The organism is Sedimenticola hydrogenitrophicus (assembly GCF_029017505.1).
GTDB classification, from domain to species: domain Bacteria; phylum Pseudomonadota; class Gammaproteobacteria; order Chromatiales; family Chromatiaceae; genus Sedimenticola; species Sedimenticola hydrogenitrophicus_A.
Genome location: NZ_JAQGEI010000041.1, coordinates 1 through 50,677, shown reverse-complemented (window position 1 = coordinate 50,677; position 50,677 = coordinate 1). Strand labels below are relative to the sequence as shown.

General features: G+C 61.3%; 44 protein-coding genes. 14 read left to right on the top strand and 30 right to left on the bottom strand.

Annotated features, from left to right (window positions below; all coding sequences use genetic code 11):
* The first annotated feature begins 230 nt into the window (after window positions 1-230).
* Window positions 231-842, top strand: a complete 612-nt coding sequence (locus O9K64_RS20385) for a transposase (RefSeq protein WP_275099951.1) — start codon at window positions 231-233, stop codon at window positions 840-842.
* 127 nt (window positions 843-969) lie between these two features.
* Here O9K64_RS20385 and lnt read toward each other — a convergent pair whose 3' ends face one another.
* The 5 genes from lnt to miaB are packed head-to-tail and all read right to left on the bottom strand — an operon-like array spanning window position 970 to window position 6,260.
* Window positions 970-2,529, bottom strand: coding sequence for an apolipoprotein N-acyltransferase (gene lnt / locus O9K64_RS20380; RefSeq protein WP_275099950.1), 1,560 nt, complete (start codon window positions 2,527-2,529; stop codon window positions 970-972).
* 56 nt (window positions 2,530-2,585) lie between these two features.
* Window positions 2,586-3,446, bottom strand: coding sequence for an HlyC/CorC family transporter (locus tag O9K64_RS20375; protein ID WP_275099949.1), 861 nt, complete (start codon window positions 3,444-3,446; stop codon window positions 2,586-2,588).
* Window positions 3,443-3,907, bottom strand: coding sequence for an rRNA maturation RNase YbeY (gene ybeY, locus O9K64_RS20370; protein WP_335342326.1), 465 nt, complete (start codon window positions 3,905-3,907; stop codon window positions 3,443-3,445). Before ybeY ends, O9K64_RS20375 begins: the two co-directional genes overlap by 4 nt.
* Window positions 3,904-4,887, bottom strand: coding sequence for a PhoH family protein (locus O9K64_RS20365; RefSeq protein ID WP_275099948.1), 984 nt, complete (start codon window positions 4,885-4,887; stop codon window positions 3,904-3,906). The genes ybeY and O9K64_RS20365 overlap by 4 nt, the downstream gene beginning before the upstream one ends.
* A gap of 26 nt (window positions 4,888-4,913) precedes the next feature.
* On the bottom strand, window positions 4,914-6,260 hold the full coding sequence (gene miaB, locus O9K64_RS20360; protein ID WP_275099947.1) for a tRNA (N6-isopentenyl adenosine(37)-C2)-methylthiotransferase MiaB: 1,347 nt from the start codon (window positions 6,258-6,260) through the stop codon (window positions 4,914-4,916).
* Between the two features lie 319 nt (window positions 6,261-6,579).
* On the opposite strand from miaB, the gene O9K64_RS20355 reads away from it, so the two are divergent.
* The 6 genes from O9K64_RS20355 (at window position 6,580) to O9K64_RS20330 (ending at window position 15,693) form a co-directional block, all read left to right on the top strand.
* Window positions 6,580-8,688, top strand: coding sequence for a putative bifunctional diguanylate cyclase/phosphodiesterase (locus O9K64_RS20355; protein ID WP_275099946.1), 2,109 nt, complete (start codon window positions 6,580-6,582; stop codon window positions 8,686-8,688).
* A gap of 214 nt (window positions 8,689-8,902) precedes the next feature.
* Complete coding sequence (gene egtB, locus O9K64_RS20350; protein WP_275099945.1) at window positions 8,903-10,141, top strand: ergothioneine biosynthesis protein EgtB; 1,239 nt, start codon at window positions 8,903-8,905, stop codon at window positions 10,139-10,141.
* Window positions 10,141-11,097, top strand: coding sequence for an L-histidine N(alpha)-methyltransferase (gene egtD / locus O9K64_RS20345; RefSeq protein ID WP_275099944.1), 957 nt, complete (start codon window positions 10,141-10,143; stop codon window positions 11,095-11,097). Before egtB ends, egtD begins: the two co-directional genes overlap by 1 nt.
* A gap of 606 nt (window positions 11,098-11,703) precedes the next feature.
* Window positions 11,704-12,510 (top strand): 16S rRNA (adenine(1518)-N(6)/adenine(1519)-N(6))-dimethyltransferase RsmA, encoded by an 807-nt coding sequence (rsmA, locus tag O9K64_RS20340; protein WP_275099943.1) that lies wholly within the window; start codon window positions 11,704-11,706, stop codon window positions 12,508-12,510.
* 92 nt (window positions 12,511-12,602) lie between these two features.
* Complete coding sequence (gene lon / locus O9K64_RS20335; protein WP_275099942.1) at window positions 12,603-14,987, top strand: endopeptidase La; 2,385 nt, start codon at window positions 12,603-12,605, stop codon at window positions 14,985-14,987.
* A gap of 307 nt (window positions 14,988-15,294) precedes the next feature.
* Complete coding sequence (locus tag O9K64_RS20330) at window positions 15,295-15,693, top strand: sulfur globule family protein (RefSeq protein WP_275099941.1); 399 nt, start codon at window positions 15,295-15,297, stop codon at window positions 15,691-15,693.
* A gap of 95 nt (window positions 15,694-15,788) precedes the next feature.
* Here the strand turns inward: O9K64_RS20330 and erpA are convergent, their stop codons facing one another.
* From erpA to argC, 4 genes are all read right to left on the bottom strand, one after another.
* A complete protein-coding gene (gene erpA / locus O9K64_RS20325) occupies window positions 15,789-16,142 on the bottom strand; it encodes an iron-sulfur cluster insertion protein ErpA (RefSeq protein ID WP_275099940.1) in 354 nt (117 codons plus the stop codon).
* 260 nt (window positions 16,143-16,402) lie between these two features.
* Window positions 16,403-16,882: a bactofilin family protein gene (locus O9K64_RS20320; protein WP_275099939.1), complete on the bottom strand. Its 480-nt coding sequence runs from the start codon at window positions 16,880-16,882 to the stop codon at window positions 16,403-16,405.
* 11 nt (window positions 16,883-16,893) lie between these two features.
* Complete coding sequence (locus O9K64_RS20315) at window positions 16,894-17,610, bottom strand: DUF6776 family protein (protein WP_275099938.1); 717 nt, start codon at window positions 17,608-17,610, stop codon at window positions 16,894-16,896.
* 94 nt (window positions 17,611-17,704) lie between these two features.
* The gene (argC, locus tag O9K64_RS20310) at window positions 17,705-18,733 is read right to left on the bottom strand and encodes an N-acetyl-gamma-glutamyl-phosphate reductase (RefSeq protein WP_275099937.1); all 1,029 of its coding nucleotides are present in this window, start codon (window positions 18,731-18,733) and stop codon (window positions 17,705-17,707) included.
* A gap of 829 nt (window positions 18,734-19,562) precedes the next feature.
* Between argC and O9K64_RS20305 the strand changes: the two genes are divergently transcribed.
* Window positions 19,563-20,276, top strand: a complete 714-nt coding sequence (locus O9K64_RS20305; protein ID WP_275099936.1) for a DUF4126 domain-containing protein — start codon at window positions 19,563-19,565, stop codon at window positions 20,274-20,276.
* 37 nt (window positions 20,277-20,313) lie between these two features.
* Complete coding sequence (locus tag O9K64_RS20300) at window positions 20,314-20,733, top strand: CopD family protein (protein ID WP_275099935.1); 420 nt, start codon at window positions 20,314-20,316, stop codon at window positions 20,731-20,733.
* A gap of 440 nt (window positions 20,734-21,173) precedes the next feature.
* Here the strand turns inward: O9K64_RS20300 and O9K64_RS20295 are convergent, their stop codons facing one another.
* Together O9K64_RS20295 and O9K64_RS20290 are read right to left on the bottom strand one after the other, a co-directional pair.
* A complete protein-coding gene (locus O9K64_RS20295; protein ID WP_275099934.1) occupies window positions 21,174-21,563 on the bottom strand; it encodes a HesB/IscA family protein in 390 nt (129 codons plus the stop codon).
* A 100-nt stretch (window positions 21,564-21,663) separates the two neighbouring features.
* On the bottom strand, window positions 21,664-22,125 hold the full coding sequence (locus O9K64_RS20290) for a DUF5063 domain-containing protein (protein WP_275099933.1): 462 nt from the start codon (window positions 22,123-22,125) through the stop codon (window positions 21,664-21,666).
* Window positions 22,126-22,331: 206 nt separating this feature from the next.
* On the opposite strand from O9K64_RS20290, the gene thiD reads away from it, so the two are divergent.
* From thiD to hemL, 3 genes are read left to right on the top strand one after another with little or no spacing between them, the layout of a single operon-like run.
* On the top strand, window positions 22,332-23,138 hold the full coding sequence (gene thiD, locus O9K64_RS20285) for a bifunctional hydroxymethylpyrimidine kinase/phosphomethylpyrimidine kinase (protein ID WP_275099931.1): 807 nt from the start codon (window positions 22,332-22,334) through the stop codon (window positions 23,136-23,138).
* A gap of 6 nt (window positions 23,139-23,144) precedes the next feature.
* Window positions 23,145-23,795 (top strand): thiamine phosphate synthase, encoded by a 651-nt coding sequence (gene thiE, locus O9K64_RS20280; protein WP_275099930.1) that lies wholly within the window; start codon window positions 23,145-23,147, stop codon window positions 23,793-23,795.
* Window positions 23,792-25,075, top strand: coding sequence for a glutamate-1-semialdehyde 2,1-aminomutase (gene hemL, locus O9K64_RS20275; RefSeq protein WP_275099929.1), 1,284 nt, complete (start codon window positions 23,792-23,794; stop codon window positions 25,073-25,075). The genes thiE and hemL overlap by 4 nt, the downstream gene beginning before the upstream one ends.
* Window positions 25,076-25,135: 60 nt before the next feature.
* Here hemL and O9K64_RS20270 read toward each other — a convergent pair whose 3' ends face one another.
* The 14 genes from O9K64_RS20270 to O9K64_RS20205 form a co-directional block, all read right to left on the bottom strand.
* Window positions 25,136-25,615: a copper chaperone PCu(A)C gene (locus O9K64_RS20270; RefSeq protein ID WP_275099928.1), complete on the bottom strand. Its 480-nt coding sequence runs from the start codon at window positions 25,613-25,615 to the stop codon at window positions 25,136-25,138.
* Between the two features lie 21 nt (window positions 25,616-25,636).
* Entirely contained in the window at window positions 25,637-26,248 is a 612-nt protein-coding gene (locus O9K64_RS20265) for an SCO family protein (protein WP_275099927.1), read from the bottom strand.
* The gene (locus O9K64_RS20260) at window positions 26,245-26,745 is read right to left on the bottom strand and encodes a hypothetical protein (RefSeq protein ID WP_275099926.1); all 501 of its coding nucleotides are present in this window, start codon (window positions 26,743-26,745) and stop codon (window positions 26,245-26,247) included. The genes O9K64_RS20265 and O9K64_RS20260 overlap by 4 nt, the downstream gene beginning before the upstream one ends.
* 331 nt (window positions 26,746-27,076) lie before the next feature.
* Window positions 27,077-27,904: an ABC transporter permease gene (locus O9K64_RS20255; protein WP_275099925.1), complete on the bottom strand. Its 828-nt coding sequence runs from the start codon at window positions 27,902-27,904 to the stop codon at window positions 27,077-27,079.
* 70 nt (window positions 27,905-27,974) lie between these two features.
* Window positions 27,975-28,544, bottom strand: a complete 570-nt coding sequence (locus O9K64_RS20250) for a nitrous oxide reductase accessory protein NosL (RefSeq protein ID WP_275099924.1) — start codon at window positions 28,542-28,544, stop codon at window positions 27,975-27,977.
* Window positions 28,545-28,785: 241 nt separating this feature from the next.
* Entirely contained in the window at window positions 28,786-29,673 is an 888-nt protein-coding gene (locus O9K64_RS20245) for an ABC transporter ATP-binding protein (RefSeq protein WP_275099923.1), read from the bottom strand.
* Window positions 29,674-29,986: 313 nt separating this feature from the next.
* Window positions 29,987-30,958: a NapH/MauN family ferredoxin-type protein gene (locus O9K64_RS20240; protein WP_275099922.1), complete on the bottom strand. Its 972-nt coding sequence runs from the start codon at window positions 30,956-30,958 to the stop codon at window positions 29,987-29,989.
* Window positions 30,955-31,860: a 4Fe-4S dicluster domain-containing protein gene (locus tag O9K64_RS20235; RefSeq protein WP_275099921.1), complete on the bottom strand. Its 906-nt coding sequence runs from the start codon at window positions 31,858-31,860 to the stop codon at window positions 30,955-30,957. Before O9K64_RS20235 ends, O9K64_RS20240 begins: the two co-directional genes overlap by 4 nt.
* A complete protein-coding gene (gene nosD / locus O9K64_RS20230; RefSeq protein ID WP_275099920.1) occupies window positions 31,857-33,092 on the bottom strand; it encodes a nitrous oxide reductase family maturation protein NosD in 1,236 nt (411 codons plus the stop codon). The genes O9K64_RS20235 and nosD overlap by 4 nt, the downstream gene beginning before the upstream one ends.
* A gap of 140 nt (window positions 33,093-33,232) precedes the next feature.
* Window positions 33,233-34,417: a hypothetical protein gene (locus O9K64_RS20225; RefSeq protein WP_275099919.1), complete on the bottom strand. Its 1,185-nt coding sequence runs from the start codon at window positions 34,415-34,417 to the stop codon at window positions 33,233-33,235.
* Between the two features lie 94 nt (window positions 34,418-34,511).
* Window positions 34,512-35,246: a c-type cytochrome gene (locus O9K64_RS20220; RefSeq protein WP_275099918.1), complete on the bottom strand. Its 735-nt coding sequence runs from the start codon at window positions 35,244-35,246 to the stop codon at window positions 34,512-34,514.
* Between the two features lie 319 nt (window positions 35,247-35,565).
* Complete coding sequence (locus tag O9K64_RS20215; RefSeq protein ID WP_275099917.1) at window positions 35,566-35,889, bottom strand: c-type cytochrome; 324 nt, start codon at window positions 35,887-35,889, stop codon at window positions 35,566-35,568.
* 103 nt (window positions 35,890-35,992) lie between these two features.
* Complete coding sequence (gene nosZ, locus O9K64_RS20210; protein WP_275099916.1) at window positions 35,993-38,293, bottom strand: Sec-dependent nitrous-oxide reductase; 2,301 nt, start codon at window positions 38,291-38,293, stop codon at window positions 35,993-35,995.
* An 800-nt stretch (window positions 38,294-39,093) separates the two neighbouring features.
* Window positions 39,094-39,408 carry a c-type cytochrome gene (locus O9K64_RS20205; RefSeq protein WP_275099915.1) on the bottom strand — a complete coding sequence of 105 codons (315 nt, stop codon included), beginning with the start codon at window positions 39,406-39,408 and terminating at the stop codon, window positions 39,094-39,096.
* Between the two features lie 539 nt (window positions 39,409-39,947).
* Here O9K64_RS20205 and rapA point away from each other — a divergent pair.
* Window positions 39,948-42,845, top strand: a complete 2,898-nt coding sequence (rapA, locus tag O9K64_RS20200; protein ID WP_275099914.1) for an RNA polymerase-associated protein RapA — start codon at window positions 39,948-39,950, stop codon at window positions 42,843-42,845.
* A gap of 191 nt (window positions 42,846-43,036) precedes the next feature.
* Here the strand turns inward: rapA and O9K64_RS20195 are convergent, their stop codons facing one another.
* Window positions 43,037-45,178: a bifunctional diguanylate cyclase/phosphodiesterase gene (locus O9K64_RS20195; RefSeq protein ID WP_275099913.1), complete on the bottom strand. Its 2,142-nt coding sequence runs from the start codon at window positions 45,176-45,178 to the stop codon at window positions 43,037-43,039.
* A gap of 463 nt (window positions 45,179-45,641) precedes the next feature.
* Window positions 45,642-47,006, bottom strand: a complete 1,365-nt coding sequence (locus O9K64_RS20190; RefSeq protein WP_335342325.1) for a deoxyguanosinetriphosphate triphosphohydrolase — start codon at window positions 47,004-47,006, stop codon at window positions 45,642-45,644.
* Window positions 47,007-47,416: 410 nt separating this feature from the next.
* Between O9K64_RS20190 and O9K64_RS20185 the strand changes: the two genes are divergently transcribed.
* Window positions 47,417-48,079, top strand: a complete 663-nt coding sequence (locus O9K64_RS20185; RefSeq protein WP_275099912.1) for a protein-L-isoaspartate O-methyltransferase family protein — start codon at window positions 47,417-47,419, stop codon at window positions 48,077-48,079.
* A 110-nt stretch (window positions 48,080-48,189) separates the two neighbouring features.
* On the opposite strand, the gene O9K64_RS20180 is transcribed toward O9K64_RS20185, so the two are convergent.
* The 3 genes from O9K64_RS20180 to waaA all read right to left on the bottom strand — a co-directional run bounded on the left by O9K64_RS20180 (window position 48,190) and on the right by waaA (window position 50,533).
* Window positions 48,190-48,708, bottom strand: coding sequence for an REP-associated tyrosine transposase (locus tag O9K64_RS20180; protein ID WP_275099911.1), 519 nt, complete (start codon window positions 48,706-48,708; stop codon window positions 48,190-48,192).
* A gap of 163 nt (window positions 48,709-48,871) precedes the next feature.
* Entirely contained in the window at window positions 48,872-49,144 is a 273-nt protein-coding gene (locus tag O9K64_RS20175; RefSeq protein WP_275099910.1) for a ComEA family DNA-binding protein, read from the bottom strand.
* 117 nt (window positions 49,145-49,261) lie between these two features.
* Window positions 49,262-50,533, bottom strand: a complete 1,272-nt coding sequence (gene waaA, locus O9K64_RS20170) for a lipid IV(A) 3-deoxy-D-manno-octulosonic acid transferase (RefSeq protein ID WP_275099909.1) — start codon at window positions 50,531-50,533, stop codon at window positions 49,262-49,264.
* Window positions 50,534-50,677 lie beyond the last annotated feature (144 nt).

Genomic DNA, 50,677 nt, shown 5'->3' with positions numbered 1-50,677 from the left:
AGACCGGGCAACCACAGGGGGTTGCCCCTACGGGTATCCGCGCCTTGATACAAATCTGCCAGGGAGGCATGAACAGATGGATATGACAAAACCCGCCGCCCCATCCTTGTACCCAACCCGCAATTGCGTAGGGGCAGGTCCCCGTGCCTGCCCGGGATCGGGCAACCACGGGGGGTTGCCCCTACGGGTATCCGCACCTTGATACAAATCTGCCAGGGAGGCATGAATAGATGGATATGACAAAACCGAATAGTCCCAAACCCCATCGCCGGTCGCTCCGTCTGCGGGGATACGATTATTCCCAGGCCGGCGCATATTTCGTCACCATTTGCACCCGGGATCGTCTATGCCTGTTTGGCGAGATTGTGGATGGGGTAATGCATTTGAACAGCGCCGGCGAAATGATCCAATCCATCTGGAACGAAATACCGCTCTATTACCCCGGCACCGAGGTCGATAAATGGGTCATCATGCCAAACCATATGCACGGCATTCTGGGTCTCGTAGGGGCAGGCCCCCGTGCCTGCCCGGATCGGGCACCGTCACACGGATCACGGCAACGGTCTGGCCCGGCGAGATTGTCACTTCCCGACCTGGTTCATCGATTCAAAAGCCTGGCAACGAAAAGATACATAGACGGCGTCAAACAATCCGGCTGGCCGCCGTTCCCGGGCCAGTTGTGGCAACGCAATTATTGGGAACGCATCATCCGCGACGAGGCGGAATTGGACCTGACGCGGGAGTATATCCGGAACAACCCGGCACAATGGGAGCTGGATCAGTTATACGTGGGTATTAAAGGGCAACCACGGGGGGTTGCCCCTACGGATCCTGCACCTTGAAACAAATCCGCCAGGGAGGCACGGACAGATGGCTATGACAAGACCCACCGCCCCATCCTTGCACCCAACCCACAAGTGCGTAGGGGCAGGCCCCTGTGCCTGCCCGGGACAGGGCAACCCCTTGATATTATCGGAGGGGTGCACCCCTGTGGCCGCCCTTGAGCAAGGCTACTAAAACCAGAAGACAGGAAAACAGCACCACCGCCCAGTTGCCGACCCGCACATAGGGGGTGGCGCCCTGCATGGGGATGATCTCGCCGCTCAGCACGTGCTGCTGGAAGGCCGGGGAGAATCCCTGCACCTTGCCCTTCGGATCGATCAGGGCGGAGATCCCGGTATTGGTGGAGCGCAGCAGGTAGCGCCCGCTCTCCAGCGCGCGCATGCGGGCCATCTCCAGGTGTTGGCGTGGCGCCAGGGAGTCGCCGAACCAGGCGTCGTTGCTGGCATTGACCAGGAACGCCGCCTGCGGCAGCGCCTCGATCACCTCCTCGCCGAAGGCGTCCTCGTAGCAGATCGAGATCCCGGCGTAGTAGCCGGCCAGGCGCAGCAGCGGGCGCGGTGAATCGCCGGGGGTAAAATCGGACATGGGGATCTGCAGCCACTCGACCAGCGGCCGCAGCCAGCGCTTCAGCGGCATGAACTCGCCGAACGGCACCAGGTGGCGCTTGGCGTAGCTGCCGCGCTGTTGATCCGGGTCCTGGCCCAGGCTCAGCATGGCGTTGTAGTAGGCACCCGTCTCGCCGTCCCACTGGGGTATGCCGATCAGCAGTTCACTGCGGTTGGCCAGCGCCTCCGCCGCCAGGGGCTGCAGCAGCGTCTCTTCCACCTGGTGGGCAAACGCCGGCACCGCCGTCTCCGGCCAGATGATCAGGTCGCTCTGCCACTGCTCGCGGGTCAGCCCGGTATAGAGCGCCAGGGTTGGCCGCAGCGAGTCGCGCTGCCACTTCGCCTCCTGGGCGATATTGCCCTGGATCATACTCACCTGGAGGGGCTCGCCCGCCGGCTCGGTCCACTGCACCTGATGGAGCAGCGCGCCACCGCCCCACAGCAATACCAGGCCGCCGGCCAGCCAGCCACGCCCGCCCAGCCAGCGACGCCCGCCCACCCCGGGCCGCAGCAGGCGGAACAGCAGCGCCACGCTCAGCAGCAGCAACCAACTGACGCCGTAGACCCCGAACAGCGGGGCATAGCCGCCCAGGGGCGAGTCGATCTGTGAGTAGCCGAGCACCAGCCAGGGGAAGCCGGTTAGGATCCAGCCACGCAGCCACTCCCCCAGTACCCAGAGCGAGGGGATCGTCAGCAGCAGGGACCAGTCCCCGCCGCCGCGTCGCCACAGCCGCGCCGTCAGCCAGCCCACCAGCCCGTAATAGAGCGCCAGCGCCAGCACGAACAGCAGGGTCAGGGCGATCGCCGCGGCCGTCCCCAGGTTGCCGAACTGATCGATACTGATGTGCAGCCAGAACACGCCGAAGCCGAGCAGCCCGAGGCCATAGGCCCAGCCGCTCTGGAAACCGGACCGCGGCGAGGCATCGCGCCACAGCCAGAGCAGCAGCAGCGGCCCCGCCAGGGCCAAGGGGTAGAGGGAGAAGGGGGCGAAGCCGAGCACCGACAGGGCACCCGCGGCAAAGGCGGCCGGAAGCCGCCACGGGACACTTCGCGCCAGGCGGTTGCTCGGGCTAACGGGCATGGCAGCTAAAGGAGATCAGGGCGACCACCATATCGATCCCCCAGAAGTCGCCGTGCTTAATGAGCACTGTCCAGTTGTTGCGGCAGCAGGCGAATGTTCAGCAGATGGATGCGCCGGCTGTCGGCGCGCAGTACCTCGAAGCGGAAGCGGTCGATCTCGGCCACCTCGCCGCGTTTCGGCAGGTGCCCCAGGGACTGGGTGACCAGGCCGGCGATGGTGTCGAACTCCTCGTCCGGGAATTGGCTGTCGAAGTAGTCGTTGAACTCGTCGATGGAGGTGCCGGCCTTGGCGGTGTACTCGGTCTCGCTGCGCTTGAGGATGGTGGTCCCCTCATCGAAGTCGTGTTCGTCCTCGATCTCGCCGACGATCTGCTCCAGCACATCCTCGATGGTCACCAGGCCGTCGGCGGCGCCGTACTCGTCCACCACGATGGCCATGTGGCTGCGGCTGGCGCGGAACTCGTTGAGCAGCACGTTGAGCCGCTTGCTGGCCGGCACGAAGACCGCCGCCCGCAGTACGTCGCGAATATCGAAGCGGCGCTTGTGCTCGCCGAAGTAGACCAGCAGGTCCTTGGCCAGCAGGATGCCCTCCACTTCGCCCTTGTCATCACCGATGACCGGGAAGCGCGAGTGGGCGGAGTCGATGACGATGGGGAGGATCGCCTCCAGCGGAGCGTCGCGCTCGATCACCACCATGTGGGCACGCGGGATCATGATATCCCGGACCCGCAGTTCGGAGACCTGCAGCACCCCCTCCATCATGGAGAGCGCTTCGGTATCCAGCAGGGCGCGGCGCTTCGCGTCCCTGAGCAGTTGAATCAGTTGTTCCCGGTTTTCCGGTTCGTTGCCGAAGGCCTGTAACATCTTTTTCAGCCAGGACCTGGACATCGAACCGCTGGTAGTGCCGTCGCTACTCATAGTTCCCTTTCGATTTGGTATGGATCGGAATATCCCAGGGATTCCAGGATCTCCACTTCGAGGCCCTCCATCGTTTCGGCCTCCGGGTCATTAATATGATCAAATCCCAGCAAATGCAACACCCCGTGCACCAGCAGGTGTGCCCAGTGCGCCTCCAGTGGCTTGCCCTGCTCGGCCGCCTCTTCCGCCACCAGCGGGGCACAGATCACCAGGTCGCCCAGCAGATCATTGGCCACCACCGCCGGCGCCTCGAACGGAAACGACAGCACGTTGGTGGGGCTGTCCTTGCCGCGGTACTCCCGATTCAGTTGCCGGCTCTCCTCGCGGTCGACGATGCGCACCACCAGTTCCGCGCGCTCCAGGCGCCCGTGCAGCGCCGCCTCGGCCCAGGCCTGAAACTGCATCGGCCCCGGTATGCCGTCACCCTCCACCACCCGCTGGATCTCCAACAACAGGTTCACAGCTTATCCTTGTTTCTATCAAAATTGTCGTAGGCGCCCACCACCTTCTGTACCAGGGGGTGGCGCACCACATCGCGTGCGTTGAAGAAGGTGAAGCTGATCCCCTCCACATCCTTCAGCACCTCGATCGCCTGGCGCAGCCCGGAGACATGCCCCCGGGGCAGGTCCACCTGGGTCACGTCGCCGGTGATCATGGCGGTCGAGCCGAAGCCGATGCGGGTGAGGAACATCTTCATCTGCTCGGGGGTGGTGTTCTGCGCCTCGTCGAGGATGATGAAGGCGTCGTTCAGGGTGCGCCCGCGCATGTAGGCCAGCGGGGCCACCTCGATCACGTTGCGCTCGATCAGCTTGGCCACCCGCTCGAATCCGAGCATCTCGTAGAGGGCGTCATACAGCGGGCGCAGGTAGGGGTCGATCTTCTGCGACAGGTCGCCCGGCAGAAAGCCGAGCCGCTCGCCCGCCTCCACCGCCGGGCGCACCAGCAGGATGCGCCGTACCTGGTCGCGCTCCAGGGCATCCACCGCGCAGGCCACCGCCAGGTAGGTCTTACCGGTACCGGCCGGGCCGATGCCGAAGTTGAGGTCATGGATCACCGCCTTGTGCAGGTACTCCTGCTGATTGACGCCGCGCGGGCGGATCATGCCGCGCCGGGTCTTGATCACCACCTCGGGGACACTGCTCTTGGCCAGGTCATTGAGCAGGGCATCGATGCCCGACTCCTGCAGGTAAAGATGCACCGCCTCCGGGGTCAGCACCTCATGGCGAGCCTGACTGTAAAGGGCTTGCAGCACCTCGCCGGCGGCGGCGATCGCCTCCGGCTCGCCCAGCAGCTTGAAATGGTTGCCGCGATAGTTGATCTCGATGCCCAGGCGGCGCTCGATCTGGCGCAGGTGTTCATCCAGCTGGCCGCACAGATTGGCCAACAGCTGGTTGTCTTCCGGGGTCAACGACAGATCGAGGTCTTTGGGGTGGTCGGACACGGATGCAGTCCTGGAGGCGGCCTTGCTCATGCGGATTGGGCCAACGCCTCGTCAATGAGCTCCCCGCGCAGGGAGTTGGGCAGGGCCTCGGTGATACGGATTTCCACGAACTCGCCGATCAGCCCCTCGGGACCGTCGAAATTGACCACCCGGTTGTTCTCGGTGCGCCCGGCCAGCTGCCGCCGGTCCTTCTTGGCGTGCCGCTCCACCAGCACCCGCTGCACCGTGCCCACCATGCGCCGGCTGATCTGCCCGGCCATCTCGGTGATGCGCCGCTGCAGCCGCTCCAGGCGTGCCTGCTTCTCCGCCAGCGGCACGTCATCCGGCAGCTCGGCCGCCGGGGTGCCCGGTCGGGCGCTGTAGATGAAGCTGAAGGAGTGATCGAAGCCGATGGTCTCGATCAGGTTCATGGTGTGCTCGAAATCCTGTTCGGTCTCACCGGGGAAGCCGATAATGAAATCGGACGACAGGCTGAGCTCGGGGCGCAGCGCGCGCAGGCGGCGGATCTTGGCCTTGTAGTCGAAGGCGGTGTGGCCGCGCTTCATCATCGCCAGCACCCGGTCGGAGCCGCTCTGTACCGGCAGGTGCAGGTGGCTCACCAGCTCCGGCACCTCGCCGTAGACGGCGATCAGGCTGTCGGAGAACTCCATGGGGTGGGAGGTGGTGAAACGGATACGCTCGATGCCGTCGATGGCCGCCACGTACTGGATCAGCAGCGCCAAGTCGGCCACCGCGCCGTCATCCATCAGGCCGCGGTAGGCATTGACGTTCTGTCCCAGCAGGTTGACCTCGCGCACCCCCTGGGCGGCCAGCGAGGCCACCTCGGCCAGCACGTCGTCGAACGGCCGGCTAATCTCCTCACCCCGGGTGTAGGGCACCACGCAGAAGGTGCAGTACTTGGAGCACCCCTCCATGATGGCGACGAAGGCGCTGGGGCCGTCGGAGCGGGGTTCCGGCAGGCGGTCGAACTTCTCGATCTCGGGGAAGGAGATATCCACCACCGGTACCCGCTCGCGCCGCGCCGTCTCCAGCATCTCCGGCAGGCGGTGCAGGGTCTGGGGACCGAACACCAGGTCCACGTAGGGCGCGCGCTCGCGGATCGCTTCCCCCTCCTGACTGGCGACACAGCCGCCCACGCCGATCACCAGATCGGGGCGCTGCGCCTTCCAGGGGCGCCAGCGGCCCAGCTGGGAGAACACCTTCTCCTGCGCCTTTTCCCGGATCGAGCAGGTGTTGAGGAGTAGCAGATCCGCCTCTTCCGGGCGGTCGGTCAGGGTGTAGCCGTGGGATTCCCTGAGCAGATCCGACATCTTGTCGGAGTCGTACTCGTTCATCTGACAGCCAAAAGTCTTGATATAGAGTTTGCCGGGCATTCGGTTAGTTACAAAAAGGCGCCAAGGGCGCGGTAGCTTACCTTCTATATTAGCGTTTTTCCAGATCATTGGGGGCATTGCTTCAAGCCGGCGCGGAAACCGCCGCTATCAATACCAGAGATTAATACCTAAACTTACCTTTACACGCGGAAATTCCCAGGTTTCGCTTGCTCAGGGGAATGGAGTCAAATATGTGCAAAACCCCGGATTTCAATCCCCACGGCAGTGTCGCGGATTTGACTCCGTCCGCCAATGCAGTAGTTTACAGGGTTATCAGAACAGGGACCCACTGAGTCAGCGGCGCTGGCAGGCATGGACAATGCGCTATAACACCCCTCCTTCAGAGCACGTGCTGGCCCAGCAGATCAGCCTGCTGTACGCCAATGCCATGCCGGCCAACCTGACCGTGGCCGCCATCTCTATCCTGCTCTCCATCAGCCTGTGGGACAAGCTGGAGCATCGGCTGCTGATCGTCTGGAACCTGGCGATGCTCCTCTCCGTCCTGCTGCGTACCTGGCTGGTGGTCCGGCACGGGCTCGCCGAGCAGCGCCACCCGCCGGTGACCTGGGGGCGGCGCTATGTGCTGAGCACCCTGCTGGTGGGCATCGCCTGGGGCAGTCTGACCCCGCTGATGCTCACCTCCGACGACATCTTTGTCCACTTCGTGATCTTTCTGGTGATCTTCGGCACCATCTCGGTGGCGGTGCCGGTCCTCGCCGCGAGGCTGCCCGCCTTCTTCGCCTACGTGCTGCCACAATCGCTTTTTCTGGTGGCGGTGCTGGTCATCCAGAATACCCAGTGGAGTCTGCTGCTGAGCATCGCCAGCCTGATCTACACCGGACTGATCGCCGCCACCAGCCGCAACATGAACCGGCAGATCCGCCGCTCCATCGAACTGGAGACCCACAACCAGTCACTGATCGACGACCTGAGCAGTGAGGTATCGCAACGCCGGGCGGCGCAGGATGCGCTGGAACGGCACAGGACGCAACTGGAAGACCAGGTCGAGCGGCGTACCCGGGAGCTGACCCGTACCAACGAGAGCCTGGAGAAACAGATTACCATCCGCAAACAGGCGGAGAAAAACCTGAAACACCTGGCCCATCACGACACCCTGACCAATCTCCCCAACCGACTGCTGCTGGATGCGCGGATGGAGCACGCCATCACCCATGCCCGACGCAAGCAGCGCCGGCTGGCCCTGCTGTTCCTGGACCTGGATAACTTCAAGCTCATCAACGACAGCCTGGGACACATGACGGGCGACCGCTTGCTGCAGCAGGTCACCCAGCGTCTGCTCTCGATCACCCGGGAAGATGACACCATCGCCCGGCTGGGTGGCGATGAGTTTGTCCTGCTGATGGAGGAGGTGAGGGATACCGCCGACATCATCTCGCTTGCCCAGAAGATCCTCGACAAGCTCAACGAACGTTTCGAGATCAACGGCCAGTCAATTTTCGTCGGCTGCAGCATCGGCATCAGCCTCTACCCGGAGGACGGAGACAGCGCCGAGACCCTGCTGAAGAACGCCGACGCCGCCATGTATCGCACCAAGGACGAAGGGCGCAACAGCTACAACTTCTACACCCGGGAGATGACCGCCTCCGCCTATGACCGGATCACCCTGGAGGGGAGCCTGCGCCGGGCCATCGAGAAGGACGAGCTGACGGTCTACTACCAGCCGCAGAAGTCCCTCGCCACGGGCCGCTATGTGGGCCTGGAGGCGCTGGTGCGCTGGCATCATCCGGAACAGGGCATCCTGCCCCCGGGGCGGTTCCTGCCGGTGGCCGAGACCACCGGACTGATCGTTCCCCTCGGCAACTGGGTACTGAAAAGCGCCTGCCGCCAGATGGTGGAGTGGCAGCGTACCGGCCTGCCGATCGACACCGTTTCGGTCAACCTGGCGGGCAAGCAGATCCGCCGCGACGACCTGGTGGAGAGTATCGCCAGCGCCCTCGACGAGACCGGCTGCCGGCCGGAGTGGCTGGAGCTGGAGGTGACCGAGGGCTTCATCATGAGCGAGCTCCACGCCTCCATCGATGCCCTGCGCCAGCTGCGGGACATGGGGGTAAAACTGGCCATCGATGACTTCGGCACCGGTTATTCATCCCTCAGCTACTTGAAAAAACTGCCCATCAACCGGCTCAAGATCGACCGCTCTTTTGTCCAGGACCTGGCCGATGACAACGACGACGCCGCCATCGTCAAGGCCATCGTCAGCCTGGGCCACAGCCTCCAGTTGGAGATCGTTGCCGAGGGAGTGGAGACCCCGTACCAGGAGAATTATCTGCGCCAGCTGGGTTGTGAAATGGGTCAGGGGTACCTCTACAGCCAGCCGCTGCCGAGCGCGCAGATAGAGGTCCTGGTGCGCAACCACAACCAGCGTCACTCCGCTCAATCACAGCCTACCGTCAGACCGCGGGCCTAGCCCGAAAAAAATAGTTTCGTAGGGCACGTAGTTTCGTAGGGTGGGCACGTAGTCTGTGCCCACCTTGTTGCCCCCGTGCCACACCTTCCGCGTGGGCACAAAAAGCGTGCCCACCCTACCAAGCTGCCCCCGTTCCTCCTTAATCCGATCCACCCGGTGCCGCGGAAAAATTGGGCTATGGTTACAGGAAGGTCGGAGAGCACAGGTATCCGCGATGAGTAGGGAGACGCTACTGGAAGATTACCGCCGTATCAGGGGCTTCAGCGAGCGGCTGTGCCAGCCGCTGGCGGTTGACGATTACCAGATCCAGTCCATCACCGAGACCAGCCCGCCCAAATGGCATCTGGCCCATGTCAGCTGGTTTTTTGAAACCTTTGTCCTGGAGCACTTCAACCCGGACCACGTCCCGTTCGATCCCAACTTCCACTACCTGTTCAACAGCTATTACTACACCGTCGGCGCCATGCACCCACGCCCCAGGCGCGGCCTGCTTTCGCGCCCCACCCTGGAGCGGGTGCTGGCCTACCGCCGCCATGTCGACAGCCGGATGGAGGCGTTGATCGGCGACGCTGAAAGCGCCGAATGGGGGGAGGTCGCGTTCCGCATCACCCTGGGACTGCAGCATGAACAGCAGCACCAGGAACTGCTGCTGATGGATATCAAGCACAACCTGTCGGTCAATCCCGTCAAACCGGCCTACCGGGCGGACCTCAAGGTGCCACCGGGCGAGGCCCCGCCGGTCCGCTGGCTGGCGCAGGAGGGCGGACTGCACTCCATCGGCCACGGCGGCAGCGGCTTCGCCTACGACAACGAGACCCCCCGCCACTCCATACTGATCCACGACCATCGGCTGGCCGACCGGCTGGTGACCAATGCCGAGTACCTGGAGTTCATCGAGGATGGCGGTTATGGCAACCCTGCGCTCTGGCTCGCCGACGGCTGGTTCCGGCTACAGCAGGAGGCGTGGCGGCAGCCGCTGTACTGGGAACAGCGGGATGGCGTCTGGCGGCAGTTCACCCTGGGCGGCGAGCGCCCGCTCAATTCCCATGAACCGGTCTGTCATCTCAGCTTTTACGAGGCCGACGCCTATGCCCGCTGGAGCGGCAAACGCCTGCCCCGGGAGGAGGAGCTGGAGCTGATCCTGGACGAGCAGCCGATCGCGGGCAATTTCGTCGACAGCGATCTGCTGCACCCGGCCCCGGCGGGACCCGGCGGCCAGTGGTACGGTGACCTCTGGGCCTGGACCGCCTCGCCCTACACCGCCTACCCAGGCTTCCGGCCGCTGGCCGGTTCCATGGGCGAGTACAACGGCAAGTTCATGTCCAGCCAGATGGTGTTGCGCGGCGGTTGCTGCGCCACCTCCGCCGCACACATGCGCCCCAGCTACCGTAACTTTTTTTATCCCCATGAACGCTGGATGTTCTCCGGACTGCGCCTGGCAGAGGATGCCTGATGGCCAAGAAAATCACCTTTCACGACCACAAACCGAAGACCCTGAGCCTGCAGGATGCGGTCATCAAGGGGTTCTCGGCCAGCCCCAAGTCGATCCCGCCCAAGTTTTTCTATGATGCGCGCGGCTCGGCGCTGTTTGCCGCGATCTGCGAACAGCCCGAGTACTACCCGCCCAATATCGAACAGGCGATGCTCACCCGCCTGGCCGGCGAGATTGCCGAACTGACCGGCACCGGCCGCGTCGTCTTCGAACCCGGCGCCGGCTCCGCCACCAAGATCCGCTTGCTGCTGGACGCCCTGAAACCGGTCGCCTATGTACCGATGGATATCTCCTGCGAATTCCTCAAGCAGGCCGCCGCCGAGCTGGTCGACGAGTTCCCCTGGTTGCCGGTGCACGCCGCCTGCGTCGACTTCACCCACTCGCTGCCGATACCGGAGACCGTCCCGGCGGGTCCCCGGCTGGCCTTCTTCCCCGGTTCCAGCATCGGCAACTTCTCGCCCCGCGAGGCCTGTGAATTCCTCGCCCTGGTGGGCGACAAGATCGGCCGCGACGGCATGCTGTTGATCGGCGTCGACACCAAAAAGGACCCCGGCATTCTGCATGCCGCCTACAACGACGCCGCCGGGATCACCGCCGCCTTCAATCTCAATCTGCTGCAGCGGATACGCAACGAGGTCGGGGTGGAGTGTGAACCGGAGAACTTTGCACACCGGGCCTTCTACAACCGGGAGCTGGGGCGCATCGAAATGCACCTGGTCAGCCGCTGCCGGCAGACCCTGCGCCTGAACGGTTACTGCTTCGAACTCGGGGCGGGAGAGACCGTCCATACCGAGAACTCCTACAAATATGCGCCGGAGGAGTTCCTGGCCCAGGCCGACCGGGCGGGACTGCGCCAGGTCCGCCACTGGGTCGGGGAGCAGGGCCTGTTCGCCCTCTATCTGCTGGCCGCCGCCTGACACCACCCCCTGGATCGACGAGTCACCGGACGCCCCGAATCTCCCTCCAGCTATTCTAAATATGGCTTTCACATAGCCGTTTAACTCCAGTGTCAGAGTTCAGTTGCCGGAATTCAATCCAGGCGCCGGGCGGGCCGCCCTGAACGACACCTGTGAGTTAAAGCCATATTTAGAATTGCTGATTTCCCTGGGTGCAATCGAAAGTGTTGGTCAGTAGTACTGTAGGGTGGATAAGCTTGCGCATCCACCGTAGCAATGGTGGATGCGCCTACCGGCTTATCCACCCTACGGGCTGAATCCGTAAATAACCGTTTTTTTCGGTTGCCAAATAAGCTGACCAACACTTTCGATTGCACCCGACTTCCCTCTCCCCACCGACAGCCAGGCGCTTCTGGTGGTATGATCGCGAAACGATCGGCATTCCGCCCGATAGCAACAACAGATCACGATGAGCATGAAAAATTGGCAGGAGAGACCATTTTCACAGCCGCAGGCCGCACGCCAGGGTGCGGCACAGGGATGTGCCCACCGCATGAAAAATTGGCAGGAGAGACCATTTTCACGGCCGCAGGCCGCCCGTCAGGGTGCGGCACAGGGATGTGCCGCATGAACTCCAGACCACCCCATCAGGCCAAGAAGCGTTTCGGCCAGAACTTCCTGCACGATCCCGGCGTGATCCAGCGCATCATCGCCAGCATCCATCCAAGGCCGGACGAGCACCTGGTGGAGATCGGTCCGGGTCATGGTGCCATCACCCGGGAGCTGCTGAAACGCTGTGGCCGGCTGGACGCGGTGGAACTGGACCGGGATCTGATCCACCCCCTGGCGGTCAGCTGCGCCGGGCTGGGCGAACTGAATATCTATAACAGCGATGCGCTCAAATTCGATTTCGCGTCGCTGGCCGGCGATGGCCGCCCGCTGCGGCTGGTGGGCAATCTGCCCTACAACATCTCGACCCCGATCCTGTTCCACCTGCTGCAGTTTGCCGACATCATCCGCGACATGCACTTCATGCTGCAGAAAGAGGTGGTGCAACGGATGGCCGCCGGGCCGGGCGGCAAGACCTATGGCCGCCTGTCGGTGATGATGCAGGCGTGGTGCGAGGTGGAGGCCCTGTTCGAGATCGGCCCCGGCGCCTTCAAGCCGGCACCCAAGGTGGACTCGGCCATCGTGCGGCTGATCCCCCACGCGCAGCCGCCCCACGTCATCGACGACCCGGCGCACTTCTCCCGCCTGGTCACCAGCGCCTTTTCCCAGCGCCGCAAGACCCTGCGCAACAGCCTCGGCAAACTGATGGACGCCGAGCTGATCGGTGCCGCCGGAATCGATCCGTCACTGCGGGCGGAACGGCTCTCCCTGGCCGATTTCGTGCGCCTCTCCAACCTGGCTTGTAAAACCGCACCACCAGCCTGATATAACCTATCTGGACAGGTACACCCCAGAGATGAAAAAAACAGCCGGCCCGGCCTACCCGGCAAATATAAAAACGAGAGTGGATTAGAAGCATGAATGACGACGCCATCAACGCCGACACCCTGGACATCATCACCGACCATGTACTGGCCCGTCAGGGAGACGTCCTCCCGGGTGTGATCCACCTGCTGCCGGTGACCACCCGCCCGTTCTTCCCCGGACAGGCCGTGCCGCTGCTGATGAACGACGAGCATTGGGAAGAGACCATCAGCGCCGCGCATGAATCCAGCCAGTCGATTCTCGGTATCGTCATGACCGATGCCACCACCTCGGAAGAGGCGGTGCCGAGCGACTTCCGCTACATCGGCACCGCCTGCAAGATCCACCGCGTGCAGAAGGTGGAGGGCCGCCTGCAGGTGCTGGTGGAGTGTCTGCAGCGCTTCCGGATCGATCATTTTGTCTCCCGTAGCGCCCCGTTCAAGGCCCAGGTCCACTACTTCACCGAAGAGTCCTCGGCACCCAGCGACGAGATCAAGGCCTATGCCATGGCGGTCATCAACACCATCAAGGAGCTGGTGCCGCTGAATCCGCTGTATGGCGAGGAGTTGCGCATCTTCCTTGACCGGCTGGGACCGGATGACCCCTCCCACCTGGCCGATTTTGCCGCCAGCCTCACCACCGCCGACCGCTTCCAGCTGCAGGAGGTGCTGCAGGAGGTCGACCTGCTGCCGCGCATGGAAAAGGTGCTGCTGCTGCTCAACAAGGAGCTGGAGCTGGCCAAGGCGCAGAACGAGATCCGCAAGACGGTCGAGGACAAGATCAACACCCATCAGCGGGAGTTTTTCCTGCGTGAACAGCTCAAGGCGATCCAGCAGGAGCTGGGGTTGGAGAAGGATGACCGCACCGCCGAACTGGAGAAATTCAGAGAGCGCCTGGAGCAGCTGGTGCTGCCGGATACGGCGGGGAAGCGACTGGACGAGGAGATGCAGAAGCTCGCCATTCTGGAAACCGGCTCACCGGAGTACGCCCTGACGCGCAACTATATCGACTGGATCACCCTGCTGCCGTGGGGCAGACACAGCCCGGACAAGCTCGACCTGGGCGCGGCGCGCAAGGCGCTGGACAAGGACCATTACGGACTGGACGACGTCAAGAAACGCATCCTGGAGTTCCTCGCCGTGGGCATGATGAAAGGCGAGGTCAGCGGCTCCATCATCCTGCTGGTGGGCCCGCCGGGCGTGGGCAAGACCTCCATCGGCAAATCGATCGCCGACGCCCTGGGACGCACCTTCTTCCGCTTCTCGGTCGGCGGCATGCGCGACGAGGCGGAGATCAAGGGCCACCGGCGCACCTACATCGGCGCCATGCCGGGCAAATTCATCCAGGCGATGAAGGAGGCGGAGACCGCCAACCCGGTGATCATGCTGGATGAGATCGACAAGATCGGCGCCTCCTTCCAGGGCGACCCCGCCTCGGCCCTGCTGGAGGCGCTGGACCCGGAACAGAACAGCGACTTTCTCGACCACTACCTGGACCTGCGTTTCGACCTCTCCAAGGTGCTGTTTGTCTGCACCGCCAATCAGCTCGATACCATCCCCGCCCCGCTGCGCGATCGCATGGAGATCATCCCGCTCTCCGGCTATATCGCCCAGGAGAAGCTGCAGATCGCCCGTAAGTACCTGCTGCCCCGGCAATTGCGCCGGGCCGGCCTGAAACGCAACCAGCTGAAGCTCAACACCGTGGCCCTGAAGTCGATCATCGAGGGCTATGCCCGGGATGCCGGGGTGCGGCGCCTGGAGAAGCAGATCGGCAAGATCGTGCGCAAGGCGGTGGTCAAGATCCTGGACCGGGAGCCGACCCCGATTGTCGTGGAAGAGGCGGATCTGAAGGAGTACCTGGGCAGCCCGATCTTCCGCGACGAGCGCAACCTGACCGGTCCGGGGGTGGTTACCGGGCTGGCCTGGACCGCCATGGGCGGGGCGACCCTGAGCATCGAGGCCGCCCGCACCCACAGCTATACCCGGGGCTTCAAGCTGACCGGCCAGTTGGGTGACGTGATGCGCGAGTCGGCCGAGATCGCCTACGGTTACGTGATGGCCAATGCCGCCCGCCTGGGGGCCGACCCGGAATTTTTCGAAAAGGGCTTCATCCACCTGCACGTACCGGCCGGCGCCACGCCCAAGGACGGCCCCAGCGCCGGCATCACCATTGCCTCGGCGCTACTGTCGCTGGCGCGCAATCAGCCGGTGCGACATCTCGCCATGACCGGCGAACTCACCCTGACCGGCCATGTCTTCCCGATCGGCGGAGTGCGGGAGAAGATGATTGCCGCACGCCGTGCCCGCATCCGCGAGCTGATCCTGCCGGAGGAGAACCGGGGCGAGTATGACGAGGTACCCGAGCATATCCGCAAAGGGATCAAGGTTCACTTCGCCTGCGGCTTTGACGACGTCGCACCGCTGTTGTTCAAGAAATGACCGGATGCCCCACCAGCTCCAGCTCGGGTCGAACATCGCTTGAAGATTTACCGGAGGGGTCGGAGGCAAATTGGATGGACATTGTCGTGCGAACGGCCGCATTTCCCTGATTAAATTTGACTCCGATCCCTGAGTGACGAAGTCGCCCCTGCTGTTTAAAAAATGATCATTGCGCGGCAGTTAATCCAGATCAATAACAGCAGATATGCCGGTTGACTTATTTAGAATCCGCTAATATTTTTACTCGGGAGGCCCCGACGCTGAAAGGGCTTTCAGTACCCAAATATGACTTAGGGAGAAGATATTATTGAAACGCATCATGAAAGCAGCCGCCATTGCAGCCTTGCTCGCTGCATCCGCCTCGGCCTCCGCCTGGTGGGGCGGCCCCTGGGGTGGTGGCCCATGGAACGGTCTGGGTGACGGCTGGGGCGACGGATCCGGCGACTTCAACATGAACTTCGGTGCGCGCGGCAGCGGTTACGGCAATGCCTATGGACGTGGCTATGGCTATCCCTATGGCGGTTATGGCTATCCGTATGGCGGCTACGGCGCACCCTATGGTGGCTACGGCGCACCCTATGGTGGCTATGGTGTCCCCTACGGTGGCTATGGCGCCCCGTATGGTTACCCCCCGGTCCCGTATGGCTATCCCGCCGCCCCGGCAGCTCCGGCAGCTCCGGCAGCACCCGCCGTACCGGCGAACTGAGACATTCACCAGGACAAAGCTGTCCTGCATAAGAAAAGCCCCCGCATCCGGAGGATGCGGGGGCTTTTTAATCCCTGAAAAGAGTGGGGGGGTGGTTAAACCGAGAAGGAAGAACCGCAACCGCAGGTGGTGGTCGCATTGGGGTTGCGAATCACAAACTGCGATCCCTGGAGGCTCTCCGTATAATCCACCTCGGCGCCCATCAGATACTGCAGGCTCATGGGATCAACCAGCATGGTGACACCATCGGTATCCACCCGGGTATCGCCATCTTTCTCCTCTTCATCAAAGCTGAACCCGTACTGGAAACCGGAACAGCCCCCACCCTGGATAAAGACACGCAGCATCAGGTTGGGATTACCCTCTGCCTGGATCAGCGCAGACACCTTGGTCGCCGCCGCATTGGTGAATACCAGCGGGTTCTCGGTCTCAGCTTGCATACCACTCATAGCCAACTCCACATCCGTAATAAGGACCTGTTAATAAATAACTACGACGCCTTGCTGGTCTTTTCGTTCGCCTTCGGCGTTACGGTAAGACTTACATAGAACTACTATGCGCGCCTTGCCGTGCCTTGAAGGCAAACGAAAATCCGGCGCAATACGTAGCAGTTATTTCTTTCCAGGCCCTAAAAACGCTCTCACTGAGCGATGTTTAAAACATTATGCTTTTCTGATCAATATAGTCAAGTATTACCAATATCCTGCCGTCACCGCCCCCGGGGTACCCGCTGCGACTCCTCTTCGGTCATCTCCGCCGCGACCTCCTGGAGTGGCGCCGCCTCCTCCGGCTTGGCCTCCTGACCGTCATACCCCAACATCTGTGGCTGGGCATCCTTGGTGTGGATCAGCTGTCCATTCACCTCCGCCCCCATCGCCATCTCCAGCAGGTTGTAATAGACCGTACCGGTAATCTTGGCCTTGGGCGCCAACTCAACCCGCTCGGAGGCATAGACATCCCCCACGACCGTACCATTGAGTATTACATTGGGGACTTGGATGTCACCTTCAACCCTCCCCTGCTCACTCAGGGTCAGCGCCGACTCCCCATCCGGTTCCACCATCACGTTGCCACGGATCAGCCCGTCGACATGCAGACCGCCGGTAAAATTCACATCACCTTGAATGGTGGTCCCGCTGCCGATTACCGTAGCAATCTTCGGAGCCCTGAACTTTTTAAAACGCGCCATCTGTCATCCTCTTAATCGGCCACCTGCCAGTCAAAACGCTCATTGACCTTCGGCAGCCTGTTATTGGTTGGATTGATCTCCACAACCACCTGCTGCGGGCTGAAGCCCTCCGGTATTTCGATCAACCCATCAACATCCTGAAAATGCCGGAAACGCATTTTCAGTTTGTCATCTGTTTCCCCGGTGAGCTCTTTAAGCGTGAGCTCCCGGGTCTCACCCCCCTGCTCGCCCTCCAGCGAGAGGGTGATCCAGCCCACTGCGGTTCCGGCACTCTTCAGCGCCTGGGTGACGGTAAACCGGAACCGGTAGCTGGCGGGCCGGTCGCCCCTGTCCAGCCGGAAACCCTGAATATAGAGCCCCTCGGACTTGACCCCGGCCTCCACAATACCGCGCAGCAGATTGAGCTCCTTCTCCATCTCCAGGTAACTGGACCGGCTCTCCCTGAGTGCCTCCCGCACCTGACGGATCGCCTCCTGGTCAATCTGGCTGGCCCGCTGCAGCGCGGCCACCTGCTCACGCAGCCGCCCGCGCTGCGTCTCCAGCAGCTCAATCTGGCGACGCTGCTCGGTCACTTGGAATTTCAGCGGGGTTACCCTGTCCTCCGTCGGATGCCTGAACTGGATGTAGCCACTCCAGGCTCCCAACAACGTCACAGCCATCAGTATCGGCAACAAGCCCCAGAGATAAACCCACCGACTGCGGGACTGGATGATTCTGGGCGTCTTCATTTTCATACCCCTCATTTTCATCCCTGGGTCACTGGACCTGGTTAAATCAGCATGGCAAAACAGTGGCGCATGGAAACGGGGCGCAAGTCACGGTTCAGGGCAGCAGAGCCACCGCCCGCAAGCCCTGCGTCTCCTCCAGACCCAGCATGATATTCATATTCTGCACCGCCTGGCCAGCGGCCCCCTTGACCAGATTATCGATCACCGAGAGCACCACCACGGTATCCCCGCCCTGTGGCCGGTGGACCGCGATGCGGCAGTGATTGGCTCCCCGGACGCTGCGGGTTTCCGGATGTGAGCCGGGTGGCAGCACATCAACAAACGGCTCGTCACGGAAACGCGACTCATACAGCGCCTGCAGATCCTTGTCGGCCGTCAGGGTGGCGTACAGGGTGGAGTGGATACCCCGGACCATCGGCAGCAGGTGGGCGACAAAGGTCAGATCCACATCCTGCGCCGCCACGGCCGAGAGATTCTGGCGGATCTCCGGCATGTGCCGATGCCCCGGCACCCCGTAAGCCTTGAAGCTCTCCCCCACCTCGCCCATCAGCAGCCCGACGCTGGCCCCCCGACCGGCGCCGCTGACGCCCGACTTGCAGTCGGCCACCAGTCCCGAGAAGCGCACCACACCGGCCTCGATGAGCGGCAGAAAACCCAGGGTGGTCGCGGTGGGATAGCAACCCGGATTGGCCACCAACCGGGCGGAACGGATCGCTTCACGGTTGATTTCCGGCAACCCATAGACCGCCTCGGCCACCAGTTCCGGGCAGCTGTGGGTCATGCCGTACCACTGCTCCCAGAGCGGGATCTCCTTGATGCGGAAATCGGCCGCCAGGTCAACCACCCGGCAGCCCCGTTCGAGCAGTTCGGGCACCAGCTTCATGGCGGTACCGTTGGGAGTGGCAAAAAACACCAGGTCACAGGCGCCCAGGGTCCCCAGGTCCGGCTCGCTGAAAGGGATATCGAAATGGCCGCGCAGATTGGGGTAGAGATCCGAGACCGGGCGCCCTGCCTCGGCCCGGGATGTAATGACCGTGACCACCACTTCCGGGTGGCCCGCCAACAACCGCAGCAGTTCAACCCCGGTATAGCCCGTACCACCTACAATACCTACTTTCACCATCGCTTCGATTCCACACTGGATACAGATTGCCGGTCGGACACAAGACAGCGCCCCGCGACAGGGCAACGCACGTCACTTCCGGATCGGAAAATGGGGTTAAGGGCTCGCGCCAAAATAAGTTCCGGTATTCGGTCGCCACTGGACCCCGCCGCCGGCGTTACGCTTTTTGGCAAGGGAACAGCCATTGCCTGCAAAGCGTGCCTTGCCGGCGTGGCCCAGTGATGCCCTCGGTACTGCGAAATTATTCTTGCGCGAGCCCTAATCATACGGCGCCACAGGAAAAATCTAAAGATCCAAACCGGTAGCGGCAGACAGAACTAATAAAAAAGCGACCCGGGGGTCGCTTAAGCGTGTGTGACAGTTTTTTTTAATTCCTTCTCCCCGGAGAGATCTCCGCAGGCGCCACGACAAGGAATGCGCACACTATATATCCGTGTTCTTTAAAGGTCAAATATTATCTTAGAATTCATACTGATAGATGGCATTTTTATGACGCACTCCCGAGCCTGGCGCGGGGCCGCGGGCGCGCCCGGGCAAATGCCGGCTGGTGGGATATTCCCCCGGTTAGTGGCATACTGGGACGAACGATGAGCCTGACCCATGCCATCTGACCCGAATGGCACTTACTAAGCCAAGAACTACCGTCATCCCGGCGCAGGCCGGAGGAGTGGTGCAGGGATGCACCGTTTACGGACCTAAGGATGGCATCCAGACTGCTTATCAGTGGCGGTATTCCTGGATTCCGGCCTGCGCCGGAATGACGAAAATCCTGCGATTCGCTTTAAGTAAGTGCCATTCCCATCTGACCCAATGGTGTAGGAATTAATCAATGGAAACTATTGAACTCATCTCCCTCACACTGGGTGTGGCCTGGGCCTCCGGCATCAATCTCTATGCCGCCGTGCTGGTCCTGGGTTATTTCGGCATGACGGGTGATATCACCCTGCCACCGGGGCTGGAACTGCTGAGCGATCCACTGGTGATGGCCGCCGCCGGCTTCATGTACCTGGTGGAGTTCTTTGCCGACAAGACCCCGGGCGTGGATACCGGCTGGGATGTCCTGCACACCTTTATCCGTATTCCCGCCGGCGCGGTGCTGGCCGCCGGCATGGCCCAGGGGCTTGAGGTAAGTCAGGCCGCCGAGTTTGCCGCCCTGCTGATCGGCGGGGGGCTGGCCGCTACCACGCACTTTACCAAAACCGGCACCCGGGTCCTGATCAACACCTCGCCGGAACCCTTCAGCAACTGGACCGCCTCGATCGCCGAGGATCTGGTGGTGATCGGCGGGCTCTGGGCATCGCTCCATTATCCCTGGCTGTTCATTGCCGGACTGGTCCTGAGCCTGCTGTTGATCATCTGGCTGCTGCCGAAGCTATGGCGGGCGCTGAAGCGGGTATTCCGCGCCGTTGGCGAATTTTTCGCGGGGCGAGGGAAAGGCCCGGCGGAACCGGTTGATCTCGAGCGGCCGACCGGCCGGCGTCAGGATATCCTGCGGGCGCTGTATCATGACGCCAGCGATAACAGCAACAAACTGAATCACTGAAACCCCCAACTAACAACAATTCCGAGGTGCGTTTGCGATGTGGCTGAAGGCCTGGCATTTGATCTTCATGGTGACCTGGTTCGCCGGGATATTTTATCTTCCCCGACTCTTCGTTTACCACGCCATGACCGAGGATGAGGCGGGCAATGCGCGGTTCAAGATGATGGAACGCAAGCTTTACTACTTCACCACCCCGTGGATGCTCCTCACCCTGTTGTTCGGTTTCTGGATGCTCTACGACTACGCCTGGGCGGCGTACGGCAAGATGGGCTGGCTGCATGTGAAACTGCTGCTGATCGGCCTGCTGGTAGCCTACCATCTCTACTGCGGAAGACTGGTGAAACAGTTTGCCCGGGACCAGAACCTGCATAGCCACGTCTGGTACCGCTGGTTCAACGAGGTGCCGGTGGCGATCCTGGTCGCGGTAGTGCTGCTGGCGGTGCTGAAGCCGTTTTAGGCATCCCGTTAACTACCACCGGTAAAGCCGGAGGCTTGTTGGGTGAGTGCCTCAAAGGCGCCACAACAGCGTGTAGGATGGGTGGAGGCGCGTAGCTTCCATCGCCGGAGGCTCTGCACGACTACCGGGCGCGTCGTAACCCATCTTCGGATGCCGCCGGGCGATGGGTTACGTCGTTCCTCCTCCACCCATCCTACGCACTGCCGCCAGGCAGTACAGGGGTCGGAGTCAAGGATCATTACTCTCGCCAAGCACGCCAAGGAAAACCGATGCCTCCCTTTAATCTTTGCGTGCTTGGCGTCTTGGCGAGAGTCCAGTTGCCATCTGCCAGCCAGATGCGCTGAAGTTTCAGCGGGCACGGTCCGCCCAATGGGCCGGGAAAGACAAAAGGCCCGCGGATGCTGCCATCCGCGGGCCTTTTTTACGCAACCCGTAACCGATCAGGAGCAGCCGCCGCCCTGTGTCGCGCTGGAGCTGCAACCGCCACAACCGCCGCCGCTCTCGGCGGGTTTCAGATTGTTGAACACAAAACTGGCATTACCCTGGCCGTGATCCACGAAATCGATCTGCACGCCCGCCAGGTGTCGCATGGTCTCACCGTCCACGATCACGTCGAATCCAGTGGAGTTGAGGATGTAATCGCTATCGTTGACCTGATCTGTAAAGGTCATGCCGAAGCTGATGCCGCTGCAACCACCCGCGGTGGCATAGACGCGAATCCCCTTCACCTCTTCTTCAACCTGCCCTACCAGCTCAGCCATCTTGCCCTGTGCCGCCTCGGTCAGACTGAGTTCCTCATCCTTCAGCAGGTTAGTGGTTGCTTCACTCATCGGTATTTCTCCAAACGCAAACAATAGTATGGCGTGATACTATACCAAAGAAAGTTTTTCGTGAAACATTGATTTTTTAGTGAAATTAACGCGGACCGAATTAAAGCTGGTTACGGTTGGCGAGCTCGTAGAGGTGGCGTTCGGCATCCAGCAGATGCTGCCCCCAATGGTCCTGGTAGCCGCAACACCAGTCATCGAAGGCACGTTCCGGCTCGCGCCGGTCCTCCAGCAGATGCAGTCCGTGTTTCAATTCGCAATAGATATCGGTCAGATCGTCGGCCAGACTGCCGGACATGCCCTGCTCATCCGGCGCCACGTCAAACTCCATCCAATAAGCATCACGGTGCCCTATCAGCCGGCGCAACCGGGCAAACCGCTCGAAACGTTCATCCAGATCGGGGGTGAAGTAGTCCGCGCTGCGCGGGGGTGCCCCCAGTGCCGTGACCGCGGCATGGAGTTGCGGCAGCAGGGAAGAGAGCTGCCGCAACCAACCGATATCGGTTTCGTCAGCTGACTCAATCAGTGCACAATAGTCTCTGGCCAATCGGGACAATTCATTCATTCGCTTATCCATAAACTTCACCAATCGGGACGATTCAGCTGTAGAGTAAACCTCGACTGCTGCCATTCCACCCCCCCGGTCCGGGAATCTTCATCTGCCCGAGCTAGAGGTATTCAGTGAATGCTGGTTTAATTGTAGCCGATGGATCGGCTGTTTTTCCGGATTAATCCGAGCGCCCTATCCGCGCCCTGGCAGTGACAAATGTGATGCAGACAATTCCCAAACCCACCATCCCCAAGCCCATCGTCCTGAGCATTGCCGGGCACGACCCGTCTGGGGGCGCCGGCATCCAGGCCGACATAGAGACCCTGGGGGCGCTGGGCTGCCAGGCGGCCACGGTCATCAGCTGCCTGACCATCCAGGACAGCCGCGATGTGCATGAGCTGATCCCGCTGCAGGCCTCGTTGATCACCCGGCAGGTTGAAACCCTGTTTCAGGATTACCCCATCCGCGCCATCAAGATCGGCCTGATCGGCAGCGCCGAGGCGGCCCTCGCCATCGCTGACCTGCTGGCCCGGTATCCGGATGTCCCGGTGGTCGTAGATCCCATCCTGGCGGCTGGCGGCGGAACCCAACTGGCCGGTAAGGCACTGCTGGAGACGCTCCTCGAGCGGATCCTGCCGCGCGCCACCGTGGTCACCCCCAATTCCCAGGAGGCCAGGCGCCTGACCCAGCGTCAGCAACTGGATGAGTGCGCCGCTGTGTTGCTCGCCCGCGGTTGCCAGGCGGTGCTGATCACCGGCACCCATGAAGCCGCCACCGACGTGGTCAATACCCTCTACCGACCGGGGATCCCTCACCACCGGGAACGCTGGCCCAGACTCGCCGGCTCCTATCACGGTTCCGGCTGCACCATCGCCTCGGCGATCGCCGCCGGGCTGGCCCGGGGAGTCTCCCTGGTTGAGGCGGTCAGCGAGGCGCAGCGCTACACCTGGGAGAGCCTCAGCGCCGGCTGGCAACCGGGCCGGGGTCAACACATTCCCAACCGCCTCTATCGTCAACCGAGTGAGTGATTACTCATGCATAAACAGGCACGGCTGAAGGGCCTTTACGCCATCACCCAGCCCCACCCCGACGGATTCGATGGGCTGCTGCAACAGGTGGCACAGGCCCTCATCGGCGGCACCCGCGTGCTTCAGTACCGGGACAAGCAGCCAGACGCGGCGCGGCGAAAAGCACAAGCGACGGCGTTGCTGGCGTTGTGTCATGCCCACGACGCCCTGCTGATTATCAACGACGACACCGCCCTCGCCCAGGCGATCGGCGCCGACGGCGTGCATGTCGGCCGGGAGGATGATGACATCGCCGCGGCACGTGCCGCCCTGGGGCCCGAGGCAATCATCGGCACCTCCTGCTATAACCGGTTGGCGCTGGCCAGCGCCGCCCAGCAGGCCGGGGCCGACTATGTCGCCTTCGGCCGGTTTTTCCCGTCGCTGACCAAGCCGGACGCGGTCCAGGCCGACATCGCCTTGCTGGGCGAGGCGAAACGTTCCCTGCGGATTCCGGTGGTTGCCATCGGCGGCATAACCCCGGAAAATGGCGCCACGCTCATTCAGGCAGGCGCAGATATGCTGGCCGTGATCAACGGCATCTTCGGTGCCCCGGATATCGCCGCCCGCTGCCGCCGTTTCAGACAGTTATTCAACACATCGGAGAGACCCCCCTCATGACCGCTTCACACGATCGCTTCATTCAGGCCCAGCAGCATATTCCCGGCGGAGTGAACTCTCCGGTGCGGGCATTCAAGGGAGTGGGCGGCGATCCGGTGTTTATCGATCACGCCAGCGGTCCCTATATCTACGACCCGGATGGCAGACAGTACATCGACTACGTCGGCTCCTGGGGCCCGATGATCCTGGGCCACGCCCACCCCGAAGTGCTGGATGCGGTCGCCGCGGTCATCCGCAAGGGCCTCTCCTTCGGCGCCCCGACCCAGATCGAAACGGTGATGGCCGACCGGGTGTGCGAGCTGGTGCCCTCCATGGATCTGGTACGCATGGTCAGCTCGGGCACCGAGGCGACCATGAGCGCCATCCGCCTGGCGCGCGGTTACACCGGCCGCGACAAGATCGTCAAATTCGAGGGCTGCTATCACGGCCACTCCGACTCGCTGCTGGTGAAGGCTGGCTCCGGCATGCTGACCCTGGGCGAGCCCAGCTCCCCCGGCGTGCCCGCCTCGCTGGCGGAGCACACCATCACACTGAACTACAACGACAGCGACCAGGTCCGGACCACCTTTGCCGAGATCGGCGAACAGATCGCCTGCATCATCGTCGAGCCGGTGGCCGGCAACATGAACTGCATCCCCCCGCTGCCCGGCTTTCTGGAGTGCCTGCGGGAGGTGTGTGACCGCTCCGGTACGGTATTGATCTTCGACGAGGTGATGACCGGCTTCCGGGTCGCCCTGGGCGGTGCCCAGGGGCTATACGGCATCACCCCGGACCTGACCACCCTGGGCAAGGTGATCGGCGGCGGCATGCCGGTCGGCGCCTTCGGTGGCAAGCGCGAGATCATGGAGCGGATCTCCCCCCTGGGTCCGGTCTATCAGGCCGGCACGCTGTCCGGTAATCCGGTCGCCATGACCGCCGGCCTGAAAACCCTGGAGCTGATCTCGGTGCCCGGTTTCTTCGAACGGCTCAGCCAGCGCACCGGCGAGCTGCTGGCAGGCATTCAGGCGGAGGCCGATGCTGCCGGGGTTGCCCTCAGCACCAACCAGGTGGGCGGCATGTTCGGTCTGTTCTTCAGCGACGCGGGGAAGGTGACCAATTTCGCCCAAGCCATGGCCTGCGACCAGGAGCGGTTCAAGACCTTCTACCACACCATGCTGGAACAGGGCGTCTACCTGGCTCCCTCGGCCTTTGAAGCAGGCTTTGTCTCGGCGGCGCATACCGGCGAGGATATCCAGGCAACGATCCGGGCGTCCGCCGTGGCCTTCCGCAAGATCGCCTGAGCGCCGGCGCACCCGAAGGGTGGATAAGCGATAGCGCATCCAACACTACGACCGTAGAAACTACATCTTGTGCTGCATACCGGCATCCTGCATCTTCATCTGCAGTTTCACCACCGGCACCTTCAGCTGTAACTTACTACCGTCCCCGAATACCAGCGCCAGGTCGATCTGCTCGCCCGGCACCAGCTTCTGTTGCAGCCCGATCATCATCACATGCAGCCCGCCCGGCTGCAGTTTGACGCTCTGGCCCGCCGGCAGGTCGATCTGCTCCACCTGGCGCATCCGCATCATGCCGTCGGACATGGTATGGGTGTGCAATTCCACCACCTTGGCGGCCGGGCTCTCGGCACCCTTGAGTACGATGTCGCCGGAAGATGCATTGGTCAGGGTCATGAAGCTGGCGCTGTTCGGCTGCCCCGGGGGGACGGCACGCACATAGGCGTCGGCGGCCGTTACCTGATCCGCCTCGGCGGCGGACAGCAGACCCGGGAAACCGAGCAGGGATGATACCAGCACGGCTGAATAGAAGGTGTTACGCATTCTCTCTCTCCTGTTGAAAAATCAGTTGTTATTGAGTGCCGCGCGGATGGCGCTAAGGATCCCATCCGGTTGGGTGCCGTGGCGGATGGTGGTCAGCAGCCGCCCCTGCCGGTCCACCAAATAGAGATCGGCCGAGTGATCCACCACATAATCGGTCGCTGAAGGCTGCTCGACATGGCGATAGGCAGCGCCAAACAGGGCCGCGACCCGGCCCAACTGCTGGTGGGTACCCGTGACGCCGAGTATGCCGGGGTGAAAATATTCGCCATAACCCTTCAGGTGCTCCAGGCTGTCGCGCTCGGGGTCGACGCTGATAAACAGCGTCTGCACCTCGCCCAACTCCGCCGCGCTCAGCTGGTCCAGTGCCGCGCTCAGGAAACCGAGACTGGTCGGACAGACATCCGGACACCAGGTATAGCCAAAATAGAGTATCAGCACCTTGCCCCGGAGGGACCGGGTGTCGATCTCACCCTTATAGGAGTTCAGGACAAAATCACCGCCCTTGGGCGCCTCGGCAAGATTCATCGAGGTGGCCGCCGGCACCTCATGTCCGACCCGAGGCTGCCAGAAAAACAGCAGCCAGATCAGCGCGCCAGCCAGCACTACCACCCCGCCCAACACGCCCCTTTTCACCGCTCACCTCCCGGCAGTGCAACCCCATCCTTGACCGTAATAAAGCGGAACGGCGCCGCCAGCAGGCCGCGCGGGCTGGTGATCAGCACCCGCGCCTCCCACTCCATGGCCACCCGCACACAGACCGGCAGCATCCCCGTACCCGCGAACACCCCGCCCCCCTGCGCATTCAGCCGGGGACGATTGAATCCCATGTTCATGCCGATGCCGACAAAATCAACCTCGACCTGGCTCGCCTCCACCCCGCTCAGGCGCACCTCCAGATCGAGCGGCTTCACCAGCGGGATCCCGGGGGTCTTGATGGCAAAGCTGACACGGCCGCCGCCGGGAAGATCAGACTGGCAGGGCCCGGCGCGCAGGTCACAGTCACTGTCCAGGACGGCCATCCCCCCCACCTCGGGATTCAGGATCGGCAGCGCCTTGTAGGCCGCCACGCCGGCCAGGGCCAGGAACAGCACCCCGGCAATGGCCCAGAGCAGGGTTGTCGATTTCGCCACAAAATACCTCGTGTGTTATCAGAGCGCGATGTTAGAGCAATCGAATAGTACCGCAATTGATGGCCGTCAATGGATGCCGGGGAGTTGGGATTGATCCGCCGAGCGGGGCAGCGTGGCGCGGCATATCACGCGACGTTGCGTGATATGCCGCAAAAAGTTTCCGATTACCCGCCCGACTCAATCAGGATTGAAAACTGTTCATTAAGCCGCGAGGAGTGGTGCAAGGATGCACCACTCCTCGCGATACGTCTTGATGCGGTTCCTGCCTCACCGGCATCCTGCGTCGGCAAGTTTATTCACATTCTTTGGCGACTGGATTTTCCTATCCGGATCAGGGCAGATCGCTGCGCCGGAAGTGGAGGAAACCCAGCGCGGCACAGGCCGTACCCACCAGGATGGGGTAGAGCAGCGCGTAGGCGATATAACCCTTCTGGCCGAAGGTATCGAGGATGACGTAGGCGGAGGGACCCAGCAGCACCAGCTGCGGATCGAACAGCATCATGGTGGCGGTGCGGAACACCTGCATCGGATTAACCAGGGCAATGGCCACCGCGGTCTCGGCCGGCAGCTGCTCCTGGATCAGGATACCGAGCAGGATCAGGTCGAGAAACAGCAACAGGGTTAACCAGACCACGAAGGCCGCGCCCTGGGCCACATCCGAGCTGCGTGCCAGGGTGGAGATCAGCATGCCGATGCCGAGGAAACACCAGGCCAGGGCCATCAGTAGGCCGGTGTAATAGATAAACAGATCCCAGGGGACGTTGACGCCCTTGATGGTGCCCCAGATCACCGCGCCGACCATGGCCAGCAGCACCGGCAGGAACACCACCAGGAAACGCCCGAAGATCTTGCCCCAGAACCAGGCCGCCAGGCTGATCGGCAGCGACAGCAGGTACTCGAACACCCCGGCCTCGCGATCCCCGGCCACCGAACGCACCGTGGTGATCAGCACGAACACCGGCAGGATGGCCATGGAGATCTGGATATAGGTGAGCAGCAGCCGCGACAGCCCGGTGAAACCCATGATGCGGGACTCGGCCAGTCCGTAGGCGAACAGCACCACCACCAGACCGCCGAACACCAGAGTGTAGACCATGAACCAGCGCGCCCGCAGCGACTCGACGATATCGGCGTACGCAGTTAACCAGAGATGTTTCATGCGGCACCTCCCTGTGCCGCACCCTGACGGGCGGCCTGCGGCCGTGAAAATTGTCTATCCTGCCAATTTTTCATTGATTGGTCTCACCCGCTGTATGGTTATGGGAATCGGTGCGGCCCGACTGGACCTTCCCCGGCTGCTTCCCCTGTCGCTCCTCCAGTCGTTTCAGCAGATCCACGCCGTGGATGTTGAAACGTTCCTCAACGGCAAAGATATGCGCCTTCGCCTGGGCGAAATCGAGTCCACCCGAGACCGGTTGAGACTGCGCCCCGAGGCCGTACTCCATGGGTGTCAAATCGCCTTTGACATAGGTGGCGTTCCGGGCGTCGATCCAGCCACCGTTGATGTCCGTCACCCAGATCTGGGTCTTCTGGTCATCCTTCCAGGGCTTGTCCTCCAGCCAGATAACCGCGCAGCCGATATCATCGAACTTCATCAGTTTCGAGCGCTTCTTGTCGGCCGGAAAATAACGGATCTGCGCCGCGTGATTTCGGTCACTGAGCACCATGCGGCAGCGCTCGCAGGCGTCCCGGTCCCACTTCACCTCGCCGGGACCGGTCCCCGGATCGCCGCTGCAGGCGCTGACCAGCAACGTCAGCAGCCCCGCGAACAGCAGGGTGAAGCCCTTAATGAATGGCACTAAGTTAAACCCAGAGCCTCCGTCATCCCGGCGCATGCCGGAGGAGTGGTGCAGGGATGCACCGTTTACGGACCTAAGGATGGCATCCAGAACCCGCATCCGTGGTGAATTTATGGATGATTCGCTTCGCTCACCCTTCGGGCCGACTTTCAGTCGTTCAACGCGCTTCGCGCTTTTGTCCGGCCTGTGCCAGAATGACGAAAAAATGGACGCCTGCCTTAACTTAGTGCCATTCGAGCCCTTATTCATTCACCACCGCCTCGTAATCCTTCGCCGTCTCGGCTTCACGCATGTCGATGCTGGAGAGCAGGGCCGCGTAGCGGGAGAGGACGCCGAGAAAACGCAGCCGGTCCGGACCGGCCACCTGGCCACTCCATTCGCGACCGTCCACCGACCCCTTGAAGCCCCACTCCTGGATGGCCTTGGCAAAGGGCGCCTCGGGGCGGATCAGCCGGATACGGCAGTGCAGACGACTGGAGAGCTCCACCAGATCGGCCACCCGATCATCCAGCACCACCCGCCCCTGATCCATCTCGATCACCCGGTTTACCAGGGAGGCCACCTCGTCCAGGCGATGACTGGAGATGATCATGGCGGCCTCATCCTTCTTCTCCGCCAGCAGGCTGAAAAAGATGTGGCGTGCCTCGGGGTCCAGGTTGGCCGCCGGCTCATCCATCACCAGCAACTCGCTGTCACGCCCCAGGGCGATGCTGATCAGCAGCTTCTGTTTCTGGCCGCCGGAGAGTTTGACGAAGGGCTGGTGGCGGAAACGCTCCGTGTCCAGCCCCAGGCGGGTGGCCACATCGGTCATTCGTTGCGGATCGGAATCACAGACGCTGGCGGCGAAGCGGATCAGTTGCCCGACCGGCATTTTCAGCGGTGGCGGCAGTTGCGGGACAAAACCCACCTTGGAGAGCACGGCGCGGCGATGCTCGCGTGGCGCCAGTGCGTCCACCGTCACCGAACCTTCGCAGGTATATTCACCCAGCAGACAACGGATCAGCGTGGTCTTGCCAGCGCCATTGGACCCCACCAGGGCAACCCGATGGCCGCGCTCGATGGTCAGGTCGACGCCCTTCAGTACTTCATGACGGCGGAATCTTTTTACGACGTTGTGAAACTCAATCATTCATGAACCTGATATTTGAATCCGTGACCACTACGTGAATAGAAGGTAAATCTGCTGGGCAACCCGGATAGTCTATGAGTTTGAGTTATCCTGGCAATGATGTAAATCAAAACGCACCGCAAGCCAGGGTCACGTCATCTAATGCTGAGCGGGACGAGGATCTGCCTGCTTGATTGACGGGTGTCCGCGGCCATGGATGGCCACGGCAAGCCCCCAGGGATGGGTTTACGGCATCCCGTCAATCAAGCAGGCAGATCCTCTCTAACAAGCAGTTGCGTGTTTAGATGACGTCGTCCTGGACCACAAGCCCATTTCAAAGGTGTTTTCCGAGCCCCTTGATCTCGAACCGCAGTGAGTTGGTGGGACAGACATCCACGCACATGCCGCACCTCGTGCAGTCGGCGCTGACATCCACCTCGGTATGCACCGCCTTGCCCTTCACCGTCATGTCCAGCACGTGGGGCACCAGGCACGCCTTGCGGCAGTCGCCCTCGTGATGACAGTCCTTCAGCACAAACTTGACCCGCAGGGGCGACAGCGCGCCGACCACGCCATAGGTGATACCGATGGGGCAGACATAGCGGCACCAGGCGCGGCGCGAGTAGAACACCTCGAACAGCAGCACCAGGCCGACCCAGATCATGGCCACGCCGGGACCGTAGATCAGCGCCCGACTGACGATACCGGTCACCGAGATGGTCTCAAACACCGTGTAGCCGCTGAGCAGCGCGAGCAGGGCGAAGATCAGGTAGAACAGCGAACGCACCTTGCGATTGAAGGAACGATCCTTCACCAGCCCCTTGTCGGCGAGATAGAGATGGAGCTTCTCCGCCCACTCCGACAGCAGGTGATAGGGGCAGACCCAGGAACAGAAGGTACGCCCACCCAGCAGCAGCCAGAGCACAAAGATGGTGGCGGTACCGATCACCAGGTTGAGTACCATATGCTTGAACGCCAGGGTCACCTGCAGGGCGGAGTTCAGGTCCGCCATATGGAAACCCATGAAGCGCGACGCCGTCAGCGCCCCCTCCAGCAACTGGATATCGAAGTAGTAGGAGACCAGAAACAGCAAGTTGATCACAAGCAGGGTGGCCCAGCGCCGGTTACGCCATTTTTTCGCATCCTTGGCATGTGCCTGGCGATGGGCTTCGAAGGCAATTGCGTCGAACGGATTCTGCTTTTTAAACAAGTGGATCGCCTGCGCCTCGGGCGAAATCTCTGCTTTTTCCGGGCGCCGAGGTTCGCTGCCGTACAGCTGGCGAAGGGATTCCGTGATGTAGCTCATGAGACACCCCCGATGTGATCGGCGTCCTGCAGGATGTCGATAACGATCGCTGGCGGTTCCGGGGGACAGATCATTTCGCAGACACCGCAGCCGACACAGCCATCCAGAATCACCGGCTTCATGCGCCGGATCCCGTCCTCACTGACAATCGGCTCAAGGGCGATGGCGTGTTTCGGCGGGCACTCGTTGCCCTGGCGTTGGGCAACCCGATCCTTGTTCTGCTCCCTGGCGGCCTCCTCCTCCGCGCACTGGGCTATGCGGATCTCGATCGGACACTGGCGCACGCAGAGGTCGCACAACTCCAGATCGTAGGGATAGTCGGCTACCGGGATCGGGTTCCAACGGTCCACGTCGTCGTAACGCAAAATCCCCTGGTAGTCCGGACCGCGCGCCTGCCCCTTGAATCCCTTGCCCTGAATCGCCAGGCACTTGCGCGGCTCGGCCAGCCGGGCGTAGCCCATGCGGGAATCCGCCGGATAGTCCAGATCATGGGTCAACGCCCCGGTCGGGCAGGCCAGCACGCACTGCAGGCCGTCGCAGGAGAAATCGCATGCCTGGGCACGCGCATCGATATAGGGCACGCCGATACCCGCGCCCTTGTCCAGTTCAGCCAGTTTGATGGCATTGACCGGACAGACCTGCACGCACTGACCACACTTGATACAGGCGGCGAGAAAGTCGCTCTCATCGGCCGGAGTCTTGAGCGCGCCGGGCGGACGTAATGCCAGGGTCTTCCCCTGCACCACCGGCAACAGTCCGACCAGGGAGAACCCGATCATGCCGACGGCCAGCGCGGAGCTTCTCAGGAACTCGCGCCGGTTCTGTTCGAGCTGCTTCGGATTAAGCTTTCTCCTGGCAGATTTTTTCGGCGCGGGATTTTTCGGTTTGCTCTGCTCGTTCATTGTTGCACTGCCTCCGCGGACATCAGCGGTTTTTCATCACGCAAGATCATATCCGGATCGGTAAAGGGGGCGAGTCGCTCAAGAAAATCGAGCACCTCCAGGACGGGTGAACCCTTGAAAAACTGCGCATAGGGTACGTCCATCCAGATCCGGTCGGCATAACTGTAGAGTTCGTAGGGTCGGTCACCCACCCCGTCCAAGTCACGGTCGAACCCCTCGTAGTCATCCCAGTAGTTACCGTTCCAGTGATTGCGTTTGGCGGTCTTGCCGCCGCCCACGGTGACCTGGGTGATATTTCCCTTGAACCGGTTGCGCTCCAGGATGTTGCCTTTCCAGTCATTCAGGAACTGCACCCCGATGCCGCTGAAGGCGATCAGGTTTCCGGTCAGCCGATTGGTTGCCTCCGGATCGTAGGGGGAGATATCGAGATAGATACCGGTGGCACAGTAGAGGATGCGGTTGTCATGCACATCCACATCCGAGGTCTCCTTGAAGCCGATGCCCATACCGGTCGGGCCGATGGCATGGGCGATGTAGTTGTTCCTGATCACCACGCTGTCACTGTACATCAGGAAGATGCCCACCTGATTGTCTTCATAGTGATTCTCCACCACCTCGTTGCGCTGGGCATACATAAAGTGCAGGGAATAACGGCCACGGCGGGCATCGTTGCGGGCAATCAGATTATCTTTCGAGTACCAGACCACCATATCGCGCGAGTCGCGAATGATATTATCGGTGATCTTGTTATTGAAACTGTACCAGAGGCGGATGGCATCGCCACGAATACCGATCTCGACCGGCTTGGAGGAGATGCGGTTGCGGCGGATGATGTTATTTTCCGCCTGCCCGAGATCGATACCAAACAGGCTGTTGTCGATCACATTGTCCTTGATGACATTGAAATTGCCGCGCACCTGAATGCCGGAATCGATGTCGTTGTGGGAATTACCCGAATTGGTCAGGCGCAGCCCCTTCAGGGTGACCCCGTCCGCGTCCAGGTAGATGACCGAGCCCTTGCCACCGGCATCGATCACCACCTTGCCCTGGCCATCGATGACCAGCGACTTTTCGATCGACACCGGACCGGCATAGGTTCCCGGTGGGGGTATCAGCAGATCATTTTCGTTGGCGGCATCCACCAGTGCCTGAAACGAGGGATACTCGGCGGCCGATAACCATGCCGGGAGCAGGAACAACAGTAATGCGGCAATATGACGCAGGGTACACATGGATTTTGGTTCGGAAGTGTCTTTGTTCGGAAGCACGTGGGCACAGCCCTCTCAGACTCGTTAATTTCGTGCCCGTTCAACCTTGGAATCGACAGACCCCCGTGCGCTCAAAGCGGATCACACGGAGGTGTGTGGGCTATTTACTCAGCATCCTTGAACTGCCTCTTCCGCACCAGCGCGGCCACCGCCAGGATGGGAGAGAGCAGCAGCATGATAAAGAAGCCTATATAGGGGTAGGAGTGGGTGGCGAACTGCGCCACTTTACCATCGCCAAACACAGTGGGCATAAAAGGTTTGACCGCGAAGGCGCCCATGGCGTTCAACGTATGGCCATACCACCAGAGCCAGGCGGCATAGTCGATGATAAAAAACAGCGGCAGCGCCATCGGCACCAGGACCAGCAGCCAGTAGAGTATGCCACCGTTCTTGCGCGCGCCGAACACCAGCAGCAGCATCGCCCCGGCAAGACCGGCAAACGCCACATGCAGGGCAATCTTGAGATTGGCCACCATGGGCACGATCTCTTCCGGGTTGTTGAAGTAGCGACCCAGGCTCTTGCCATAATGCCAGGTCATCACCTGGAAACTGCTGCCGTTCCAGGGCTCGGTGACCCGACCGTGCTCCAGGTCCTTTTCATAGGTGAGCTTCAGCTGCTCGATCATGTGCTGCTTGTCGGAAACCGCCGCCTTGGCGGACGCCGTCTTGTCCGAAGGCAGATCAACCACCACGCCCGAATCTTCCAGGGACTTTTTCAGTACCCCGACAATACCGCCGATCACGATCTCCGGCTCTTCCTGTTCGGCACCGGCCTCCTGGTCCAGCGAGGTCACCATCGCCTCGACATAACCCGCGCTCTGCAGCGCGAACCCGTCCTCTGCGTAGATCGTGAGGTACATCCAGGCCAGCAGCCCGGCGAAGGCGACCCCCATGATGGCCATGCGCAATTTGGGCCTGACACAGATAAAGCCCACCAGCATGATACCCATGAAGGTCATCAGAAACTGGCCGAAGCCGCGCTCAACCGGGCCGCCCGCCGCGATCGGATACATACCGACATAGTGGTTGATGGTATCCATCTCATGCACGCAGTCGAGGGCCACATCCTCCTGGATCTCCGCCTTGTTGACCTTCTGGCAACCGTTGAAAACGCCGTTCATATGGAAGTGGATGCGCACCCCATCCGGAAACGCCTCTTCCGGATAATTGGGCGCCGTCAACGAAACCCACCAGATCGGAGAGTAGAAGATCACGACCATCAGACCCAGGGCGACGACACCCAGGGCGGCCACGATGATTGTCTGTTTTGTACTGGTTACTGCATTCATGGCGAGAGACATCAGCTGTTGGAAATGGGCAGGCGGTCACCCGGCCCCGGGATTTCGCAAACGCGACGCCCCGTGGCCGGGAGGTGTGGCTGGATTAATCGAAGTCCGGATTTCTCCAGTCGGCCGAGGGGGCCAGATCTTCCTTCTTCACCGGCACACGGGAGACATAGTTGATCACCATGGCCATGTCCTTATCGGTGAAGTTCTTGATCTGATCCACCATGTCGGGGTTGGCGTTGCGGCGCTTGCCGTCGCGGATCCACTCGAACTGGCGCAGCATGTAGGCGTAGTGCTGCCCCTCGATGCGGGGATAGAACTTCACCTTGTCGCCCTCGCCATGCTCGCCATGGCAGCGCACACAGTTGTCGTCGTAGAGCTTCTTGCCCTGCGCGAACTCGGGGGTGCCTTCCGCCCACTCGCCCTTGCCGTTCTCCGGGTTCATCGGCAGTTTTTCGATATAGGCGGTCACGTCGGCCAGCGCCTGCTCGTCACCGATCGACTCGGGCAGCGCGAACGGATACATGGTTGGATTATCGCGGTTCAATGCGCGGATATCCGCCAGCTGCTTGATCAGCACCGGGCGATGCTGGCCGGCCAGCTGCGGGAAGGTACCGTCGGTCATGCCCCAGCCCTCCGGCATGTGGCAGGCGGAACAGACCTCATAGATATCCCGGCCGTTTTCCATATCCGGCTCAAGATGCATGGCCTGGTCCGTTTCGCCACTCACTGTGCCTTTACTCCAGCTGGAGGTATCGGCAGCACTGACACCGAAGCTCAGGCTGATGGCCACGGCAGCGGTTAAACTGGTAAGTACGGGTTTTACACTCATCACATTTCTCCTGACGGTCCCTGCGGGACAGGCACCATCACAGTACTGGTTTGTTGCCTGCCTTGCGACAGGCCCTAATCTGATTAACTGATCTGATCGACTGGATTGCCGATCGACAAAGGGTGACATCCGCTAAGGACGCCGCGAGGTTGCCACAATGAATATTAGACTTCATTGATACAAATCAAACACCTCGATCATTTAATCTGGCGAGAAACCGCCCCCTGATCAGTCTGTAACACTGGTTGAAAGTCTCTCATAACAGCCGGGTTTGTTGCATTGAGAACTATCAATTAAAGGGCAATTTTCCGGCCGGATTTCACTGCAGCGTAGCCAGCCAATCGGCGATAATACGCATCTCCTCCTCGTTCACCAGACCCATCACCCCTTTCATAGCGGCCGTCTGGCCATTGGATCTCGCCCCCGACTTGATGTCTTTCATCTGGTTGAAGGCGTAGTCGGCATTCTGGCCGGCCAGCGAAGGATAAAAAGGCATCAACGGTGTCTTGGCATCCTTACCGTGGCAGGACCAGCAGGTCTTGGCCTTGAAGAGTGCCGCGCCATCCGCGGCAACCGCCGTTGCCCCGGTCATTAGCGCCGCCACCGCGCTCATGACAACGGCCAGTCTTCTGATTTTGCTCATAACAAATACCTCACTACATATATGGTTTAGGGCAAATAAAGGGGAAGGGGCCCTAGCAAGAGCCCCTCCCCCTTTCAGGTTGATAACCTAAGCCTGGTACAGACTATTTGGTTTCCACCTTAACAGCACCGTGCTGCTCAAGATAGGTCTTGGCACGCAGACCCATATCGGCAGTCTTCACCTGATACTGCCACCACTGACCGGCCCAGAGTGTTGCATTCTGGAAGTCACCCTTGGCAGCAAAGCCTTCGGCCTTTTTCTTCGCCTCATCGGCGAATCCAAGCTGCTCGGTGGCATCCTCAACCAGGGCCACAACCGGCGGGAAGTCCTTGAAGTTGTGGCTGGTGATGAAGGCGACCACGGAATCGATCACGGCCTGGGTCTCGACGTTGGTCTTGACCTGCTTTTCGTAATCGGCCTTTGTGTACTGCTCACCTTCCACCATGGTGCCAGCCTTGGCCTGGTAGCCTTTCGGCGTGACCAGCAGGTAACCCTGCATCTCCAGGTGGAGCGCGGAGCAGAACTCGGTGCAGTAGTACGGGAAGACACCGGCCTTCTCCGCGGTAAAGGTGTAAGAGACGGTCTTGCCCGGCTCGATCGACAGGTTCACGCTCTGGCCATAGAGTGCGAAACCGTGCGTCTCGTCCTGGGCACGCTCCAGGTTGGTGAGGTGGATGGAGACGGTGTCGCCCTCTTCCACTTCAATGATCTCCGGCGTGATGTGCGAACGGATCACCGTACCGTAGACATGGGTTACACCATCCTCCTTGACCACTTTCTCACGACCGGCGCGGGTCCGGTAGGGAGAGCGTTCGTCGGCGCGGCTGTTCCAGCCGGACTGGTAGCGCACGACCGGTTTCAGCTTGTCGGCCTTGATCGCGACGGCATAGTGCGGTTCGCCCAGGGGCAGCGGCATATCGTAGAGCAGCTGCATCTTGTCACCGCTGATATCGATCAACTGGTGGTTCTGCGGATGCAGCGGACCCACGGGGTTGAAGCGATCGATCGCCAGCTTGTTCAGCGAAACCAGATACTTGCCGTCCGGAGAGACTGAGTCACCTTCCATCGCCAGCAAGTGACCGATGTTGTAGTGGATGTGCAGTTGATCCAGCACCTTGCCTTCACAGTAGTCCCACTTGGTAACCATGGAGTCCACGTAGATGGAGGTGTAAACGGTACATTTCTTGGCGTCATACTGGGTATGCAGCGGACCGAGACCCACGGCAACCTGGGTATGCAAGGCATCCTTCAGGGCGATGATGGGTATGCCGTAGGGATCCTGTCCCTCGAACTTCTTGGCGGCGATGGCCTTCTGGATTTTCTCCCAGCTATACACCCAGGCATGGCTGTCCAGCTTGCCGGAGACGATGATGTGGGTACCCTCCGGGTTGACGTCAACACCGTGCGGGCTCTTGGGCTCGGGTACCAGATAGAGCAGCTCTTCCTTGATCGCCTGGGCCATCGGAATCATGTAAGAGCCGTTGAGCTTTTCCACCTTGCCGGCGGCAACCAGTTCGGCCGCCTTTTTCCAGTTGGTGATGTGCAGGAAGTCGGTATCCTTCTGGGAGCAGCCAGCCTCGAACGGCGGACGCCCTTTCTCGATACCGCCGACATAGCGCTCGGAACAGAACGAGTTGGTGAAGCCCCAGCCGTAGGAGGCATTCTTACCCGCGTCGGAGAGATCCTGGCTGTAGGGCGGCAGCTCGAAGGTGAACGACTGATCCGGCTGCAGACGTCCCTTCTTGTCGTCAAATTTCCAGTAAGTCAGACCACCGCGGTACTTTTCGTTGAATTCCGAAAGCGGCACGAAGTCCTTGCTGTAGGGCGCGGCATACTGGGTAGCCTCCATGACATATTCGGTGTTCGGGGTAACGAAGGCACCGCCGTGCTCGGACTTGAAGAACGGGTTGACCACGATCTGCTTGGTCTCGAAGTCGTGCAGATCGATCACCGCCAGCCGCGGGTTGGCCTTGTCGTTGATGAACAGGAAGCGGCCGTTGTACTCACCCTCGGTCTCGGAGAACGCGGGATGATGGGTATCACCCCAAGTGATGTCCTTGCCGTTGATGCGCCCCTGTGCCAGTACTGCCTTTGACTCGTCATCGAAGCCGTAACCCTGCCAGGGTTCCGGGGTAAATACGCCGATATATTTCAGGATACGCATGGACGGGATGCCGTATACGATCACCTGACCGCTCTGTCCACCGGAGGCGAAAACGAGATACTCGTCACGGCCGCCGGTGGGGGTGTAGGTCTTGGCCGCGGCCAGCAGATCTTTCTGCGTCAGGCCGCGAGCCTTCATGACATCTTCGAGCGACGCCTGAGAATATGCACTTGACGTTGCGCCCAGCCCCATCGCCAGGCCCAGCATCAGCGACAATGCTCGCTTATTGTTCACTTTCATGAGACACGTCTCCGTTTTAGGACTTTATTCTTGCGCTAGACTGCGCTTTTGTTGAAATAGCAGCGGCATGTTGCGCCGTAGTAGGGGCGAAATCATTGATCAAAGTCAATCAAGAAGGCATATGCCAAGAAGATTGTGGCAAATAACACAAAAGTAGCCTTCGCCTCTGACATTTATCAGCTCGCTGTTTTTCAGTGAATTTCAGAATGGGTGCGAAGTTGATGCGGGGTGAGGAGTAGTATAGGGATGTGCCGTTTACGGACCTCTTTTACGAACCACGGATCCACACGGATGGACACAGATGGGCCACCCCGCAGTCAGATGTAGGGTGGATAAGCCGGTAGACGCATCCACCAATGCTTTGTCCAGGGATGGACTTATGCCGTGGAGGCCATGGATGGCCGGGAGCGGCCGCAGTGAGGAGTGGTACATGGCTGTACCGTTTACGGACCTGAGGAGGGCATGCGATGTCGCTTATCCACCCTGCAAACTTACCAATGGTATCGATGGGTTGCGTCGCGCCTCCCCCACCCATCCTCGCTGAAGTCGTGATCGGGCCGGTTGTATCCGTTCCAGCGCCGGCGTTGATCTGCCGGATGTAGGGGCAGGTCCCCGTGCCTGCCCGGATCGGGCACCATACCGTTCCAAGGGCAACCACGGGGGGTTGCCCCTACGGGTTATCTTGAAACAGAGCGGCCTTCGCGGCATAAATCCATCCCTGGACAAAAAAACGCCGGGGCGAGCCCGGCGTTTTTTATACTGCGTTCACCGGCGCCGCGAGGCGCCCGATCATTGGGGGATCATTGAGCGGCCAGCCACTCCGCGATCGCCTGCATCTCCTCATCGGAGACACCCATGACGATGCCTTTCATGGCGGCGGTCTGGCCGTTGTTACGGGCACCGCTCTTGATGTCCTTCATCTGGTTCAGCGCGTACTGGGCATTCTGCCCGGCCAGTTTCGGATAGGCCGGCATGATCGGGGTCTTGGCATCAGCCCCGTGGCAGGCGGCGCAGCCCTTGGAAGTGTAGAGTGCCGCACCATCAGCCGCAACGGCGTTACCAGCAAGACCCAGTGAGAGCAGGGCAGCGCCTGCGAGCATAGCAATGGTTTTCATCTTGTACAGTACCTTTGTCAGTTGAGTATACCCGACCCGGCGAACTCGATACCCTTCGGTCTCTTATCCAGGGGCCGCATGGAAAAGCAGGCATCTATACTATCATTTTCACATAGCTGTCAATCCATAAACTTTCCATGGTTAGATCCAGGCCGGACCTCGCCCCCTGGAGAACCACGGATTCACACCGATAAACACAGATTCAGGATTCTGATCTCCTATCTGTGTGAATCTGTGTCCATCTGTGGTTCCTTTTAATCGGACCTGAATGGCACTTACTTAAGCCAAGAACCACCGTCATCCCGGCGCAGGCCGGGATCCAGACTGCTTAATGGTGCGGTATTCCTGGATTCCGGCCTGCGCCGGAATGACGAAAATCCTGCAATTCGCCTTAAGTAAGTGCCATTCTAATCGGACCTGGATAGTTAAACAGCTGTTGAAGGCCATATTTAGAATTGCTAAATCCCTGCCGGACGAATAGAAAATCGTCCCCGATGGGCGTATCCTTCCGCCCTCGAAAAACACGGACCGAATCCGCCATGGCAGAACACGACTTCATCCCGGGACAGCGCTGGATCAGCGATACCGAACCTGAACTGGGCCTTGGCATGGTGACGGGAACCACGGGCCGCACTCTGACCCTGCGCTTCACTGCGGCCGCCGAGTCCAGGACCTATGCCGCCGACAACGCGCCGCTGACCCGGGTGCGGTTCCAGGTCGGCGATACCATCGAATCCGACCAGGGCTGGGACCTGACGGTGGAGTCGGTAGCGCAGCGCGGTGGCCTGCTGACCTACGCCGGTACCTGTTCTGGGACAGGCAAGAGCGGCCAGGCAGCCAGGCTCGGTGAACAGTCAATCAGTGCCTTCATGCAGTTCAACCGTCCGCAGGCGCGGCTGTTCGCCGGCCAGCCGGACGGCAACATCTGGTTCGAGTTGCGCAAGGCCACGCTGCTCCAGCAACAGTCGCTGAAACAGTCCGATCTGATCGGCCTGGGCGGCGCCCGTACCGAACTGCTGCCCCATCAGCTCTATATCGCCCATGAGGCGAGCCGCCGGCTCGCCCCGCGGATACTGCTTGCGGACGAGGTGGGGCTGGGAAAGACCATCGAGGCGTGCCTGATCCTGCATGCCCAGCTGCTCACTGAAAGGGCGCACCGCGCCCTCATCGTGGTGCCGCCGCCGTTGCTGCATCAATGGCTGGTGGAGCTGTTGCGCCGGTTTAACCTCAACTTCAGCCTGTTTGACGAGCCGCGCTGTGCGGAGATCGAGGCGTCGATCAACGGCGAGAATCCTTTTCTCACCGAACAGCTGGTGCTCTGCGGCCTGGATCTGTTCACCGGCTCACCGCAGCGGCTGACCCAGGCCCTCGCGGGCGAGTGGGATATGCTGATTGTGGACGAGGCCCACCACCTTGTGTGGCATGAAGCGAACCCCAGCCCGGCGTATCAGGCCATCGAGTCGCTGGCGGGCCGCATCCCGGGGGTGTTGCTGCTGACCGCAACCCCGGAACAGCTGGGCCGCGACGGGCACTTCGCCCGCCTGCGGCTGCTCGACCCGGACCGCTTTCCCAGCCTGGCGCAGTTTCGGCAGGAGCAGGCCCACTACCGGTCCATCGCCGATGCCGCCGCCGGCCTGATCGCCGACACACCGCTCTCCGTAGCGGATGCCGCACGTCTGCTGGAGACGCTGGGGGAGGCGCAGGCCGCCCCGCTGCTTGCGGAGATCCGGGAGCCGGATGGGACACCCGCACGACAACGCCAGGCCAGGGATCGATTGACCGAGCTGCTGCTCGATCGCCACGGCACCGGCCGGGGCATGTTCCGTAATACCCGCGAGCGGATCAAGGGTTTTGCTCCGCGGATATTCCACGCTTATCCACTCGACTTGCCGGCCCGTTACCGGTCCGCCGAACAGGCCGCTGCAGCGCCCTCGCGGCAGTTGCAACCGGAGCACGGGTTGCGCGGCAAGTCCGGCGCCGAGTGGTGGCGCCACGACCCGCGGGTCGACTGGCTGATCACCCTGCTGAAGCGCTATCGGGGCGAGAAACTGCTGCTGATCTGCGCCCACGCCGGCACCGCGATGGACCTGGAACAGGCGCTGAGGATCCGTGAAGGCATGCATGCCGCCCTGTTTCACGAGGGGATGAGCATCATCGAACGCGACCGGGCGGCGGCCTGGTTTGCCGATCACGAACAGGGCTGCCAGATCCTGCTCTGTTCGGAGATCGGCAGCGAGGGGCGTAACTTTCAATTTGCCCATCACCTGATCCTGTTCGACCTGCCCGAGAACCCGGACCTGCTGGAACAGCGCATCGGCCGGCTGGACCGCATCGGCCAGAAGCGTCAGATCGAGCTGCACGCCCCCTATTTCCGGGACAGCGCCCAGGAGGTGCTGCTGCGCTGGTATCACGAGGGGCTCAACGCCTTCGTGCACACCTGCCAGGCGGGACAACAGCTGCTGGAGCAGCTGGGTCCCGCCCTGCACCAAGCCTACGCAACCCACCCGGACAACCCGGCCGATCTGGAGCGGCTGCTGACACGGACACGTCAACTGCACGCACAGATCGGCGCGGCATTGAAAAACGGCCGCGACCACCTGCTGGAATTGAATTCGTGTCGGGAAAAAGATGCCGACCGGCTGGTGCAGCAGCTCGCCCTGATCGACCGCACATCGGCGTTGGGCGATTACATGGACCAGCTGTTCGCCGCCTATGGGGTGGAGGCGGAGCCCCACTCCAGCGAGAGCCTGGTGATCCGTCCCGGTCAGCATATGCTGACCGAGCACTTCCCCCACCTGCCACAAGAAGGGACGACCCTGACCTATGACCGGGGCACTGCGCTGACCCATGAGCAGTGGCTGTTTCTCACCTGGGAGCACCCCATGGTGCACGACGCCATGGACATGCTCCTGGAGAGCGGACGCGGCAACTGTGCCGCCATGGGCATACGCCATCCGGCCGTGCCTTCGGGAACGCTGGCGCTGGAGATGCTGTTCGTGCTCGAATGCCCCGCCCCCGGCGTGTTGCAGGCGGCGCGTTTCCTGCCCCCCACGCTGCTGCGCACGGTGGTCGACCAGCGCCTGGCCGAGCGCGGCGACGCCGTCGCCGATACCGGCCTTGAATCGGCCCTGCACACCCTGCCCAAGCCGGTCATCCACAAGATCGTCACCCCGTTGCGCAAGCCGATCCAGGCGATGATCACCCAGGGCGAGCAAAACATGGCCGGCCAGGCCAGGCAACGGCTGCGCCAGGCGGAGACGATGATGAACGATTACTATGCCGAAGAGATCGATCGCCTCGATGCCCTGCACCGGGTCAATCCCTATATCCGCCAGGCAGACATCGATCTGCTGCGCGCACACCAGAGCGAACTGAACAGTCACCTGGCGGCCTCGCGGGTGCGGCTCGACGCCATCCGCCTGCTGATCGGACTGTAGAAAAGTATCTGCCGCCGGGAAGGTAAACTCGACGAAAATTGCTCCTGCCGGCTCCTGTTGGTGGATGCGCTGTCGCTTATCCCCCCTACATCCGGTCAACGATCACTTTTGTAGGGTGGATAAGCCGGTAGGCGCATCCACCATTTGCCTGACCACATAGCCCGGAGGCTGGCGATCAGGCAACAAACACCTCACTTTCCCAGCAGCAGCCGGCCCGCCTGATCGGTCAGCGGCATCGGCCGGGCGATGCCGTAGCCCTGGGCAAAATCCACACCGATACCCCGCAACAGACCCAGCACCTGGTCATTCTCCACAAACTCGGCAATGGTCTTGAGCCCCATCACCTGGCCGATCTGATTGATCGCCTGGACCATGGCGCGGTCGATCGGATCGGTGGCCAGATCGCGAATAAAGGCACCGTCTATTTTCAGAAAATCGACCGGCAGATTTTTCAGATAGGCGAACGATGAGAGGCCGCTGCCGAAATCATCCAGGGAGAAGAGGCAGCCGGCCTGCTTCAGGGTGCGGATAAAATAACTGGCCGAGGCCAGGTTGGCGATGGCGGCGGTTTCGGTGATCTCGAAACTGATCATCCCCGGTGGAATCCTGAACTCAACCAGCTTTTCGCCGATATAGGTCAGGGTGTCTTCATCATTCACCGAACCGCCGGAGAGGTTGATGGCGAAACAGTAGCCCCCCAGCACCAGGGTCTCATGCTCACGCCCGATCAGATTGAACAGCTGGTTGACCACCCAGCGATCGATCCTCGGCATCAGGCCGAACCGCTCGGCCGCCGGGATGAACTTGTTCGGCGGCACCAATGCACCCGCCTCATCGCGCATCCGGATCAGCACCTCGCAATGACCGGTGTGCGCCGAACGCTGGTCGATCGGCACGATCGGCTGCACATAGAGACAGAACCGATCCTCTTCCAGGGCACTGTGGATGCGGGCCACCCAATGCATCTCACCCTGGCGCTGGGCCGCTTCACCGGCATCCGGGCGGTACACATGCACCTGGTTGCGACCACCATCCTTGGCGGCATAACAGGCAGTGTCCGCCGCGCTCAATACCTGCTCGGCGCGCTCGCTCTCCGCGGTAATGGCGACCACCCCGATGCTGACCCCGATAGCGTAGGCCTTGTCATCCCAGGCAAAGCGCAGATCCATGATCGCCTGGCGCATCTTGTTGGCGATGCGCAACACAACGGCTTCCGAACAATCGACCAGGAGCACACCGAATTCATCACCGCCCAGACGCGCCAGGGTATCGCCGGTGCGGATATGCTGCGAAAGCCGGGTGGCGATCTGCCGCAACAGCTCGTCGCCCGCCACATGCCCGCAGGTGTCGTTGACGATCTTGAACTGATCCAGATCGAGATAGAGCATGCCATGGATGCGCCCGGTCGCCATGGCATCCCGCAACAGGTCATCCAGGCGGTCGTCGAAACTGCCCCGGTTGACCAGACCGGTCAGGGTATCGTGCGACGCCTGCCAGCTGACCTGGGCCGCCAGGCTGCGGGCGTGGCTGACATCGCGGAACACCAGGACGACGCCATGAATATTCTTCTGCTCATCGCAGATCGGCGCCAGCGACGCTTCCACGGCGATGCCGATACCATCCCGGTGCACCAGGATCAACTCCTGACGCTGGCCACCAGCCAGGGTACCGGTCGCCAGGCAACGCTCGATGGCGCCGTGCAACAGCGCGGCCCCCTCGTCCATCACCTGAAACACCCGCGCCAGCGGCAATCCCATGGCGGCCGTGAGTCGCCAGCCGGTCAACTTTTCCGCCACCACGTTCATATAACTGATGTTGCGATGCAGGTCCGTGGTGATCACGGCATCGGCGATGGCGGAAAGGATGGAGAGGGTGGCCAGTTCCGCCCCCGATTTCGCCCCCGGCTGCTCCGCCATCCGCGGCGGCAGGGAAGCTTCACCCGGGAGATCGCCCTGATCAAACACCTGCACCAGTACATGGTGAGATTTGGCCAACAGGGGCTTGACGATGACCATCTGATGGGCGCCCCCGGCCGCCCTCCGGGGAAGCGGCAACACGGCGGTACCCGACGCGGCGTGCAACACCGTCGAGTCCCCCTGCGATCCGGCGGCATCGATCGCCTGCTCAAGCGTGGAGCCGGAAACCTCGGGCAGCAGATCCGCCAGGAGACGACCCAGCGCGGACGCCACGCCGATACCCGAGGCGGTTACCATCCAGCGATTCCAGTTGACGATGCGGCCGTCCGCCCCCAGCACGAACAAACCGATACTGCACTGATCCAGCACCACGGGCGCCAGATCAATTTTATCATCCAGGTTATTGTTATCGGTCATCCACTACTCTGCAGAACTCGAGTTCGCACACCCGGCCGTACCGCCCCCTGCCCCATCGGCAACCACGCAGGGTGGAAGCGCATGGGACATTACCGGGGCGGAAACGGCGCTTGGTGTTCGTTAGGGTGATTGTTTGCGGATGTAGCGACCGGGGCATCCGGTTCTTTAAGCCATCCCGACGTACAGGTTCGAAAATCAGACGGGGTACACATTATGAAAAAAATCCGCCGCTCCCCCTTGAAAAAGGCCCTGTCCTGGTTATTTGTTGGTGTTGATTTATTTTGGTGAATCACTTGTAGGAGCGCCTCTGGCGCGAAGGCTTTTCGCGGCAAAGCCGCTCCTTGGTCGAGGCAGCCGCGGTAGCCGTAGGTCGCGTTAGCCGAAGGCGTAACCCGACAGCCGGAACGCGCTACAGCCAGGCCAGCCGCCGACCCAGCGGACGAAGCATTCACGGGATGGCTGCTTAAGCATTGGGCAAGGAGATGCCGGTAAGCTTCTTATACAGGGAGACCGCATAGGAGTCGGTCATGCCGGCGACGAAATCGGTCAGCCGCAGCAGCCGGGTGTAGACGTTGGGCGAGGGGACGCGCTCCGGGCCGATGAACTGCTCCGGTATCAGACGCGAGATCATGCGGCTTTTCGCCGAGGCCTGTTCACCCTGTTCCGCCAGGTCGTCCAGCACCTGGATGAAACGCTCCAACAGATCGCCGATCACCTGGAAACCGGCGGCCTGGATCTCCACCACCTCGGTCGCCTGGTAGATACGCTCCTTGGCCACCTCGATCAGCCGGTCCATGGCGGCCCGCCGGGGGAACTGATGCAGCAGCGGCTCGTCAAACCGGCCGCCCAGGATGGCCTCCTCGTTATCCAGGAAACAGTCCATCGCCTGACTGATCGCCTCGTTGATCACCTTGGCGCGGAGAAACTCCACCTTGCCCTTGCTGTCGCGGATGGCCTGCATCCGCTGGCGCGGTTTTTCCGGCTCGCGGAGGATGTCCAGATAGAGCCCCATCACCTCGTCAAAGGTGAAATACCCGAGCCGGAACCCGTCCTCGATATCGATCACCCGATAGCTGATGTCATCCGCCGCCTCCACCAGGAAGGCCAGCGGGTGCCGGCACCAGACGGCACGGGAACCGTCCCGCCGGATCAGCCCGACCTGGGCCGCGATCGCTTCAAAGGCCGCACGATCCTCGACAAAAAAGCCCTGCTTCCTGGCGCTGACCCCGGGATAACGGCCACCCCCCAGACAGGACTCCCGGGGATACTTGGTGAAGGCCGCCAGGGTGGCGCAGGTCAGCTGCAGGCCGCCCGGATTGTCCGGATTCTGTAGCCGGGTGAGGATACGGAAGCCCTGGGCGTTGCCCTCGAAGCTGGTGAAATCCTCCCGCTCACTGTCCTGCAGCATGGCGACCCGGCGCTGGCCGTAGGGGGCGTCATTGGCCCAACTGCGGAAGGCGTCTTCCCCGGAGTGGCCGAACGGCGGATTGCCGATGTCATGGCCGAGACAGGCGGCGGCGCAGATATCACCGAAATCGGAGGCCTCGAAGCCATTCAGACCCCGGCGTGCGATCACCTGCTCCCCCACCTGGGTGCCCAGTGAGCGGCCGATGCTGGATGCTTCCAGGCTGTGGGTCAGGCGGGTGCGGATATAGTCCACCCGGGAGAGCGGGAACACCTGGGTCTTGTCCTGCATGCGGCGGAACGCGGAGGAGAAGACAATGCGGTCAAAGTCACGCTGAAAATCGGTCCGGGCCGTCGTCCCCCCCTGGGCTAGATCACTCCCGAGGCGGCTACGGGAGAGCAGTTGATTCCAGTGCATGGTCATGAGTACCTCAACCGGTGAAAACGGACGCGTGCGCAAGGCGCGGAGCGGATAGCTCTATCCTACCAGACCCGAATGGCACTTACTTAAGCCAAAAACCACCGTCATCCCGGCGCAGGCCGGGATCCAGACTGCTTAATGGTGGCGGTATTCCTGGATTATTCGCTTCGCTCACCCTTCGGGCCGACTTTCAGTCGTTCAACGCGCTTCGCGCTTTTGTCCGGCCTGCGCCGGAATAACGAAAATCCTGCAATTCGCCTTAAGTAAGTGCCATTCTTACCAGACCCGACTTGGTGAATAACAGAAAACAGTTACATGGCAGCGGCTTAGCATGTCAGACTTGCCTGATCAACCTAAACTGAGTAGGCTTGTCGCCCTCGACACCTTTTCAACCCGAGTGCCAGGTAAATCAGATGATCGTCTCAAGCTACGAAAAAGCCCGTTTCAACATGGTTGAGCAACAAGTGCGCCCGTGGGAGGTTCTCGATCCCAAGGTACTGAACCTGATCGGCGAAATGCCGCGGGATCGCTTCGTGCCCGACAGCTACAAAGGGCTGGCCTACGCGGATATCGAGATCCCCCTGGGTGACGGCCAGAAGATGATGTTCCCACGGGTTGAGGGGCGGCTGCTGCAGGCGCTGGACATCCAGCCCGCCGACAACATCCTGGAGGTCGGCACCGGTAGCGGCTACCTAACCGCCTGCCTGGCCAAGCTGGGCAACAAGGTGATCAGCCAGGAGATCAACCCGGCCTACACCGAACAGGCACGGCAGCGGCTGGCGGAACTGGAGATCGACAATGTCGAGCTGCGCACCACCGACAGCCTGAGCGACGACATCGAGAGCGGCCGCTTCGACGCCATCGCCGTGACCGGCTCCCTGCCGGAGATGCCGGAGGCGTTCAAGCAGCGCCTGAACATCGGCGGCCGGCTGTTCGTGGTGATTGGCCAGAGCCCGGCCATGACTGCCTTCCTGGTGACCCGCACCAGCGAAAACGAATGGCACAGCGAGGCACTGTTCGAGACCGATATCGCCCCGCTGACCAACGCACCGGTGATTCGTAAGTTCGTATTTTAGATCGGGGAAGGTGGATGCGCTGTCGCTTATCCACCCTACATTTAAGCATTTCTGTAGGGTGGATAAGCCGGTAGGCGCATCCACCATTTCGATGCAACAAACCCCATTTATCATTCACAATCCATACTTGTGATACTCGCCGGTTCACTGGCACCCCAGGACGCTTCATACCACCCCCTGCTGGTAGCGCCGCCGAAAGACGACCACCGCCAATCCCCGGGGCGTTTCACCAACCCATGTTTCACCGGGTTGTAATGAATATAATCCACATGCCTGCGCCAATCCTCCCCATCACGTATAGCGTGCTCCCAGAATCTTCGCTGCCACAGCATTCGCTCATTGCGGGTATTGGTGATTGTACGAATGCGACGTGACGTGGCTTTCTTTATTTCCCGCCAACGGGAAGAGTAGTCGGCATCGCTTTCCGGCATACGCCAGATACAGTGCAGGTGTTCAGGCAGGACGACCATCGCATCGATTGCGAATGGACGGGCTGCCATGACCTTGCGGAAGGCTTGCCTGAGCACCTCAACATGTTCTTCATTAGTAAATACCGGGACGCGATGATGAGTAACAACGGTAAAAAAGTATGTGCCACCGGGAACATAAGCTCGACGATAATTGCTCATACCGGCTCCCTGTTGGTGGATGCGCCTACCGGCTTATCCACCCTACGAAATGCTACAAAATGCTCGGATGTAGGGTGGATAAGCGACAGCGCATCCACCGTTTACCTGAATCATAAAAAAAGGGCGCCCATTACCTGGGCGCCCTTGCTTGCCAATAACCGAACTACTTTTCCGAATCACCAATCAGGATATTTTCCCGGTTGGCCGCGACGGTCTTCTCGCCAATCCCCTTGACCATGGCCAGGTCGTCGGCGGACTTGAACGCACCATTCGCGGTTCGATACGCCACAATGGCCTGGGCCTTGGAATCACCAATCCCCTTCAACTCGGTGGCGATCTGCTCGGCGGTGGCGGTATTGATATTCACCGGCCCGGCAAAACCACTGACGCAGGCCAGCAGCAACGCGGTTGTGACAAACAATTTAAGACACTTCATTGATACGCTCCTTGTAATATGGATCCACGAAAGAAATGACATCCTAGTCATTTAAGGGATCCTGATATAGAGACATTTGGTATAGCGAGAGTAAGAATTTTCCGATTAACCGGCCAGTCAAATCCCCCTTATCGTCAGATAGCCGCGAATAATATCAAACAGCCGCTCCAGCGCCCCGCGATTGGCCTCGACCACCCGCAGGCCGTTCTCGCCGAAGCGCGCCCGCAGGCTGGCATCGGCGAGCCAGCTGGTCACCACCTGCGCCAGGGCAGCGGCGCTGGTCACCTCGAGCGCCGCACCCTCGGCCAGCAGCATGCGGCTGATCATGGCGAAGTTGAACATGTGTGGACCGAACACCACCGGCAGCCCCAGGGCGGCCGGCTCCAGCACATTGTGCCCGCCGGTCGGCACCAGACTGCCACCGACAAAGGCGACGTCCGCCGCAGCCAGAAACAGGGTCAGTTCACCCATGGTGTCGCCCAGCAGCACCCGGGTCCCCGGACCACAGGCCTCACCGGTCGAGCGACGCGCCGCTACGAAGCCCTCGCGCTGACACAGCAGTGCCACCCTGTCGAAGCGTTCCGGGTGGCGCGGAACCAGCACCAGCAGCGCCTCGGGCAACGCCCGCAGCACCTTGCGGTGAGCATCCAGAACCTGTTCATCCTCGCCTTCCCGGGTGCTGGCCGCCACCCAGACCGGACGACCATCCCAGGTGCGTCGCATCGCCTCCGCCTGCTCCCGCAGACTCGCCGGCAGGCGTATATCAAACTTGATGCTGCCGGTGACGCGCACCCGATCAGATGGCAGCCCCAGGCCGAGAAAGCGCTCCGCATCCGCCGGCGACTGGGCGGCCACCAGACCGATACGGCCGAAGGTCTCCCGGGTAAAGGGACCCAGTCGCGCATAGCCCCTGGCGGAGCGTTCCGACAGGCGGGCGTTGGCCAAGACGGTCGGTATGGATTGGCGCTCGCACAGCGCCAGCAGGTTGGGCCACACCTCGGTCTCCATCATCACCAGCAGCCGGGGCTGCAGGGTCTTGAGAAACCCGTTGATGGCGAACGGCAGGTCATAGGGGAAATAGGTATGAATCACCGAATCACCAAACAGCCTTTTCACCCGGTCGGAACCGGTGGGTGTGGTGGTGGTGAGCACAATCGGCAGGTCGGGGAACTGTTTCTGCAGCCGTCGCACCAGCGGTTCGGCCGCCTGGGTCTCGCCCACCGAAACCGTGTGCAGCCACAGGCAGCCCTTGACCATGGGCGTGGACAGCCTGCCGAAGCGTTCCGGAATGCGCCTGCGGTAATCCGGATTCTTCAGGCTGCGCCAGTAGAGGCGAGCCAGTACCAGTGGCAGGCTGAGATAGAGAATGAAGGTGTAGAGCGGTCTCATGGGTCCGGCTGCTGAGGGATGATTGAGTTGCGAGGGGAAGATACTAAGCGATAGTCGCAACAACATCCACCAGGCTGCCCAGTTAGACGACCTTGATCATTAGCCACGGAAGCACACAGAAGACACGGAAAATTACAACTTTTA

Bases quoted from the DNA above. Each gene is read 5' to 3' on its own strand.
- O9K64_RS20315 (WP_275099938.1), bottom strand. From the start codon at position 17,610: ATGAAGACGCCCAGAATCATCCAGTCCCGCAGTCGGTGGGTTTATCTC.
- O9K64_RS20235 (WP_275099921.1), bottom strand. From the start codon at position 31,860: ATGAACGAGCAGAGCAAACCGAAAAATCCCGCGCCGAAAAAATCTGCC.
- O9K64_RS20245 (WP_275099923.1), bottom strand. From the start codon at position 29,673: ATGATTGAGTTTCACAACGTCGTAAAAAGATTCCGCCGTCATGAAGTA.
- O9K64_RS20190 (WP_335342325.1), bottom strand. From the start codon at position 47,006: ATGACCATGCACTGGAATCAACTGCTCTCCCGTAGCCGCCTCGGGAGT.
- O9K64_RS20240 (WP_275099922.1), bottom strand. From the start codon at position 30,958: ATGAGCTACATCACGGAATCCCTTCGCCAGCTGTACGGCAGCGAACCT.
- O9K64_RS20185 (WP_275099912.1), top strand. From the start codon at position 47,417: ATGATCGTCTCAAGCTACGAAAAAGCCCGTTTCAACATGGTTGAGCAA.
- lnt (WP_275099950.1), bottom strand. From the start codon at position 2,529: ATGCCCGTTAGCCCGAGCAACCGCCTGGCGCGAAGTGTCCCGTGGCGG.
- thiE (WP_275099930.1), top strand. From the start codon at position 23,145: ATGCATAAACAGGCACGGCTGAAGGGCCTTTACGCCATCACCCAGCCC.
- O9K64_RS20180 (WP_275099911.1), bottom strand. From the start codon at position 48,708: ATGAGCAATTATCGTCGAGCTTATGTTCCCGGTGGCACATACTTTTTT.
- O9K64_RS20255 (WP_275099925.1), bottom strand. From the start codon at position 27,904: ATGAAACATCTCTGGTTAACTGCGTACGCCGATATCGTCGAGTCGCTG.
- waaA (WP_275099909.1), bottom strand. From the start codon at position 50,533: ATGAGACCGCTCTACACCTTCATTCTCTATCTCAGCCTGCCACTGGTA.
- O9K64_RS20305 (WP_275099936.1), top strand. From the start codon at position 19,563: ATGGAAACTATTGAACTCATCTCCCTCACACTGGGTGTGGCCTGGGCC.
- rapA (WP_275099914.1), top strand. From the start codon at position 39,948: ATGGCAGAACACGACTTCATCCCGGGACAGCGCTGGATCAGCGATACC.
- thiD (WP_275099931.1), top strand. From the start codon at position 22,332: ATGCAGACAATTCCCAAACCCACCATCCCCAAGCCCATCGTCCTGAGC.
- O9K64_RS20320 (WP_275099939.1), bottom strand. From the start codon at position 16,882: ATGGCGCGTTTTAAAAAGTTCAGGGCTCCGAAGATTGCTACGGTAATC.
- rsmA (WP_275099943.1), top strand. From the start codon at position 11,704: ATGAACTCCAGACCACCCCATCAGGCCAAGAAGCGTTTCGGCCAGAAC.
- O9K64_RS20290 (WP_275099933.1), bottom strand. From the start codon at position 22,125: ATGAATGAATTGTCCCGATTGGCCAGAGACTATTGTGCACTGATTGAG.
- O9K64_RS20295 (WP_275099934.1), bottom strand. From the start codon at position 21,563: ATGAGTGAAGCAACCACTAACCTGCTGAAGGATGAGGAACTCAGTCTG.
- O9K64_RS20300 (WP_275099935.1), top strand. From the start codon at position 20,314: ATGTGGCTGAAGGCCTGGCATTTGATCTTCATGGTGACCTGGTTCGCC.
- nosD (WP_275099920.1), bottom strand. From the start codon at position 33,092: ATGTGTACCCTGCGTCATATTGCCGCATTACTGTTGTTCCTGCTCCCG.
- nosZ (WP_275099916.1), bottom strand. From the start codon at position 38,293: ATGAAAGTGAACAATAAGCGAGCATTGTCGCTGATGCTGGGCCTGGCG.
- O9K64_RS20225 (WP_275099919.1), bottom strand. From the start codon at position 34,417: ATGAATGCAGTAACCAGTACAAAACAGACAATCATCGTGGCCGCCCTG.
- O9K64_RS20375 (WP_275099949.1), bottom strand. From the start codon at position 3,446: ATGAGTAGCGACGGCACTACCAGCGGTTCGATGTCCAGGTCCTGGCTG.
- O9K64_RS20195 (WP_275099913.1), bottom strand. From the start codon at position 45,178: ATGACCGATAACAATAACCTGGATGATAAAATTGATCTGGCGCCCGTG.
- argC (WP_275099937.1), bottom strand. From the start codon at position 18,733: ATGGTGAAAGTAGGTATTGTAGGTGGTACGGGCTATACCGGGGTTGAA.
- O9K64_RS20355 (WP_275099946.1), top strand. From the start codon at position 6,580: ATGCGCTATAACACCCCTCCTTCAGAGCACGTGCTGGCCCAGCAGATC.
- egtD (WP_275099944.1), top strand. From the start codon at position 10,141: ATGGCCAAGAAAATCACCTTTCACGACCACAAACCGAAGACCCTGAGC.
- O9K64_RS20205 (WP_275099915.1), bottom strand. From the start codon at position 39,408: ATGAAAACCATTGCTATGCTCGCAGGCGCTGCCCTGCTCTCACTGGGT.
- O9K64_RS20270 (WP_275099928.1), bottom strand. From the start codon at position 25,615: ATGCGTAACACCTTCTATTCAGCCGTGCTGGTATCATCCCTGCTCGGT.
- erpA (WP_275099940.1), bottom strand. From the start codon at position 16,142: ATGAGTGGTATGCAAGCTGAGACCGAGAACCCGCTGGTATTCACCAAT.
- hemL (WP_275099929.1), top strand. From the start codon at position 23,792: ATGACCGCTTCACACGATCGCTTCATTCAGGCCCAGCAGCATATTCCC.
- lon (WP_275099942.1), top strand. From the start codon at position 12,603: ATGAATGACGACGCCATCAACGCCGACACCCTGGACATCATCACCGAC.
- O9K64_RS20175 (WP_275099910.1), bottom strand. From the start codon at position 49,144: ATGAAGTGTCTTAAATTGTTTGTCACAACCGCGTTGCTGCTGGCCTGC.
- O9K64_RS20385 (WP_275099951.1), top strand. From the start codon at position 231: ATGGATATGACAAAACCGAATAGTCCCAAACCCCATCGCCGGTCGCTC.
- miaB (WP_275099947.1), bottom strand. From the start codon at position 6,260: ATGCCCGGCAAACTCTATATCAAGACTTTTGGCTGTCAGATGAACGAG.
- egtB (WP_275099945.1), top strand. From the start codon at position 8,903: ATGAGTAGGGAGACGCTACTGGAAGATTACCGCCGTATCAGGGGCTTC.
- O9K64_RS20215 (WP_275099917.1), bottom strand. From the start codon at position 35,889: ATGAGCAAAATCAGAAGACTGGCCGTTGTCATGAGCGCGGTGGCGGCG.
- O9K64_RS20220 (WP_275099918.1), bottom strand. From the start codon at position 35,246: ATGAGTGTAAAACCCGTACTTACCAGTTTAACCGCTGCCGTGGCCATC.